We start from the raw sequence: 57,671 nt of genomic DNA on the forward strand, positions 1-57,671 counted from the left end.
AGGCCGAGATGGGCATCGTGACCAAGGAGTCGGCCAGCATCTACCGCTACATGAACTTCGATCAGATCGAAGAGTATGCGGACACCGCCAAGGGCGTGACGGTCTAACGTCCCCTCCAAAGACAAGCGGCCTGCCAGGCAACTGGCAGGCCGCTTTTACTTGGGATGCTTTCGAACGGTCATCAGCCTCAATCCACATCGCTCCAAGAGACGAACGCCTCCGAAAGACGCTCGCCTATTCGCCCACGAAGCCTAAGCGCAGAGCACTGACAGCATCTTCAATGGGAACGAAGTAGTTGATGCCTGCGATTCCACCAGCGATGCCGCTCGCTGCAATGCCGATGACGCTGCCGCTAGGCCCCACTAGAGGACCACCACTGCTTCCAGGCAGGATCCTGACGTCGCTCTGCAACCAGCGCAGGTGCTCGACTTCCCGCACGGCACTCAAGACACCCCGCGTGACGGAGGACGAATTCGCGTCCCCCAGCGGCGAGCCGAGGGCCAGGACTTCGACACCGACATTCGGCGTGGCCGTGGCCAGATCGAACACGGCAAGCGAAACTGGATCGGTCTTGACCAACGCCACATCACGCAGCGCCGCACTGCGCACGACCTCGCCCAGCATTTCCTTGCCGCTGGCCAGCTTAACCTTGACGAACTTTGCGTCGCCAACGACGTGTTGATTGGTCAGCAGGTAGCCCGCGGGATCGACGAAAAATCCGCTGCCGCTGGCTGCGCCACTGAACAGGGTCGCGACAGCCGACTGCATCTGCGGAACCAGGTCAGCCGTCTTCGCAGACGAATTGGACCGACGCAGGATGCGCAGCACCGGTTGATCCGCTGATGCGGAAGCAAACTGCGCACGGCGAGTGGCCTGCTCCACGAAACTGGGGTCAGCCAGCAAGTTCTTAACGGCAGCCGCGATGGCCCCCTTCGTCAGTTCGTCCGCATCCACCTTGCTCGCTGCCGTGCGCATCGCACCTTCGGTCACTGTCGAGTAAACCACCCGACGTTCCCGAGGCGAGAAAAGCTCCCAGCTCAGGCGCATCCACATGCCGCCTTCGAGCTCTGAATACTTGCCGCAGACGTTCATCGAAACATCGGTCAGCGTCGCAGCCAACTCATATTCGGCAGCCGCACTTGGCAAGCTGGACTGAAAGGCAGACTCCCTGAACTTGGGGTAACCCGCCGCCTCGAGTTCGCGGCGCACAATCAGACCGAAGTCCTGCAGCCTCGCACTCGCGAACTTGTCCGTGAAGAAGATCCTATCGCTGCTTCCACACCAGAGCCCGGACAGCCACACGCCAATGGGCTCGTTGGTGGGTGACATGAAGACACTCTTGACCTGAATGGTCTGCGGCGTTTGCCCGGCCGCTATCTTGATCGAAGCGTTCTCAGGTGCTTTGGGTACGGGCGGCACGCTGGCCGCCTTGGCCATGGCCGACATGGACATGGCAATGAGAAACAAGCGCAGGGTCAAGGAGTCCTCCATTCGAAGATTTCTGCGAATCGCTGTCCTGGGCGCCACGGGCGAAGGCTGGCGACGTGACACCGCTGGCGGCAATCCGTCATTCACGGTTGCCGCCCTGCTTCGCACACATCCGTCCGAGTTCAGATTCTGCCCAAGGCCCGCCGAATCGCGGGCGCGAGTATTGAAGTTTTTACCGAGCTCGGCCGCGCGCTTGCGCCGGAGCAAGTCGAGCTTGCCAGAGGCGCCGCCAGATCAGGGGGAGGCGTGCTGCCTTCCGACGTGATGCAGTTCTTCCGTATGTCGCGGCGAAGGGGAACCGAACCAGTCGATTCGAAAGGCGTTCGCCTATTCACCCACGAAGCCCAAGCGCAGAGCGGCAATTGCGTCTTCGATGGGAACAAAGTAGTTGATGCCTGCGATACCGCCCGCGATGCCACTGGCTGCAATGCCAATGACGCTGCCATTGGGCCCCACCAGCGGTCCGCCGCTGCTTCCAGGCAAGACCCTGACGTCGCTTTGCAGCCAGCGAAGATGCTCGATTTCGCGCACGGCGCTCAGAACGCCCCTCGTCACGGAAGAAGAATTGGCTTCGCCCAGCGGCGAGCCGAGCGCGAACACCTCGATACCGACGTTCGGCGTGGTCGGAGCCATTTCGAACACAGCCAGGGAAACGGGATCGGTCTTGACGAGCGCCACGTCGCGCAGCGCCGCACTGCGGATCACCTCGCCGAGAAGGTCCTTGCCACTGGCCAGCTTGACCTTGACGAACTTCGCGTCGCCGACCACGTGTTGATTCGTCAGCAGGTATCCAGCCGGGTCGATGTAAAACCCGCTTCCACTGGCCGCGCCGCTGAATAGCGTTGCGACGGCCGACTGCATCTGCGGAGCCAGATCGGCAGCCTTCACAAGAGAACGAGACCTCCGCGCGATGCGCAGCACGGGCTGATCGGTTGTCGCGGAGGCGAACTGCGCGCGGCGCGTCGCCTGCTCCACGAAGGCCGGATCAGCCAGGAGATTCCGGGCGGCCAGGGCAATGGCCCCCTGCGTCAGCTCGTCCCCATTCGACTTGCTCTTTGTGTCGGACCGCATGGCACCTTCGGTCACCGCCGAAAAAACCACCTGACGCTCCCGTGGCGAAAACAGTTCCCAGGCCAGGCGAATCCACATCCCGCCTTCGAGGTCGTAATAAGTGCCGCAGACATTCATCGATATGTTCGTCAAAGTCGCGGCCAACTCGTACTCAGCAGCCGCACTCGGCATGCTGGACTGGAAGACGGACTCCTTGAATGTCGGGTATCCCGCCGCCTCCAGCTCACGACGGACTATCCGCGGGAAGTCCTGCAGCATTCCACCAGCGTACTTGTGCGTGAAGAACAACGTCGTATTCGGGGCGCACCACGGCCCGGTAGCCCACACACCGATCGGCTCGTTGGTAGCCGCCGTGACGAGATTCTTGACTTGGATGGACTGCGCCGCCTGCCCTACCGTCATCTTGATCGAAACGTTCTCGGGCGCATTCGGTACAGGAGGCACGCTGGCCGCCTGGGCAATGGCCGTCATCGCCATGGCCATGGCCATGAGGAACAGGTGCCGTCTCAAGGAATCCCCCTACAGTCGGTTCTAGGGCCTATCAATTCTGCCGCCACAAGCGTTGACAGCAGATTTGCGACAACAACAGAGAGCCGATGGGACGCAGGTACGCACTGAGAGAAATGGGAGCGCATCGAGGATTTGCTGCCTTCGAGCGCGAGAAGTTATTCCATTTCCATTCGCGCTCGAAGGAGCCGAGGTTTTCAGCAAGGGGCTGACGAACTTCTCGCAAATCACTACAGGTCCCGGATCACGGATGTCGCAAGTCCGAACGATCGTCCAGCGCGACTCAAAACCAACGGCCCGCCGGAATGCCGGCGGGCCGTTTCATCAGGGCCGGAATTGGACTACTTCCCGGCTTTGATTGCCTTCTCGTCGTCTTCCTTGTAGCGGCGGTTGCCGCAGTTGTCGATCCAACTGATGCGCTCGTCTTCGTAGGCCTGCTGATCGTCGACCAGTTTCTTGCTGCGGTCGTTCCAAGATTGGGCGCGCTCCTGCTGCGCGGCAACACGCACGTTCAGCTTCGTGACCGCGTCGTTCGAGACGCCGGCTGTCTCCACCTGACTGCGTTCGGCCTTGAGTTCGGCATCCTCGCGCTTAAGGGCCGCCGCTTCCTTCTCGAGGTTGCGCCGGGTTCGGTCGGCCGCCGGGCCGCTGCTTCCCGAGCGATCAAAGTCTGCCTGGCGATCCTGATAATCCTTCACCCGCGCCGAGAAATCGTTCATGCGAGCGTTAAAGGCGTCGACCTTGGTGTTGTTGACCTTGGGCAGGGCCTGTTGCTCGCTCTTGATCGCTTCGGTCTCTTTCGCGATCTCGGCGCGCTCCGCGGTGATGGCGCTCTGCTGTGCATCGAGTTCCGTCTTGCGCGTGGCCAGCGTGGCCTGCTGCTTCATGCAGGCACGCAGTTCGTCGCGCGTCATGATCTTGCCGGTTCCGGTCTTGCCCGTGAGCGTCTTGCTGTCGCCGGACTGGGCGAGGGCGGGGCCATGGGCGGCGGCAAACAAAACTGCGGCCAAGGCGCCGGTAACGGAGAGATATTCGGTTCGCTTCATGAGATCCTCTAAATCGCTCGGGCTCGTGGCCCAGCCGCGCATCATGCCACCGCCTGTTGACTGCGCGCCCCTCACCTCGGGAAAGCACATGTCACAAAGCATTCACGACTTCCACGATGACCCGCGCAATGCGGACATTCGCATCTGGGTCAACGGCGAGCTGAAGTCGCGGGTTGACGCCACCGTCTCGGTTTTCGACAGCGGCTTCGTGCTGGGCGATGGCGTCTGGGAAGGTTTGCGCGTCGTCGGCGGCCACCCCGTCTTCCTCGACGCGCACCTGGACCGGCTCTTCGAAGGTGCCAAGGCGATCGCGCTGAAGATCGGCCTGACGCGCGAAGAACTGACGAAGGCGATCTACGACACGTTGGCCATCAACAAGATGGACGACGGCGTGCACATCCGGATGATGGTCACGCGTGGCGTCAAGCGCACGCCTTACCAGGACCCGCGCGCCGCGCTGGGCCAGGCCACCGTCGTGATCATCCCCGAGTGGAAATTGGCCAAGCCCGAGACGCTGGCCACCGGCCTGAAGCTGTTCACCGTGCATGTGCGACGCGGCTTCCCCGACGTGCAGGACCCGAAGCTGAACAGCCACAGCAAGCTCAACTGCATCACCGCCTGCATCCAGGCCATCGAGGCGGGTGCCGACGAGGCGCTGATGCTGGACCCGCACGGCTTCGTCGCGACCTGCAACTCGACCCACTTCTTCATCGTCCGCAAAGGCGAGGTCTGGACATCGAGCGGCGACTACTGCCTGGGCGGCATCACCCGTTCGAATGTCATCCAGGTCTGCCGCGAAGCCGGCATCCCGGTGTTCGAGAAGAACTTCAGCCTGACCCAGGTCTACAGCGCCGACGAGGCCTTCTGCACCGGCACGTTTGCCGGCGTGGTGCCGGTGCGCTCGATCGATGGCCGCGGGTACGACAACATCCCTGGGCCGATGGTGACGCGGCTGCAGGGCCTGTACAAGGAACTCGTTCGGCGCGACGTCGCGGGGCGCGCGACATGAGCGCCGCCCAACAGAATCCGCTGCGCGTCGCGATGTGGAGCGGGCCGCGCAACATCTCCACCGCAATGATGCGGGCCTGGGAAAACCGCGGCGACTGCGCCGTCAGCGACGAGCCGCTGTACGCCGCCTACCTGGCCGCGACCGGGCTGGACCACCCGGGCCGCGACGAGATCATTGCCGATGGAGACGCTGACTACGAGCGCGTGGCCGCCACACTGTCGAGCGGCCCCGCGCCCGGCGGCCAGCCCATCTGGTACCAGAAGCACATGACCCACCACCTGCAGCCGCGCTTCTCGTCCGGCTGGGTGAACAAGCTGACCAACATCTTCCTGATCCGCGACCCGGCCGAGGTGGTCGAGTCATACCTGAAGTCGCGCCCGACCGTGGCACCGGAAGACATCGGCCTGCTGCAACAGGTCAAGCTGTTCGACCAGGTCTCTGATCACCTGGGCCACGCACCGGCGGTGATCGACGCGGACGATTTCCTGCGCTCACCGGGCCCGTTCCTCGAGGCGCTGTGCGAGCACCTCGACATCGGCTTCACCGAGCGCATGCTCGACTGGCCCGCGGGCCGACGCGACAGCGATGGCATCTGGGCCCCGTATTGGTATGACGCGGTGTGGAAATCGACCGGCTTCGAGGCCTGGCGGCCACGCAACCCGCAGCTAAGCGGCGAAGGCCTGCGGGCCGCCGAGGCTTGCCGTCCGGCCTACGAAAAGCTGCGCGCGCAGCGGCTGGTACTGGACTGAACCTGCTCGCGCCTTTCACGGCGCGATCGGGTGCAGCACCGCCGACGAGCGCATGCGCTCCTGGCGGCCCGGGAAGTAGCGCTGAAGCGTCACGCCGATGCGCCCTTGGGCATCGATGGCGTGGGCCCTGGTGATGTGGACGTGCGGTGGCAGCTCGCCGACCACGTCGTCGAGCAACAACAGTTCGCCGCGGTCCCACACCCAGCCGCGCTCCAGCCAATAGTCCGGATTGCCGCCGACGAATTCGGCTGTGCCGACCACCGCGCCGCTGGCGTTGATGGCTGCCGGCCTCGAGAGCATGGCGCCCGGCGGCACGGGCAGGCGGCGCAGCCGGTAGGCACCATCGCGCAGGCGCCACAGCACCGGCTGCGCGTAGAAATTGTTGATCGACGTCTGGTGGCCGACGATCCAGCCCTCATCGTTGATGGCCACGGCTTCACTGTGGAAATCGGGATCCGCCGGCAAGAAGGTGAGCTCGTCACCCCGGTAAACGCAGGCACCTCCGTGGAACTGTCCGTCGGGTTGCTGGTACCTCAGGCGCCCGACGATGGTCCCTTCAGCGTTGATGCCGGCGGGATGGTTGACGCAGTCGGGCGAAGGCGACGGCAGCAGCTCATGCACGCCGTTCGCCCAGCGGAAGCCTTGGTAGCGCCAATCGTTACGCAGATGGTAATGGCCGACGATGACGCCAGCGTCATTGATGGCCAGCGCGATGCTGTAGGCCTCCAACTGGCGAGGCAGCAGCGTCTCGGCCGGGCGGTCCAGCGGGATGCGGACGGCGCGCATGTCGCGCAGCCCCGGCACATTGCAGTGGCCGATCATCGTGCCCAGCGTGTTGACGCCCCAGATGCCGGTGTTCTTCTGGCCGAAGGGCCGCCTGAACTGCAGGTGACGGTGATCCCACAGCACGGCGGTGAGGCCGGGTTCCGTGTCGTACGGATCGTGCTGGTAACTGTTGCCGGCCACGAAATCGCCAGCCATGCCGGCGATGCGGATGGACGACCTGTCGTCGAGCGGCAGCACCTGCACGGTGTAGCGCGGTGAGCGGGCCGCGGCGCGCGCGATCGGCATCGCCAGACCCAGCGGCAACGCTGCCAACAGGCGGCGGCGGGAAAACGTCGTCGTCATGGAGCCCCCTTCGGAAGCTCTCGACTTTGCATGATGGCAGCCGGAGCCTCACCTCGTACAAACACGGGCCGCGTTAGGCAACCACCCCGGCGGATATCACTTCTCCGCGCGGATTGCCTTCTCGTCGGCTTCGCGGTAGGGGCGGTGGCCGCAGCGCTGCTTCCACGCGGCGAGCTGATCCTCCTGCGCCTTGACCGCCTCGTTGAAGACGCGGTTGCGCTCGATCGCCGCATTGGCCGCGGCTTGCTGGGCTTGCGTGTGTTCGGTCAGCGCCGCACGCGCCGGCTCGACCTTCGCGGTCCACTGCGCGGCTTCGGCCTTGATCGCGGCATCGGCCTGGCTGAGCGCAGCGCCTTCCGCCTCCAGCTGGCCACGCTCGCGCTCGGCATCGGCGCCGCGCGGCGGATTTTCCTTGAACGCCTTGGTGCGCTCGTTGTAGATCGCCACCCGGTCGCCATGGGCCTTGACCTTCTCCTTGAAGGCCTGCACCTGGTTGGCCAGCGCTGCGAAAGCATCGCGCTCGGCTTGCACCGCGTCCTTCTGCTGCCGCACGGCGTCGGCCTCGGCCGCGATCTCGGCGCGGCGCTTCTCCAGCTCGGCGACCTGCGCCGCCTGCGCCTGTTGCTCTTTCAGGCAAGCGCGCAGCTCGTCGCGCGACATCATCGCGCCGCCCTTGGCCGGTACATCGCCGCCCAATGTCTTCGACTGGGCCACCGCCGCCAGCGGCCAGGCGCAGCCCAGCATCAGCGCGACGGCGACCGCGCCGTGCATCGAACCGCCGGCCCTCACAGCTTGCGCACCACGACGCTGCCGACGGAATAGCCGGCGCCGAACGAACACACCACACCCACGTCACCCGCGGCCAGGTCGGCCCGGTGGTGGTGGAACGCGATGATCGACCCGGCCGATGCTGTGTTGGCGTACTCGTTCAGGATCAGCGGCGCAATGTCGCCGCCAGCCTCCTGGCCGACCAGCTTCTTGACGATGAACTGGTTCATGCCGAGGTTGGCCTGGTGCAACCAGAAGCGGCGCACCTGCGTCGGCTCCAAGCCGAGCGCTTGCAGGTGCTGCTCGATGTGCGCGGCGGCCAGCGGCACGACCTCCTTGAAGACCTTGCGCCCTTCCTGGCGGAAGGTCTTGTCGCGGGCGTCCGGGTCGCTGTCCTCGCTGCGGTTCATGAACCCGAAGTTGTTGCGGATGTTGTTCGAGAACTGGGTCGCCAGCTTGGTGCCCAGGATTTCCCATTGGTCGGCCGAGGTCGCCGTTTCGGCGCGCTCGACGATCACCGCGGTGCAGACGTCGCCGAAGATGAAATGGCAGTCGCGGTCGCGCCACTCGAGATGGGCGGAAGTGATCTCGGGGTTCACGACCAGCACGCAATTGGCGGTGCCGGCGCGCACCGCATTGGCGGCCTGCTCGATCGCGAACGTGGCCGACGAGCACGCCACGTTCATGTCGAAGCCGAAGCCGCCGGCGCCCAGCGCCTGCTGGATCTCGACCGCCATCGCCGGGTAGGCGCGCTGCATGTTGGCCGCTGCGCACAGCACCGCATCGACCTGCGCACCGGTCTTGCTGGCGGCGGCCAGCGCCTTTTGCGACGCGTCGACCGCGATCTCGGCCATCAGCGACAGCTGATCGTCGGCCCGCTCCTCGAAGCGGGGGTACATGCGGGTCGGGTCCAGCACACCGGCCTTGTCGATCACGTAGCGCTGCTGGATACCCGAGGCTTTCTCGATGAATTCGACGCTGGACGGCACCATCGCGGGCAGGTCGCCGGCCGAGATGGCGGCGGCGTTCTTCTCGTTTTGCAGCGTGGCGTAGGCGTTGAACGCGTCCACCAACTCGGCGTTGGTGATGACGTGGGGCGGCCGGTACAGGCCGGTGCCGCTGATGACGACTCGGGTCATGGTAGGTCTGGAAATACAGCTAGAGGGCAGTCTGCCAGTGTAGGCCTGCGGGTGGCGGCCGCGGCCGTCCGGGCCGGGGAAAGCGAGCGGAAGTTCTAGGTTGGTAACTCAAACCCCCGGCCGTCGGTCACCGCGGCGCTTGACCGGCCCTCACTTGCGCCCCGACTTGCCCGGCGCCTTCGATGCCGGCGCGGCATCGTCGCCACCGCCCTGGCGCAGCGCGTCGGACATGCCCATCAGCACGCCGCTGACGAGCGCGGCATAGCTTTGCGCCAGGGTTTGCGCCGCCTTCAGGCCCGCCGCCCGGCTCTGGCGCATGGCCGTCTGCATCTGGCTGGTCATCTGCTCCAGCGTCGCGTTGGCCTGGGCGCCGGTCAGGCTGCCGGACTGTTCGAACTTGCCCAGTACCTCGGCCCAGGGGCCGGCCAGCTTGGCCATGTCGGCACCGGCGGTCGCCTTGCGCACGGTGTCGAACATCGTGTCCTCGAGCTTTTCCAGGTCGTCCAGCGCCTTCTTCAGCTGCTTTTCCTGCAGGTCAACGCCTTGGTCGACCAGGCGCTCCAGCGCCACGCGGTTGGCATCGACGGCCTTCAGCAGCGCGTCGTCCATGCCTGCCAGCGCGCCATTGAGCATCGCCTCGACATCGACTTTGGGCGTCACGTTCTGCAGCGCACCGGTGCTGGCCGCCTCGGTGACCGACTTGAGCACCGCCTTGATGTTCTTCAGGCTCATCTCGCGGCCTTGCAGCGCCTTCAAGGTGGCCTGGCTCACCGCTTCGCGCAGCTGCGCCGTCTGCTTGGCACTGGCGCTGGCGAACATTTCGATCAGCGCATCCTGGTCGATGCCGGATTTGGGCATGTTAGTCTCCTGAATTGAGCCCGCTACCTTACGCCCGGCGGCGGTACCCCGTCTCAGGGCTTGCCCGAAATGAAAAAGGGCCCGCGAGGGCCCTTCGGTTCGTCCGGCCCGGCGAAAGCCGGGCTCGGCAATGCGTCACTTCGCGACGCTGCAGATTTCCTTGAACGCCTTCTTGAAGCCGGTGTTGGTGTACAGCGTGCCTTGGTTGGCACCACCGGACTGGGTGCAGCCGCCGTGGGTGTGGATCGCCACGACGCGGCCGCCGCTCAGCACGGCGGAGCCGCTGTTGCCGCCCTCGGTGTCAGCTTTGTACGACATCGACGTCGAACCCGTGTTCACGGTGGCGATCGGGCCAAACGAGAACTGCTGGGTCTGGTTGTCGACGCCCGAGTCCACGCCGTAGCCATGGATGCGGACTTCACCGCCGACGACCGGCAGGACCTTGGAGCGCCTCAGCGTCGAGCCCTGCGCCTGCAGCGGTGTCAGGCCGGTCTCGCTGTTCGGCGCGACGGTGAACACGCCCCAGTCGTTGCCGACACCGCCGTTGGAGAACTTGCGGGTCGCCGTAGGCACGTACTGGTCCTTCGGCGGCGGGTGGTTCAGGCTGCGGTCAGGGTTGGACTTCGGCACGTTGAACTCCACCACATCGACCAGCGACGGCGACGCCATGCAGTGGCCGGCGGTGATGAAGCAGCCCTTGGTCATCAGGTTGACCGTGCAGCCGACGTCGATCAGGCGAGCGCGGTCGGACACGTTGGAGGCCACACGGTCATCCGTCGTGCCGCACTGGCTTTCAGGCTCCACCTGCGGCTTGCCGGCGAGCACCTTGACGATGCCGAACTGGCCCGCACGGCCGGCCTTGCTGGCCAGCAGTTCCACCCGGACGGCCGAGCCATTGAAGTAGGCCGAGGTGTTCTGCCATTCGGCGATGGTCTTGGCCGACAGGTGCTGCTGCGCACCGTCTTGCAGCGACGTGATGCGCAGCTTGGCGCCGTTGGGCAGTTTCACGCCGTCGAACTGCAGGCGCAGCCAGTTGGCACCTTCGATGTGGACATCATGGCTGGCCACGACACCGGGCTGGCTTGCCACGCTTTCAGGGCTGCTGAAGGCGTAGGCATGGGTGTCCTGAGACAGGCCAACCGTTTGCGCGGAGGCGCCCAGGCTGGCGGCGGCCAACGCGGCCAACGCAAACCATTTGCCGAGAGCCCCACGCACGGAACCGGATGGTGAATTGCTGGTTGCGAACACACTTATCTCCTCTAGCACGTTGTCGAAATGTCCGGCGCCAAGCGCGCCAGATCCGCAAGACAGAGCGTCGGGGGCTCTGCGCGGGCAAGACTAGTCGAAGGCGGCCTCACTGAGGCCCCCTAGTCTGTCAAGCTCTATCAACGACTATCAAAATCAGGCACCCGCTCAAAGCTCCGGCGCGATCTGCTCCGCATAGTCGTAGAGCGCGCCAAGGATGGCCTGGCCACGCTCGTCGGCCGTCTCGGCCAGCACGTCGAGCTTTTCGAAGAAGGCCGCCAGGCTCAGCCCGCCGCCAACGCCATCGTGCAGGCGTTCGGCGCAATGGCGCACCCAGCGTTCGCGCTCGTCGGCGCTCAGGCTCTCGGCGTGGTTGCGCGCGCGATAGCGAAACACCAGTTCGTCCAGGCGGCGGTCTTCGAAGCTGGCCCGCGTCCATGCCGGGTCGTCGGGGCCGAGCTTGCGCAAGCGGTCCAGTCGCTGGCGATCGGTCGGGTTGATGAAGCCGCCGTACAGGTCTTCGTCGACATCGGGCGCGTGCTCGGGCGCCGGCCGGGTGAAGACATCGGGCCAGATGCCGGCCATCTTCGGCCCATGCTGCGCACAGGCCAGCGCATGGCGATCGGCCACGCTCAGGTCGATGGCCCAGCGTTCGGCCATCGGTGCAGACAGTGTCTTCAGCGAGCTGATGACGACCGGCGACTTGTTGATGTGGATGGTCTTCAGCGGCAGGCGCGCCACGCCCTCGGGCAGGTCTTCGGTGCGGGTGAACAGGCGTTCACGGATCGCCGCGGCGTTGAGGTCGAACAGCGCCGCCGGGTCTTCGGACAGATCCCAGACGATCAGCTCGTTCTTGTTGGTCGGATGCGGCGCCAGCGGCCACACCACCGCGATGCAGCCGCGATCTGGCGTGTACATGCCGGACACGTGCAGGAACGGCCGGCCCTGCCGCTGCGCCGCCTCGATCTCGGCCCACACAGCCTGCTTTTGCCGCAGCTTGAGGCAGAAATCCCACAACCGGGGCTGGTGCTGGCGCACCAGGCGCGCAAGTGCCACGGTGGCGCGCACATCGGACAAGGCATCGTGCGCCGCCTCATGCGCCAGGCCGTTCGCCGCCGTCAGGTGCTCGAGCTTGAACGAAGGCCTGCCGTCTTCATGGCGCGGCCACTGCAGACCCTCCGGGCGCAGTGCGTACATGCAACGAACGGTGTCCAGCAGGTCCCAGCGGCCGCAGTCGTTCTTGTACTCGCGGGCATAGGGGTCCATCAAGTTGCGCCAGAACAGGTGGCGCGTGACCTCGTCGTCGAAGCGGATCGTGTTGTAGCCCACCCCCACCGTGCCGGCCTGCGCCAGTTCGCGCTCGATCAGGCTGGCAAACTGCGGCTCGGACAGGCCTTGCGCCAGGCATTGCTGCGGCAGGATGCCGGTGAGCAGGCAGCTCTCGGGGTCGGGCAGGTAGTCCGGTGCGGGTCGGCAGAACTCCATCACCGGCGCGCCGATCTCGTTCAGTTCGGCATCGGTGCGTACGCCCGCAAACTGCGAGGGCCGGTCGCGCCGCGGCACCCGGCCGAAGGTTTCGTAGTCGTGCCAGAAAAAACTGAAATCACTCATCCAGTCACCATACCGCAGCCGCACTCACCAACCGGCCGCGCGGGTGCGCAGCAGCGTGGGAAACCGCGGCAGTCCCGTCGCGGTTTCACCTCGCCAGCTGTAGGTGACCACCGCGCCCACCGGCGGTGGGTCACGCCGCAGCGCCTCGTTCAGGCCACTGCCGACGAGGAACTCGCGGCCCGCATCGTCGCGCACCCGCAAGGCACCGGTCTGCCCTTCGAACTTGCCGCGGCCCGGCGTGTGCCCGATCACCACCGCTTCAGCATCGCGCACCGGCTTCAGCTTCAGCAGCACCTCGCTGCGCCCGGTGTGGTAGGCCGCGTCGGCACGGTGCAGCATCAGGCCTTCGCCACCGTCGGCCACCACGGCCTGAAGGCGAGCGCGCAGCGCCACGGCACCGGCCACGGTCGACTGGTCGATGACCATCCAGCGGCGCGCCGGCGCGTTCGCTGCCAGCACGTGCAACCGTTTCACGCGCTGCGCGAAGCCGCCTTCGCCGCCAGGCAACTCGAACACCAGGTAGTGCACCCTGTCCCACTCGCCGGCCTGCGGCTGCTCGCGCCGCACAATGGCCGACAACGCATCGAAGCACCCGCGGCCCAGCCACAGTTCACCGTCCAGCGGCTGGCCCGCGGGCAGGCCAGCCAGAAAGGTGGCCGGTGCGGCCACCACGCCGCCGCCGCGAAAGCGCAGGCGCTCACCGTCCCAGAAGGCGCGCACGCCGTCGAACTTTTCGCTCACCAGGTAGCCGGTCGGGTCCTGCCCGTCGTCGGCCTCGTGTGCCAGCAGCAAGGCAGGCGCCACGGCCGCCGTCGGACGAGCGCCCGCGGGCAGACAGATTCCGGCGGCGGCAGCCAGCAACAGGTGGCGTCGTTGAAGAAGGGAAGGCGACATCACGCGCAAAGCCCGGTGGTTCAGATGGCCGCCAGTGTGGGCGGCCCGGCCGGTACGCGTCTTTCCCCACCCTGGGTGGGGCCTCAACAAATCGATGAGCGCGTCAGCGCTTCTCCGGCAACATCGGCCGCGCCAGCTCGTCGGTCGACAGGCCCCGCTCGCGCAGCAGGGCTTCGAGCGCCGGCAGCAGCGGGCCGAGGCGCTCGTCCAGCGCATCACGCACCGTGTCGACGAAGACCTGGGTCGAGCGCTCGATCTCGATGTTCAGCGCATCGCCGACGGCCTTCTCGCCGAAGGTGGTCATGCGCAGCGTCTCGGGGATCAGCCAGACCTCGAACCAGCCGGCCTGCCGGTCGGCCTCGGCGACCGTCAGGCTGGCGCCGTTGACGGCGATGTAGCCCTTGGCGAAGACATAACGCATCCAGCGCGGCGGCAGCCCGACGCGCAGCACGTGGTTGTTCTCCGGCTGGCGGATCGACAGCAGCGTGCCGGTCACGTCGATGTGACCCGACAGCGGGTGGCCGCCAATCTCGGCACCGTCCTTGGCCGCGCGTTCCACATTGATCAGGCTGCCTTCGGCCAACCCGCCCAGTGTCGTCAGCCCCAGGCTTTGCTGCATCACGTCGAAGCTCGCCGCATCGTCACCGTGCAGCGCGGTCACCGTCAGGCACACGCCATCGCACGACACGCTGGCGCCGATCTCCAGCCCGGCCGCAAAGCCGGGTGGGAAGCGCAGCCGGAAGCTGCGCAACCCCGGGCGGTCGGTGAGGGAGTCGACGGTGGCGATGCCTTGGACGATGCCGGTGAACATGCGGGGCTTCAGCAGTGGCGTGGAGTCGTCGATTATCCGGCCACGGCACCGTGCGGGCGCCCGCTGCGGTCGAACCTCAGGGCGCCACGCGCTGCGCGTCCAGCGCCTGGCGCAGCTTCTCGGCCTCGTCTTCCAGCGCCACCGCCCCGAGCGCGAGGAAGGGCTCGCTGCGCGTGCGCATCGCCTCGGGCGTGCGCTGGGTGTAGGCATCGACCGCCTGCCGGCCCAGGCCGTGCAACGCACGGTTGGCCTCTTCGGCACGCGCCAACGCGGCAACGCTCTTTTCCAGCAGCGCGCTGACCGACGCTGTGACCTGGCGTTGCGCCTGCAGCGCCTGTTGGGCTTGGCTCACGGTGTCCGCAGCCGCGGCTTCAGCCTTCTCTCGAAGTGCCCGTTCATCAGCCAGTTCGGCGCGCACGCGCACCAGCTCGGCCTGGGCGCTGGCCAGCGCCTGCGTCTGCTCGGTGTGCCGGCGGTGGCTGGAGCGCGCATCGGCCTGAGCCTTCGACAGCCGCTCGTCCAGCGCGTCCTTCTCGGCCACCGCAGCCGCCTGCTGCTGGCGCAGCGTGTCGCGCTCCTGCTGCGCCTGCTGCAGCGCGGCCTGGGCCCGGCGCGCGGCCTCCTTGGCCTGGGCCAGGCGCTTGTCGCCGGCATCGGCGGTGTGGGCCACGGTCGACCAGGCCAGTGCCAGACCGAGGATCAGCGTGCATCGGATTTTCATGCCGGCTCCTAGAACCGAAGGTTCGCTTCGAGCTGCAGCACGTCGATCTTCATGGGCGCGCTGCTGAGATTGCCGCTGATCGACAGTGGATCGCCCGGGATCGCGAGGAAGCGCACGCCGTCGTCGAGGTTGCGCGTGCTGGTGAAGCGCAGGCCCACCGTGGCCTTGGTCTCGAAGGCGTACTGGGCGCCGACGCTGTAGCCCTTGTAGTTGGTGCCGCCCAGGTGCCAGGTGGTGTCGGTGTAGGCGTCGACCCAGGCATCACGCTCGAAGTGGCGGTAGGCCGCAAACGCCTGCCAGTGGCCGGGCTCGACGAGCTTCGGCGTACCGAACAGCAGCTTGGCCTGGTAGCCCAGCGTCTTGTCGCGCAGGCCCGAGACGGACGAGGTGCCGGCCCGGCGCTCGATGTCGTCGAGGTCGAACGCGGTGTTCTTCACCACGTCGAAGGACAACACCGCCTCGTAGGGGTTGTAGTGGCGAGAGGTCAGCGCCAGGGTCAGGTCGACCGGCCGGAAGCGCGACGCCAGGCCCCACACCGGCGCGGCGGTCGATTGCGGCGCGTTCAGGTTGATCAGCGTGTTGCCCTTCTGTCGGATCGCCGCCGGGTAGGCGCTGCTCTGGTAGGGTCGGACACCCGCCAGCGCACCGGTCGGCGGCAATTCGTTCTCGCGCACACCCTCGATGTTGCGGAACTGGTAGACGCCGACAGACGCGCGCAGTTGCCAGGCACTGCCGAACGCCCAGTCGATGCCCGCCTGGCCGCCGAGCAGCCACTTGTCTCGGGTGGTGTTCGCAAACTCTTCGAGGGGGAAAGCGCCGGCGGTGGCGAACGCGAACAGCCCGCTGGCCAGGTCGAGTTCGCCGCGACCCGCCACGCCGTCCAGCCCCAGGTCGTCGGGCCACAGCAGGTCGGTGCCGTCGAAGGGCACCGCCAAGCGGCCACCTTCGATGCGCATGCCGTGCCGCGGCTCCCAGCGCAGCCAGGCCCGGTCGACACCAATCGTCAGGCGGTTGCCGCCGTTGCCCAACGTGGCCGACTCCGACGTCGGGCTGCCGCTGGTGCTGCCCGTGGCGATCCGCAGACCGGCGCTGAAGCTGTCGCTGGCCTTCGCCGTCACACCCAGCCGCGCCCGCAGCGTCATGCGGTGCCGGTCGTGCTGGGTGTTGAGCAGGTCGGGCGCCCAGGCCGGCGAATCGGTCTGGGCGCGGAAGATCTCCGGCGCGACGTTGTCCTCGGGCAGCATCTCGGCCTGCGAGCGCACCCGCATATCACCTTCTATCGTGACCGCTTTCAGCCACGACGGCAGCCGGCGACCATCGGTCCAGCCTTCGTCGCGCGCGGTGGCCAACACGTCGTTGCGCACCTCGTCCTTGATCTGCGCACGGGTGGTTTCGCTGAGATACGGCACACGCACGACCGACTTGGGCGCACCCCATCCGGTGGCGGGCGCGGCCGCCGTGGCACCGCCCTTCTCGGCAGCCGCGCGCGCACGGCGCAGCAGCTCGTCGGCCTTGGCGCGCGTGAGCAGGCCCTGCTCGACCAGCGCTTCGATCAGCGACAGCGTGGTCGCGCGCAGCTCGGTCAATGCAGCGGCCTCGGCCGCAGGCGCAGCCACAGGCACCGGTGGCGTGGTTTGAGCCAAGGCGGGAATCGCGGCCGCCGCCAACAAGGCGACGGTGAGCGGCGCCAGGCGCGCAGGGCGAGGCGTCGGTGGTGTCATGAAAAACTCCGGAACAAAGGGCAAGATCGGATCAGGCGGGGGCGCGCAACGTCAGCCTGAAGCGCATCGGCTGCTGGCTGAGCGTGGGTGGCGCCGGCAGGCGCAGGGTCTCGGCGCTGGCGTCGAGCGCGGTCTTCAGCGGCGTCTTGTCGGCGTCGGACTCCCAGCGCGCAATGCGCCCGTCCGAGCTCACCCACAACGCGAAGTTGGCGCTCAGCTCACCGGCGTCGGGCGACATGCGGCGCTCGATCTCGCCTTGCAGCAACTGGCGCACGGTGTTCGCGTACAGCCGCTCGGCGGCGCGGTCGGCCACGCCAGGCGCAGACGCCGCGGCGCCCACCGCGACCGGACCACCGCGGTAGTCGTTGCTGACGTTGCCGGCGGCAAAGGCGCTCGGCCCACTGCCCGCCTCGCCTTCCATCTTCAGGGGCTCATTGGCCGGTGGCTGCGGTTTCGGCGCCTCTTCACGCTGTGGCTGTGGCCGCGCCTGCGCGACCGGCTCTTCCTTCTTCTGCTCCTTCGGCGGCGGCGGGGGCGGTGGTGGCGTGTCCGGCATCAGTGCGATCCGAGCCACCTGCCGCTTCGGCGCGGGGGAGTCGAACGACAGGCGAGACAAGCCCCAGGCCATCACGCCGGTGGCCAGCGCGAGGCCCAGGCCGATGGCCAGGCGACGCAACAGCAGGCGCGACGCGAAGCCGGTTTCGTGGCGGCGCGCCGTTCGGCGGCCGGCGATCAGAGAGGTGGTGTGGTGCATCGCAATCTCCTTCATGTGCCGATACGGGAGGTGACCAGCGCCATGTCGACCGCCAGCCGGTTGCACAGGTCGATCACCTGCACCACCGGCGCATAGGCGGCACGGCCATCGCCCTTGATGGCGACCGTGACCTTCGGGTCGGCCGCCTTGGCCTGGGTGAGGCGCTGCTCGATCTCGGCCAGCGACAGCGACGCGCCGTTGAGCAACAACCCGCCGTCGGCCGCGATCTGCACGATCAGCAGCTCGTGCCGTTCGGTGCTCGGCTGGTTCGACGGCTTGGGCAGCGTGATCGACAAGCCCTGCACGGACGCGGTCGTCATCAGGATGAACACGACCAGCAGCACGTAGGCGAGGTCGAGCATCGGCGTCACGTTGATCGTGTCGTAGGGCTTGGTGTCGTTCTGGACGTGCATCGCCTACTCCTCGGCCGCGCGTTGGGTGACCAGGCCGATCTCGGTCAGGTCGAGCTTCTTCGCGACCTCGAGCACCTCGGTGACCTTCTGGTACTGCGTGCGGGCATCGGCCTTCAGCACGACCGGCAGCGCCGGGTTGGCGGCCTTGTAGGTGCCCAGCCGCTGCTCGAGCTCTTCGAGCGTGACCGGGTAGGCGTCGAGGTAGATCGCACCGTCGAGGGTGATCGTCACCGCGCGGGTCTGCGGCTTGGCCAGCTGGTTGGCCGCGGTCGTACGCGGCGACTCGACCTTCACGCCCTGCACCGACGCGGTCGTCAGGATGATGAACGTCACCAGCAGCACGTAGGCCAGGTCCAACATCGGCGTGATGTTGATGTCGTCGTAGGGCTCGTTGGATGCACGAATGTCAGCTGACATCAGGACGCCTCCTTCCTTCGGGCGCGCGAAGCGCCGCCCGCTTCAAGTGGCGTGCGCGGATCCGGCTTTGCCGGTCCGCTGCGCGAGCCCCCTCGGGGGGCTTCGCTCGGACATGAACAGTCCTGAGGACTGTTCGTGCCTGGCGAAGAGCCGGGCCTCTGGCCCGGCGCGGCCTGCAAGGCGCAGACCGGAAGGGAGCGTGGGGGCTCATGTCTTCCCGTGCAGCTCCGCTGCGCGCGTGACGAACTCGTCGACGAAGATCTGCATGTCGGCAGAGATCGTCTTGATGCGCGACGCCAGCCAGTTGTAGCCAAAGAGGGCCGGGATCGCGACGGCGAGGCCCGCGACCGTGGCCAGCAGCGCCGCCGCGATGCCCGGGGCGATCGCATTGACGTTGACGTCGCCCGCCGCCGCGATCGCCGCGAAGGTGATCATCACGCCGACCACCGTGCCGAGCAGCCCGAGGAAGGGGCCGCCCGAAATCGCGATCGTCAGCAGCACCATGCGCGCGTTCAGCGCGTGGTTCTCACGCACCTGGACGGCGTCCAGCGTCGCCTTGATCGCGTCCAGTGACGCGCCCGACAAGGTCTGCATGCCCTTGGCGCGGCGCTTGGCGATCTCGGCCTCACCGATCGTGTACAGCCGGAACAGCGTCGAGTGCACGTAGTCGCCTGCCTCCTTCGACAGCCCCTGGCTCGACAGGTCGGCGCGGAAGCGATCGAGGAAGCGGTCGTTCGCGCGGCCGATGCGCGACACCAGCTGGGCCTTGGTGACCATCACCGCGGCCGCGATCACGAACATCACCAACAAGATGACGATCACCACCCAGGCATCGACGGTCAGGTTCTTCAGCAGGATGCCGAGGTAGCCGCCGCCTTCGTCACCGCCGCCGGCTCCGTCCTCGCCCTCCTTCTGGCTCTTGATGAACGACGCGTCCATGCCTTGCGCCGCGGCGGCCAGCTTGACCCAGCCCGCGTCACGCGCCGCCGGCAGCAGCTGCACTTCGTCGATCAGGCCCTTGTAGCCTTCTCCAAGCACCAAGGTCGGGGCGGCGGCGGGCAACAGCGCATCGGCCTGCGCCGCAGGCTGGCCATTGATGTACAGCTGAGCCTTGCCAGCGCCTACCGTGAGCACCACGTGCGACCACGCCGAGGCCGGCAGCGCTGCGCCGGCCAGTTTCTCGTCACCGATGCGGGCCTCGACCTGGTCGAGCGTGCGCAGCAGCTTGACGGGGCCCAGCGCCAACAGCGTCGACGATTCGGCCGTTGCATCGGGCCTCAGCCAGAGGGCGATCGTCAAGCCGGTCTCCGGCGCCAACATCAGTTTCGGGTGGGGCGGAAAGCCGATCGGCGTGCCAGTCAGACGCGCCGCACCGCCGAGCAGGCCGTTGGCCTCTCGCACCGCGGGCGCGCTGCTCGCCGGGCCACCGGCGGCGTCCTGCGCCGGGCCATCGGCCTCGCTGAAATGCAGCACCGTGGCGTGGTCGCTGGCGAAGACCTTGGGGCCCGCCTCGGCGGCCGCCTTGTCATTGCCCGCGTAGACGTGGAGCACGTTCTTGTCGCTGCCCTGAGCGACGGTCGGCATCCGCACCCACAGCACCGCGAGTTCGTTGATGCCGTCGAAGCGCTCCACCTCGAACGGCAGCGGCGTCTTGTCGTCGGCGCCGACCACGCGCAGGTCCGCGCCATCGGGCGCTGCGATGCCGAAGTCGAAGTTGCCGGAGTGCAGCCGCACCGGCACCACCACGTCGGTCGGCGCGCTGGGCAGCGCCAGGCCCTTGTCGGCGGTGTCCAGCACGACGCGGGTGCGCGTCGTCCAGGCGTCGTCCCACCAGGCGTGGGCCGGGGCGGCCAGGGCCATCGTCGTGGCCAGCGTGATCAGCAGTTGGCGAAGCATGTCGTTCGTTCTCTTCGGTTCAAGAAATCAGCCCTGGCCGAAGCCGAGGAACTCCAGCAGCAGCTGGCGGCGGGCGCGGCGCTTGCGGCGCCGTTCCTCTTCGTCGTCTTCGCCCGGGCGGGCAGCGTTGTTGGCCGCGTCGGCCGCCTGGCTCAGGCCGGCGGTCACCCCCACGGTGGGCGCGGCCGGCGGCGCGCCGGCGACCGAGCCGCCGACGATGTCGTCGGCCCCGCGGACGACATCGGCGCCCAGCGTCACGCTGCCCAGCGCACGGATGCCCGCTTCGCCTGCATCGATTGCGCCGGCTGGCGCATACAGGTCGAGCGCGCTCTTCGCATCGAGCACCGCGATGCCGCTGCCGCTGAACGAACCGCTGGTGTCGACGACGATGCGGCCATTGGCATCGAGCCGGTAGATCGGTGCCGGCGCGCCGACCACCGTCTTCGCACCGCGGCCGGCATCGACGTCTCCGGTCGACGACCACAGCAGGATGTCGCCCTGCGCCAGCGTGAAGATGCGCGACTGGTTGACGAGGATGTCGTCGCGCGCCACGCCGTTGATCGCGCCACCGGCCACGGTGACGATGCCAAGCTCGCTCGGCTTCTTCGTGCTGCTGCCGGTCTCGCCGGCATTGATCGCGCCGCTCGGCGCGAGCAGCGTGATGCCCGAGCCCTGCAGCGTGCGTGCCTGCGTCGTCGGCAGGCGGATCTCGCCTTCGGCCCGGCCCAGCGAGTCGACCGGGAACAGCGAGTTGATCGCCGCGTAACCGCGGTCGTAAGCGGCCTCCTTGTCGGTCGCCAGCCGCGCCGCCACTGCCGCGCGGCCGTTGGTGCGCACCTCGTCGACCAGCACCGCGTTCAGCCGCAGCAGCTGGCGCTCCAGCGGCAGCGCCTCGAACGCCAGCAGCGCCGCATCGAGGTCCGTGGCCTGGCCGGTCTGCGCCTGCATGAAGCTCACCAGCGCCTGGCCGCCGGCTGCGTTGTCGGCTCGCGTCACCGCGGCGACGAATGGCAGGCGCGTCGAAGCGTCCTGCTCGCCGAAGGCCTCGGCCAGCAGCGCACCCGGTGCGGCCGCACGCTTGACGTCCGACAGCGTGGCGAAGGCCTGCAGGGCCTGTTCGTCGCTGTCGCCTGCATGCCCCACCAGTCCCCGCACATAGCGCACGATGCCGGCGTTGTACGCCGCGTCACCGAGCAGGGCCTGCACCTGGCCGAGCTGCCCGTCGGTGCCCAATGCTGCAAAGGCCTTGGCCTCGGCACTGCCCAGGGCCGGCGCCGTGCCGTCAGCGGCGTTGAGCAAGGCATAGAGGTCACCGGCACGCGCGGTCAGCGCAGCGGCCCCGAGGGTCGCGAAGCCACGCCGCGTCGCCGCGCTGTAGTCGGCCCCGTCGGCGCGCAGGCCGGCCACCAGCGTCAGCCGGCTGCTGCCTTCGGCCAGGCGGGTCGCGTTGTCGATGTTGCCCACGGCCTGTACCCCGGCACCGCGGCCCAGGTCGATGTCGCGGCCGGCCAGCAGCACCAGGTCGCCCGGGCCGGCGATGCGCAGCGCCGCCTGGCCGAGCGAGATGTCGCGGCCGGCGCGCAGCAGGCTCAGCTCGCTGGCCGCGGACGCGTCAGCGGTGTCGAAGCGCACAGCCTGGTGTTGCACTTCCACGCCGGAATTGGCGTTGGTGCCGGTGAAGGCGATGTCGCCTGCGGCCAGCAGATGCAACGGCCGCGCCGAGCGGATCGAGCCTTGCACTTCGACGTCACCCTCGGCGGACAACAGCCGCGCCGGCGTGCGGTCGCTGCGGTCCAGGTCGACGCCGTCACCGCGCTGCAGGTCGGTGTAGGCGAGCGCCAGCCAGGCACTGCCCGGCAGCCCCTGGCCGCCAAGGCTCAACGGGTCTTGCCCGCTGTCGTCGTGGTAGGCCACGCCTTGCGACCAGGTCGCGTTGATCTGCAGATCGGTGCGCAGGGCCAGGTCCTGCGCGGCCAGCAGGTCCAGCCGCGCGGCCGTGTTTTCGGCCTGCTGAATGATCGGTGCCGCCGACGCATCGGCACCGAGCCTCAACGAGCCGGACGGGGCTGCCATCAGCACCCGGCTCGGCAGCAGGTTGACGGTGAGCGAATCGCCGGCGGTGTTCTCGTAGGTGTCGGGCTCGGCATCGGCGCGGTAGAGCAGGTTTCCGCCTGACGCACGCAGCGTCAGCGACGCGTCGCCGTCGAAGCCGCTGATCCACCGGCCGTTCAGCGCGTGGCTGCTGACGTCGGCACCCAGCGTCAGGTCGCGCCGGGCGTTCACCTGCACCGCCGTGTTCTCGTGCGCGAGCAGCAATCCGGGTGTCGTTGCACCCGCATCGGTCAACGCCGGGTTCTCGGCCCAGGCCACGTCGCGCCCGGCCTGCACGTCGAGCGTGCGGCCGCCCGATTGCACGATGCCGCCGATCACGTCGCGCCCGGCCGTGACGCGCACACTGCCGCCGCCGAACTGGTGCGCGCCCTGGGCATCGATGAAGCCGCTCGACGGTGACGCCGCGGTCAAGCCCTGAACGTCGGTGCCGGCGCTCACGTCGATGCGCCCGCCACCGAACGACGCCACGCCGTGCTGCAAGCCGGCGGCGGGGTCGTCGGGCACGGCGTCCCAATGGACGATCCCGTCGCTGCGTCCGATACGCGACCAGCCGTTCGGATGCGCCCCCAGCAGATGCGATTCGTTGTAGTAGAGCGCGAAGCTGTCGAGCACGACCGAGCGCGAGCGCACCGCCTCGCCCGCCTGCACGCGAATGTCGCCGCCATCGACGCGGAAGGCATCCTGGAGGAACAGCTGATCGCGAACGGCCTGCGCTGCCGCATCGTCGGCCACGACGCCACTGCTGAAGACGCGCGCCCGACCCTGTACCAGGTTGACATCGCCGGCCGCCGCCAGCGTGATGTCGCCGGTGGTGGTGCGCACGCGCACATCCTTGATGCCGCTGTCGTCGCGGCCGATCACCAGATCGGCGCTGCTGTCGCGGCGCGTCGCGGTAGAGGCCGCGGCGCCGAGGTCCGCACCGGCGACGAAGCGCAGCGAGCCGCCGGCGACGCTGCGGCCGCTCCAGTGGAAACCGGCGTCGAGCGACGAGCGCACCGTGAGGTCGCCGCCGGCGCGCAGCGTGATCGCGCTGTCGCCCACGGCGCTGACATCGCCGCCCGCGAACGTGATGTCGGTGCGCTCGCTCGGCGTGGTCCACGACTCGCCGAACGTCGACACATCGAGATCGCCCTCATTGCGCACCTCAGCCGCCGCATGGATGCGCAGCGCCGACTGCAGCGCCTCGTTGCCGTCGGCCAGCCGCTCGGCCAGCAGGCTGGCCTTGCCGCCGAGTTCGCCGACGAAGGCGCGGCCTTCTGCGGCCAGCGTGCTGGTCAGCAGCACACCTGGCTCTTGCGCGGCGTAGTCGGTGATCTGGTGGATGCCGTCGTAGACCTTGACCGCCTCGACGTCGATGCGGCCGGCGCCCTCGATGGCGGCACGCAGCGGCGCGATGTCGACGCCGGCACCGCCGGGGTTGGCGTCGCTGACACCCAGCCGCGCGGCGCGCAACAGCACGCGCCCGGCATCGCCTTGCGCACCCGCGGCCACGTCGATGCGGCCGCCGGCCTGCAGCTGCAGCGTGCCCTCGGCCGCCGACAGCTCGACACGGCCGCCGTCGCCATCAACCGCCTGGGCCGACGCGAGCAGCGCGCCGCCCGCGGCCAGCGTCAGGGTGCCTTGCGACGCCAGCGCGATGCGGCCGCCGTCGGCCCCGCGCGCATCCAGCGTGCCGTGCACCGTCAGCGCACCGCCATCGGTGGCGAGTTCGATCTCGCGCGCTGCCAGCTGGGTCTGCGGGCCGACGACCAGATCGCCCTCGCGCTGGCGCACGCGGATCGCACCGCAGAAGCTCGTGGGATCGGTTTCGTCGATGTGCCGCGCCAGCGAGGCGAGGTCGATCGGCGCGCCGCTGTCGATCGACAGCTCGGCGCCCTGCGAACCGCCGCTGGTGCCGCGCAGCTGGCTTTGCAGTTGCACGGCACCGGCGGGGGCCGCCAGCTCGATCCGGCCGCCAGCGGCTTCGCCAGCGCCCGAGACATTGACGACGCCACCCTGCATCGCGAGGTTGCCGCCTTGCGCGACCAGCGAGACCTGCCCGCCACCGAGGTCGACCGACGCCTCGCCGATTTCGACACGGCGGCCGGCCACGTCGATGCGGCTCGCCGCCGCCAGCGTGATGCCGTCGCGCGCTTCCATGCCGACGGCGCCCGAGGGCAGCACGATGCGGCCTTCGTGCCGGACCTGCCCGGCATCGATCTGCAGCGCAGCGCCGAGTGCGGATGTGGGCGCCACCGCATCCGCCGGCGCGCTGGTGTGCAGCAGGCCGCCGACCTGCCACGTGGCATCGGCACCGGCCGCCCCCGCGACGACGCCGCGCGCCTGCACCGCCATGTCGCCGCCCACCGCCAGCGTGCTGTCGCGGCTGCTCAGCGCGACCGCGTTGTCGGCCTGCAGCGTCAGGCTGTCGGCGCCCTGCACGACAACCCGGCCCTCGTCCAATCGAATGTCGCCGCTGCCGCCGGCCGCGGTCGATGCGTGCAGGCTGATGCGGCCCTCCCCCGTGAGCGCCGGCCCACCGGCCAGGCCCGAGCTGTTGGTCAGGGTGATTTCGCCAGCGGTGATGCGTGCGCCAGCGCCGTCGGCCTCGGTCGCGCGCAGCGTCGGCGTGTCCAGCACCAGCTTGTCCAACGTCGGCGCGCCGTGCGCATCCTCGCCGAGCACCGCACCGTCTTTCAGGTTGATGAAGCGGTAGGCATGCAGCGTCAGCTGGTCGGACCGGCTGACCTGGTTCAGCAGGCCCGGCGTCAACGCCAACACGCCCGCGCCGCCGACCGGGCCGCCGACGGTGATCGTCGGCGCGCCCAGCGTCAGCTCGCTGGCCACCAGGCGCGCCGAGCCGGCGATCTTGGTGTCGTGCGTCGCATCGAGCGTCAGGCTGCCAGCGCCTGCCTCGAGCTTCACGCCGGCGCCGATCGCCAGCGCGCCGCCGGCCATGGCCACATCGGTGCGCTGCAGGCGCGCATCTGCTGCCGCAGCGAGGCGCAGCGCGGCGCCATCGCCCTCGATCGCGAAGGCGGTCGCTCCGCCGGTAGTGGCGACGGCTGGCGCCTCGGCCTTCAGGACCGAGCCGGCCTCGACATCGATGCGCTCGCTCGCTGCCAGCACCAAGTCAGACGCAACGAGGGCCTCGCCGCCGGTTGCGATGGTGATGTGCTGTGCGCTGACGGTCAGCGCGGTGCTGCCGTCCTCGTTCGTGCTGCCGCTGCGTGCGCCGAGCACCAAGGTGTCGGCGCCCAGCTGGTTCAGCGTCGCGACGCTGAGGTGCAAGGCGCCATCGGCCGCACCGCCAGCGGGTTCGCCGACGACCACCTCGCCGGCGGTGAACTCGGCCCGGCCACCACGGCCCGCGGCCCGGCCCGGCGCCGCGGCGGCCCCGGCCATCGCGATCTCGCCATCGAGCCGCGCGCGCGTCGTCGCCAGCGCCAGCGTGCCGGCATCCATCGGCCGCTCGGGGGCACTCACCCCTTGCTGTGCAGCCTGTTCGGTGAACGCGGTATTGGCCGAGGTTTCGCGGATCTCCGAGCGTTGGCGCGCCAGGGCTCGCGGGCTGATCTTCCAGGTGCTGGCCTGCGCGTCGGCGAAGGCGGTGCCCGCCGTCGACAGGCGCGCGCCGACCCAAACCGAACCATCGGCCTGGTTCACCGCGGTGTTCACCGACAGCGGCGTGCCGGCCTTGACCGGCTCGATGAGAAATGCGCCCGGCTGCAGTGCATAACGCGCCGGCAGCAGGGTGTAGGTGCCTGCCGGAATCGGCGCCCCGGCGCCGATCTCGATCTGCTTGCCCAGGCCGGCCGCGCCCGTGAGCGTCGGGTCGAACAGCGCCGCGCCCTGCACGCCGGGGACCAGCGCATAGGCGCCGTTTCCGCCCGCGAACACGTCGGTCGAACCGCCACGGCCCGGCACGAACTCATACGCCACGAGGTCGCCGCCGCCGCGCAGGTCGAGCTCGGCGCCATCGGCCACGTCGACGCTCGGCGACTCGATGTCAATGCGCTTGCCGGGCGGCGCCGTCAAGGTGCTGCGATCGGGTGCCAGCCAGCGATCGCTGGTGCCAGTGCCGTAGGGCAGCACCAGGCCGGCCGCCGACACCGAGGTCTGGCTGCCGGCCGTGAGCGTCACCGCCTCGCTGCCGCTCAGCACGATCTGGCCCTGCGGCGCCCGCACGATGCCGCCTTGCGTGATGGTCGCCGCAGCGATGGTCAGCTGGCCGCCAGCCGACAAGGGCGTGGCGATGTCGGATGCGTCGCCGCCATGGCCGGCGATCGTCACGTCGTGGCCTGTCGCATCGATGCGGAAGCGGGTCTGCGTGCCCGGGTAGATCTGGCGTGCGCCGAGCGACAGGTCGCCGGCTGTCGTCAGGCTGCCCTGCAGCGTCGTCGCGTTGATACCGTGCAGCATCAGGTCACCCCCGGCGTGCAGCGACAGGCGCTCCAGGCCCTGCGTGACCCAGTGCCCCGAGACCAGCAGGCCGTCACGCGAACGGATGTCGAGCTGCGCATCACCAGCCTGCGCGACAGGCCTCGGCGCCGCGGTGTCGTCTGGCACCCGCACGCCTTGCAGCTGCACCTGTCCGGCGGCCAGCTGGATCGATGCGCCCGGCTGCACCGCCAGCGAACGCGACGCGAGCGTCAGCGTGCCGGCCATCTCGAGATCGGCGCCGTCGAGGAAGCGCAGTGCGTCGCGCGCGCCGAGCACGAGGTTGGCGGCGCCTGAGGCGCGAATCGCCGAGGTGGAGATCGACGCGGTGTCGGTCAGGTCAGCGATGCCGGCGGTGTCGCCCAGTGCCAGTCCGCCCGTCTTCTCGGTCGGGCCGGCGGCGATGCGCAGCTCGCGTCTGTCGTTTTCGGGCCCCGGGGCCTGGCCCGGCTCGGCCGTCAGGTTGACGCTCAGCATACCGCCCTGGCCGCGCGTGCCGCCGGCGTGCAGGTCGATGCGACCCTCGGTCACCAACGCCCGGTTGGCCTCGATGGCCACCGTGCCGCCGTGGCTGTCGACCCGGTCGCGCACCCAGTGCACGCCGCCTTCGGTCAACTCGCTGCGGTCGAGCACAGCACTGGCACCCCGCGCCAGCAACTCGGCGCCCTGCTGCATCACCAGCACCGGCTCGGTGCCGGCCGAGCCCTTGGCCGCGATCGTGATGCTGCCACCGTCGAGCACCTGGCCCTGGCGCAGCCCGCTTGTGCTGGGCGCGATCAACGCCGCGCCCGACACGTCGATGCGGCTGTGTTCGCCCAGCCAGAGCACGGTGTCGCTGGCCTGGCCGGGCGTGGCCGGCTTGCGGGCGCCGATGCTCAGCGTCACCTTGCCGCCCGCAGACTTCACTTCGCCGTCGACGAGCAACTGGTTCTGTGCCGACAGGCTGATGGCCGACAGCGCGGGCGCGTCGATCACCGCGCCCTCGTGCATCACCAGACGCCCGCTGTTCACATCGGTGCCCGACGAACGCAGCGTCAGGTTGACGGCCGCCGGCGCCACACCGGGTGCCGGGCCGGCAATGGCGAACGTCCGCCAATCGCTACCGCTGGCCGCCAGGCCCGCGACGCGCGGATCGACCTGCCATTCGTCGCGCTGCAGCGTCGTGTGGCTGCCCGCGGCCACCTGCAGCTCGCGCCGGCCGTCGAGCACATAGCTGCTGAAACCGCCTTGCTGCAGCATCGCCGGGTCGATGGTCAACACGCCGGGCGCTGCTTCGCTGCCGCCAAGCTGCAGGTCGGGCGCGGTCAGGCTCAGGCTGCCGCCTGTCGCGAGCGATTGGCCGAGCAGCGTGCCGTTCATCACCAGGCCCGGCGTCCCGCCCGGCAAGACCGCCGTGTGGGCCAGGTTGATGCTGCCGGCGTTGCCGCCGGTCAGCTTGCCGCTGGCATCGACGATGGCGCCGCCCGACACGTCGACGACGCTGCCGGTGCCGAGCTGAACGCCCTCGCGGCCGGCGGCGGAGAAGCTGCCGCCCACCGTCGTCGTGGTGGAACGCGGCCCGTCCTGCAGCGTGTTGACGAAGTTGCCCTGCAACTGCACCCCGGCACCGTCGGCCAGCTTCGCCTGGCCGAACTTGCTGTTCAGCTCGACACGGCCACCGGCGCTGCGCACCTGCCCACCGAGCACCGCGTCACCCTGGCCCGTCAACAGGCGCAGCGTGGCGTTGTCGCCCAGGTCCAGCGCGGCCTGCGACGACTGTCCCAGCACCGACACCTGGCCGTCGGCGGCAATGGCCACCTCGCCGAAACCGGCATCGACCAGCGTGTCGCGCTGCATGCCCGAGGCCGCCGGCAGCATCGCAGCCATCGCGTCGGCCCACAGGCTGTCCGCATCGACATGCGGGCCTTGCGTGCTGACGTTGAAGTAGCGCAGCACGGCGCTCTTGTCGCTCTGGGTGAAATCTTGCCCGCCCTGCGTGACGGCGCCGACGCTGAAGCGGCCGCGCCTGGGCTGCGCGTCGTCGCCTTGCTGCTGGCGCGTGCCCTGCGTGACGTGGGCGTCGAGCTGTCCTTGCAGCACCACCGTCGGTGCGACGATGTGCACGCTGCCCGCGGCGCGGCCTTCGACATAACCCTCTTCATGGCGGGTCGGCGTGAGGCTGCCGTAGTTGACCTTGACACCCCAGCGGTCGAAGCCCGCGCTGCCGCCCTTCTGGATGTTCAGCGCCGACGTGTAGACCTGGTCGGCGGCCGCATTGTTCAGGTCGACCAACTGGCCATTGGCACCGATCAGCTGCGTTTCGCGGACCTGCGCCGCGGTCAGCGTGACCTGGCCGCCGGAGACGTCGATGCGCGAGTTCGCATGCGTCAGCACGCCGCTGCCGGCGGTCAGCCGCACCTCGCCGCCCGCCGACAGTCGTTCGTCGATCGTCTGCTGCAGGCCATCCCGATACCCCTCGAGGCTGCCGAGGATCGCCGAATCGTCGCGCACGTCGACGGTCACGCGGCTGCGGTAGAGCAGGCCGTCCTTCTGCAGCGGCGCATCCTTCAGGTCGTTGCTGCCGAGCAGGCCGGTGGTGACGAAGTAGCGCGACACGCTCTCGGTGGCGGTCGTGGTGCCCGACACGTCGATCACCGCGCCGTCGCCCAGCACGATGCGCGAGGCATCGCCGGCGTCGTTGTCGAACACCCGGTTCGCATAGGCCTGGTAGCTCGGCGTGACTTCGGCGCGCACGTCGACCGTCGCCCCCGGGGCCACGACCTGCGCACCGGTGTCCAGCAGCACGCTCGCGCCGGCCAGGTCGATGCGCGGGTTGACGAAGGTCGCGTTGCCGTCGCTGGTCAGTGGCTTGCCGTCGTTCTGCGCCGCGCCATCGTCGGGTGCAATCGTCGTCTGGCTGCCGACGCCCAGCACCAGGGCGCCGGCTTCGGTAGCGCGCACACCTTCGTTGCGCACCTTCGCATCGCCTTGCGCGCGCAGGATGATCGAGCCGTTCTCGGTGACGCTGGTCGTGGCGCTGATCCGCCCCATCTGATTGACCGCCATCGCGACCAGCGTCGCGTTGCCGCGCGGGGTGTGGATCTGGCCGGTGCTGGTGTTGACGACACTGCCGTGCGCCCCTTGCGGCGCATCCGCCGGCCCGGCGCCCACCTCGACCAGCAGCCCGCGCAGCGTGGGCACCTCAGGGTTGGCTTCGGATGCGTACAGCGTGGCCTGGTCGCTCGGTGGCTGCAGGAAGACCTGGCCGCCAGCGGCGAGCATCGTCTGCCCGCCCGGCGTGCTGATCTGGCCGGCGTTCTCGACGCGCTTGGCGAACAGGAAGACGCGGCCACCGTTGCTGGTGGTGATCGCCGCGCCTTCGTCGACACGCACGAAATTCCTGCTGTCGATGAAGTCGGCGGCCGCGCCGTCGTACTGGAAGGCCGGCTTCGACTTGTCGTACAGCAGGCTGTTGGTCAGGCCCGAGAGGAACTCGTTGTCCGACACGTTGAGCGCCGACGCAACCAGCGAGCCGGTGTTCACCTGCGCGCCGCGGCCGAAGAGGATGCCGTTGGCGTTGATCAGGTAGATCTCGCCGCCATTGGTGGCGCTGAGCTTGCCGAAGATCTGCGACGGCGCGGTGCTGCCGAGCACGCGGTTGAGCGCGCTCGCATTCTTCACCGCCATGTCGAAGGTGACGCTGCTGTTGGCGCCGATGTCGAAGCTCTGCCACTGGTAGATGGCGCGCTGGCTGCTCTGCTGGATCGTCTGGTCGATGCCGCCGTTCGTGTTCGGCCGGTTGACCGGCGCCGCGCCGCCCTGCCCATGCACACGCCAGCCGGCCATCGGCACCGGCACGGTGTTCGGCGCGGGTGCCTTCGGTGCACCCGCGGCCCACAGCGGCCAGCAGGCGGCCAGCGCCGCCACCAGCGGCGTCAGGCGCCAGGGCTGCGCAATGGCGGATCGGGCGGTGGGCGTGCGGCGATTGACCATGGTCTGAAGCGGATATGTCTAGAAGCGCGCGGCGACCCGCGCATGAACATGCAGGTCACCGAGCGCGCTGTTGGTGCTGGCGCGCAAAGGCCAGCCGATGTCCAGGCCACCTTCGATGGCACCGCGGGGCCCGCCACCGTTCACACGCAGGCCGAGCCCGGCGCCCGCCAGCGTCTGCACCGGCGGCTGGCCGGCGGCGGCATCGACCGTGAAGACCCGCGCCGCGTCGAGGAAGACCAGCGGCATCAGCTCGCGCAGGTCCGGCAGGCTGGACGAAGCGAGGTTGGCCACGCGCCATTCGAGCGAAGCGAGCCAGCCGTGGTCGCCGGTGGCCTCGCTCTCGAAGTAGCCACGCACCGTCTCGGCGCCGCCGACGGCGTACTGCTCGGCACTGACCAGCGGGCCGGAGGCGGCCTGGGCGCCGAAGCGGCCCATCACGCTGCCGCTGCCCACCGGTTGCTGAACGCGCAGGTCGAACTTGCCGACGAAGAAGCTGCCGTCGCCGCCCTTGCGCTTGCAGGCGAACTGGTCCTGCGGCCCGCTGCCGCCGCTGGCCAGCGGGCAGTCGACGTCGCGCTGAAGCAGCTCGCGCATCGCCGCGGTGACGCCCGCGTTCCACTGCCACCGCAGGTCGCCGTCGGTCGCCTGGTCGCTGTAGGCCAGTTGGAACGGCAGGTAGCGCAAAGGGGTCGAGATCGCGTCGCTGCCGAACACCGTGCGCTCGCGCAGCAGCTTCAGGTCGGCGCCCCAGGTCAGCACCGCCGTGCGGTCGCCGCCGCGCCGGCCAAAGGCACGCGCGCGCCGCAGGCCCAGCGTCGTGCCGCGGCCCAGCACCTGCGTGCCGCCGAGCGTCTCGACGTCACTGTCCGACAGCGTCAGCGACAGGTTCCAGCTGTCGCCGAGCGATTCGCTGTCGGTATCGGCGATCGTGTAGTTCGCCACCAGCACGCGCGATTGCGAAGGCCGCACCGGCGCGGTGATGAAGGTCAGCGCCAGCGAGTGGTCGAGCTGGAACAGGTTGTCGTAGCGCAGCGTGCCCATCAGGCGCCACGGCTCGGTGCCGAAGGCATGCTGGTTATGGAATTCGAGCGAGCCGCCCAACGGCAGCTTGTCCTCGACCTGCAGTTCGACGTCGACCGTACCGGGCAGGCGGCCGGGCTTGAGCACCGGCTGGACGCGCCGGTCTTCGCTGCGGTTGACCTCGCCCAGCTGCGCCTGCACGCGGTTGAAATCGGGCACCGCGCCGACAGCCAGCGCCGGCACCTTGGTGCGGATGTAGCCCTGGTCGTGGAAGCGCGAGCCGAGCACGTACAGCCCGCCGATCCGGCCCTCGAGCACAGCCAGCCGCACGACACCACCATCGACCCGCTGCTCCGGCACATCGACCAGCACGGTCAGGTAGCCCGCCTTCTGGTAGACGGCCTCCAGCGCCGCACGCGCCGCCTCGACGCCCGCCATGCCTTGGCCCGGGCCCAGGTGCGGCTCCAAGGCGACCTCGATCGCTTCGACCGGCAGCACGGTGTTGCCCTCGACCTGCAGCTCGAGCAGATCGAAGGCCTGGCCCGGCGCCGACGATGCCGTCGCCGCAACGCCCGGCTCGGACGACGCAGCGGATTGGGCGGCACATGGTGCGACGGCGGTCAACAGCACGAGGCTCCAGGCCAGCAACAGGGGGACGACAACTGCTCGGTTCACGGCCGTGATGTTCGTCAGGCGGGGTGACGCAGCCCGCCCGCGCGCATGACCCGATCGGCTCATGCCGACGGGGTCAATGCGTCAATTCGATGACAGCCGCCATGCAGACGGCGCTGCACATGGGCCAGCGCGGCGCCGATCACCTGGTGCATGTCGTAGTAGCGGTACTCGGCCAGGCGGCCACCGAAATGAACCTGCGGCGCCAGCTCGTCGGCCAGTGCGCGGTAGCGTTCGAACCGCGCCTGGTTGGCCGCCGTCGCAACCGGGTAGTACGGCTCGGCACCGGCGCCGCCGGCGGCGGGGTACTCGCGTGTGATCAACGTGTGGCTGGCTCGCTCGTTGCGGGCCGGGCTCGGCAGGTCGAAATGACGGTGTTCGACGATGCGCGTATAGGGCACGGCGGCATCGGTGTAGTTGACGACCGCGTTGCCCTGGAAATCGGCGATCGGCAGCAGCTCGCGCTCGAAGCGTAGCGAGCGGTACTCCAGCCGCCCGTGGACGTGGTCGAAGAAAGCATCGATCGGGCCGGTGTAGATGACGCGGTCGTAGCGTGCGAGCCAGTGGTCTCGGTCACGCAGGAAGTCGACGCCGAAGTCGACCCGGATGCCCGCCAGCAGGCGGTCGAACATCGCCGCATAACCGCCGATCGGAATACCCTGCCAGCGGTCGTTGAAGTAGTTGTCGTTGAAGTCCAGCCGCACCGGGATGCGCTTGATGATCTCGGCCGGCAGCTCGCTGGGGTGGCGCCCCCATTGCTTGCGGGTGTAGCCTTCGATGAACAACCGGTACAGCGTCGGCCCGACGGTCGCCAGGCAATGCTCTTCGAGGTTGGCCGGCTCGGCGATCGGCTGGCGTTCACGCGCCAGCGCGGCGCGCGCCTCGTCGGGCGTTTTCGCGCCGAACACCTGGTAGAGCGTGAACAGGTTGATCGGGAAGCTGTAGAGCGCGTCGCCATGCCGCACCTTCACGCGGTTGACATAGCCATTGAAGCGCGCGAAGCGGTTGACCCAGGTCCAGATGCGGTCGCTGTCGGTGTGGAAGATGTGCGCGCCATGCAGGTGCTCGTGGCAATCGGCCTCGGCCACGTAGCGCGTGGCGCAGTTGCCGCCCGGCTGAGGGCGCTGCTCGATCACATGGACGCGGTGGCCGGCGTCGTGCAACTCGCGCGCGCAGGCGGCGCCATACAAACCGGCGCCGACGATCAGGGTGCAGGGACTCATGGGAACCTTGGACGACGGATGCGGTGAGGGCGGGCACCGTTTCTCCAGTGCCCGCCCTCGTTCTGTTGGACCGGCACGCGCCGATCCGTCCCAACGACGAGGTTGAGAGTTACTTCACCATGCGCATCGGCGAGCAGCTGGCCGCGACGTTGCGGTCCATGCGCGAGGCGAACTTCAGCACGACCGGGTCGGTCAGGTCTTCATAGGCACCCGGGTAGGTGGACGGGGCGGCGAGCACGCCTTGCTGGGTGTCGACGTCGGCGATGTTCAGCGCGCTGGCCTTGCCGCCGTTGGCGCGCAGATTGATCAGGAACGACTTCTTGTCGGCATCGGTCAGCAGGACCTTGTTCCACTGCATCGTCGCGTTGTAGACGAAGTTGTAGTCACCCGACTTGGCGTTGTCGCGCACCGGCGATTGGCCGTCGAGGCGGACGAAGCGGTAGCCCTTGTCGATACCCAGGCCGGTCGGCAGCGGGGTGTTCTCGCGGCTGAGCATGCCGATCGCGTACGCGGTGCCGCCCAGGCCTTCGACGGTGGTGCCGAGGCAGGTTTCGACGTTGCCCGAGCCCGAGCCCAGGTTCCAGGCCAGCGTGCCGTTCTCGGCCAGCGCCGGCGAGGCCAGCACGGTCGAGTTCTTCGCGCCGACGGTCTGGCCGACCGGGGTGTAGACAGCCGTGCCCGCGCCGCAACCGGCGTTCAGGAACTCGACGTTGAAGCTGGCCTGGGTGCCCGAACCAATGACACGGCGGCAGACGTTGACCTGCTTGCTCAGCACGCCAGCGTCGACGCTGTCGGGAATGACCAGGTTCCAGCCGCGCTTGTTGGCGGTGCTGCCCGTCAGCTGGCCCGACAGGGCGGCCGAGACGAAGCTGCGCGACAGCGTGGGCATGTTGCCCGGCGCGTCATCCTGTGCAAAGCCTTGTGCCTGCTGCAGCGCGCGGTACAGCTTCTTGTTGACCGCGACGCCCATGATGGTCTGGTTGAAGGCCTTCGAGTCGAGGTTCTTGGTGTCGACCGCGACCGCCGGGGCCAGCAGGTTGACCGGCTTCTGGAACAGCGCCGGCTCGACGTCGGAGACGCCAGCGTCAGCGACGCGCGAGGAGACGTTGTTGCAAGCGAAGCTGGGCAGCAGGATGTCGGTGGCGGGCGAGGGGTTGCCGGTGGCGGTGCAGCTGCCGTCGACGACCATCATGTCCTGCGCGGTGCCGGTGGCGATCGGGTTCACGCCTTGGACCGAGCCGCCCGCATCACGCTTGACCAGCAGCACCGGGGTGCCGGCGGCCCAGTTGCCGACCTTCTTCTTCAGGTTGCACGAGTAGGCGCGGTAGCTGCTGCCCGACGGGGCCGGGCCGGTGCCGTTGAAGAACACGTCGAAGCTCGACGCCGTGCACTGCTCTTGGAACCAGGCACCGATGAACAGGCGCTGGGCCGAGGCGCCGGCGATGTCGACCTCCTTCAGCGTGCCGGCGGTGCGGGCGGCGTTGATCTGAGCGGGGGTGAGCGCTTGGGCGCTACCAGCGGCGGCCAGCGCGGCCAGGGCAATCAGGCGAACTTTCATGTTGACTCCAGGGAAGGGTTTGTCGGGCCGTTGCGCCACGTGGGGCGAACAGCCGGCACTATCGCGATGGGTGGTGACAGCCGTGTGGGTGCGGCGCCACCGAGGCACCGTGCCAACGGCCCATCGGGGCCAGCACAACTGTCATCTGTGCTGCCATCGACCAAGCGTCGGCTCAATTGATCAGCCGACGCGACATCGCCTCGGCCACCGCATGGGCGCGGTTGCGTGCGCCCAGCTTTTTCTGGATGCTGCGCAGGTGGTTCTTCACTGTCAGCGGGCTGATGCCCAGCATCACGGCGATCTGTGCGTTGGCCTTGGCCTCGCGCACGGCCGCCAGCACCTGCAGCTCGCGGTCGGTGAGTGGCTTGGCCCCGTGCCCGTCGCCACGGCCACGGGGCCGTCCGTCCGCCGCACCGGGGCTGACGCCATACACGCGCGACATCACGAAACGCAGGTACGGCATCCACAGATCGAGCGCGCAGCGCGCACTCTCGGCCGGCAAGTCGTCCGCGCCCTGGCGCAAGAAGGCGACCAGTACCTCTTCGCCGTGGCCACCCAGTCCGCGCAGTGCATGGACCAGCGCATGGTCGAAGCCGCTCTCGCTCAATTGCAGCGCTGGCGCCAGCGCCGCCAATGGCGGCTCGCGCAGACTGACGCACACGGCGTGTTCACCAGCGCTCGACCACACCTCGGTCAGCGCGGCCCACAAACGGCTGGTCGAATCGGACAGCTCGGCCTCCAGCGCTTTCGGCAGCGGCACGCAGTTCAGCACATGGGTTTGCCAACCGCCCTGTCGACCCATGTCCACCCGCAACAGGGCCAGGTCGTGCGGCAGGAAACGATAGAAGTGCAACCGGAGCCAGACAAAGAGCTGCTGCGGCGAGCCGACCTGATGCGCCGCCTCCGCGGCGCGCAGGAACGCGTCGCCGACATCCGGCGTGATGGACAAGGTGGACAGCATGTGGTGGGCCCCAAGGACGCGGCAGCGTAGGAGCCCTGCATGACAGTGCGATGGCAACGCTCGTGGTTTTTCGGTACTGGCCTGACGCGAAACCGTCATCGATCGCGGCCAACATCGCGGCCGACTCTCACTCTGTTGTTGCGCGCTGCCGTCTTGCGGCCGGCGCACCGTATCGCGTGCCCTCGCCTTCCCCTTCGACCGCTGCCTGCGCCTGGCCCTTCGCCTGGCATCGCCACGCCGGGGCCGATCTGTACCGCCTGCAGGCGCTCGACCGCTCGATGCTCGGCGCACCGTCGCTGTACCTGGCGGCCAGCGACGGCGTGGCCTGGCAGAACCCGCATGGGCCGATCGACCTGCGCGCCGACGACTGGCTGGGCAGCGGCACGCTGCGCAACAGCCTCTATGTCGAGCCCTGGGCCCGCCTGAGCTCGGTGCGCGAGCTGGCGCTGGTGATCGACGCGCAGGGCAGCCTGCGGGTGCGGCTGATGTGCGCCTCACTCGGCAAGCCGGCCCAGGTGTTGCGAGAAACCCGGCTCGAATCGGCCCAACGTGGCCGGCTGGTGCTGCCCATCGGCGCGATCGACGCATTGCCTGAGAACAGCCGCCTTTTTTGGCATGTCGATGCGATCGACGGCGCGCGGCTGCATGAAGCTGCGTGGTGCACCCGGACCCGACCGAATGCATCGACCCGGCTCGCGGTGCTGATGCGCACCTTCGGTCGCACGCTGGATCTGCGCCATCAGTTGACACGGCTGGCCGACGCGGCCGCCGGCGACGCCTTCCTCAGCGCCGCGCTGGCGCGCATGGACTTCTGGGTGCTGGACGCGAGTGTCGGTGTCGAGACCCTGTGGCAGGACGCCGCGGATCACGAGCTGAACCTGCGCGTGATCCGCGGGCCGAACCTCGGCGGCGGCGGCAACGCCAGCCACCTGATCCACCACTTCCTGGCCGCCTGCGACAGCCATCCCGAAAGCGCGCCGGACGAAGTGCTGATCCTCGACGACGACGGTGTGCTTTCGATGGAGTCGATGGCGCGCTACCTGCTGGGTTGCTCGCTGCGCACGCGCCAGCACATCACCAGCCTGCCGATCCTCATGAAGAGCCGGCCGGCCCAGGTGTGGGAAGACGGCGGCTTCTGGGGCCGGCTGAACTTCCATCAACATGGCGAGTTCGGTCGCCGGCGCAACCTGTCGCCGCACCTGCTCAAGCATGGGTTGTCGTTGGACGGCTTCGAACACCTCGACGCCTTCGGCCCGCTGAACCACTGCGAGTACGCGACCTTCATCTTCTTCGGCCTGCCGACGGCCGCACTGCGCCGCGTCGGCTTGCCGGCAGCCTTCTTCCTGCGCGGCGACGACATCGAATACTCGCTGCGCGCGCAGGCTGCCGGCGTCGAGGTGATCACCAACCCCAACCTCGCCGCGTGGCACGAGCCCGGCCACTCCTATGGCCAGGAGTACATGGCGATCCTGCACGCGGTGCTGATCAACCTGACGCATTCCGAAAGCGACGCCGCCACGCTGTCGCAATGGTTCGAGCAGCGACTGGCCGAGCACAGCTCGATCGGCGACCTGGAGGGCGTGGCGCTCTACCTGCGTGTGATCGATGCGCTGCTCGATGTCGATGGCCCGCTGCTGACGCCCGGCTTCGAGGCCCACTACCTCGCCGCGCTGCCTGCGTGCGCCGCAACGCCGATGGCCGCCTTGCCGGAAGGCGACCGGCAACGGCTGGAGCGCGAGGCCGCGGCCCACGGCTTGCTGATCCGCCCGTTCCTCTACCCCGGCTACCAATCGGGCACCGAACGCCACCGCGCGGTGGTGCTGGTCAACCATGGCGCCGGCACCTACCGGGAGCTGGCGCCCTGCGACCCGCTCGAGCGACTGGCACTGATGCAGCGCTACCTCGCGAGCCTGCAACGCCTGACGGCCGAATTCAGCGACTTGAAGGCCCATTGGCACGCGCGTCTGGCCGCGTCGGGCCAGCCGGCGTTCTGGGCCGAGGTGGCGGCGCGGCATGCAACAGCCACCCGCGAGTTCTGCCGCAGCTCGTTCACATGGCGCGACGTACCCGCTGCCGTCGAGACGCCGCTTCGCCCGACCGCGACACTGCCACCTGCCGTCCCCATCCGTGAACTGAGGCAACGGCTGGAGCGCGAGCTGTCGCAACTGAGCCAGCTGCGACAGGCCGAGGCAGCGTTGCCGACAGCAGTTCGCGCTGAGCGAGCGTCCACGTCTCGCCGCGCGGCGTGGCGGCGTCGCTGGTCGGGCTGGTGGCGGGCCTTGTGGACGACGCCAACGCGCCAGCGCCAGATCCCGCCGTCAGCGCCGACACTGCCCCCTGACTTCGACCCTGCACAGTACCTGGCACTGAACGCCGACGTGGCACGCACGGGCATCGATGCCGCGTTGCACTACGCGCGGTTCGGCCGTACCGAGGGTCGGCGCTACCGATTGTGACCTCGCCTCCATTTCGCATGCTTCGCCCTCGCCTCGTCCTGCACATCGGCACCCACAAGACCGGCACCAGCGCGTTGCAAGGTGCGCTGGACGGCGCACGCGACACCCTGCTCGCGCACGGCCTGCTCTATCCCGACACGCGTCGCCCGCCGTGGCCCGAGCTGCCCAAGCACTGCTCGGTCTATCAGGCTGCCGCCTCGGGCGATGCCGTCTTGCAGGCACGTGAGCGCGACGCGCTGTTGAGCGAGTTCGACGCCAGCGGTGCGCACACGCTGCTGATCAGCGAAGAAGGCCTGTCGGAACCCGACGAGCGGATCCCCGCGTTCTTCGCGCCACTGACCGATCGCTTCGAGCTCGAAGTCGTCTGCCTGCTGCGGCGCCAGGACCTGTTCGTCGAATCGTTGTTCAATCAGTTCGTGCGCGAGGGCGCGCGCCGCGAGTCGCGCCCCATCCTCACCTTTGCGCGCGGCCGCAGCACCCGCGACAGGCTGGACTACCACGCGCTGTTGTCGCGCTGGGCAGCACTCGGCGCACACGTGCAGGCGCTGGACTTCGATGGTCCCGGCGCGCGCGGGCCGGGCCTGATGGCGGCGTTCGAGCACGCACTGAAACTGCCGGCACTCGGGCTGCCGGATCGGCGCGCCAACCCGTCGCCGGACATGCGGCTGGCGCTGTTGCTGAACCGGCTGAATCGGCAGCGCATTGGCTACGACCTGGCACCGTTGCTGCAGGCTGCACGTGTGATGGCGCAGGTCGGGCCACCCCCGTTGCGCCACCTGTTGGGCAGCGACGAACGACGCCGCCTGCTTGCCGAGTTCGAGACCAGCAATCAGCGCCTGGCGGCCGACTTCGGCGTGCACTTCAGCGCAGACCTGCCGGCGAACGAACCCGCGCCTGCGGTGGAAGACCTCGACGTCGCCTACCTGCTGCAACTGATGGCGGGGCTGACGCTGGCCCGGCCCGCACAGCGCGAGGCGCCGCAGGCCGCGCCGCAGCCGTAGCGGGGCGAGTTGTCATCGCCGCGTCATCGTGCCGTCACGGCGGCCCACGAACATCGCGCGCTGTTTCAGCAGTCCAACAGGAGCGAGCCATGAGCCAGCCATTCGACGAGGGCGATGACGTCGGCCACAACGACAGCCCCAATCCGCATTTCCAAGAGGTGCTGTCCACGCGCCTGTCGCGCCGCAGCATCGTGCTCGGTGGCCTGGGTGCCGCGGCGAGCACCGTCGCCGGCCTGCCGGCCGTGGCGCACGCCGCGCGCCAGACCGGCGTGATCGGCGGCATCGACAAGCTCAAGTTCACGCCGGTCGCCAAGAGCGTGGCGGACCTGGTGACCGTGCCGCCGGGCTACACCGCCCGCGTGCTCATCGCCCTGGGTGACCCGCTGTCGCCGCAGGTGCCGCCCTACCGCAACGACGGTACTGACAACCAGCATGGGCACCGCTCGGGCGATCACCACGACGGCATGGACTACTTCGGGCTGTCCGACGATCGCCTGCGCCGCGACCCGTTGAACAGCCGCCGCGCCTTGCTGGCGACCAACCACGAAGCCACGACCGACAACTTCCTGCATGTCAACGGCAGCACGCCGCGCCCGCGTCCGGCCGCCGAGTCGGACAAAGAGATTGCCGTCCACGGCGTCTCGGTGGTCGAGATCCACCGTCCTCGCGACGGCGAGTTCGAGTATGTGAAGCTGTCGCCCTACAACCGCCGAATCACGCCGATGACGGCCGCCTTCATCACCGGCCCGGCACGCGGCAGCGCGCTGATGAAGACGCAGTACAGCCCCGACGGCATCGGCTGCCGCGGCACGATCAACAACTGCGGCACCTCGCGCACGCCCTGGGGCACGCTGCTGACCGGCGAGGAGAACTGGTCGGGCTACTTCACCCGCTCGGCGACCGACGACACGGCACGTGGCGACAAGAGCGTGACCTCGTTGATCCGCTACGGCAAGACCGCCGGCTCGGCGAGCCGCCATGGCTGGGAAACCAGCGGCAGCGACGACAAGTTCCGCCGCTTCGACATCAGCAAGACGGGCACCAGCACCGACGGCAGCGACGACTACCGCAACGAGCTGAACACGTTCGGCTACATGGTCGAGATCGACCCGTACAACCCGACCAGCGCGCCGCGCAAGCGCACCGGCCTGGGCCGCTTCGCCCACGAAAGCGGCGCGTTCTCGCACCTGGTGCCCGGCCTGCCGCTGGCCGTGTACATGGGCGACGACTCGCGCAACGAGTACATCTACAAGTGGGTCTCGGCCGCCAACTGGGCCGCCGGCGACGCCGAGCGCAACGACCGCCTGAACGTCGGTGCCAAGTACCTCGACGAGGGCCGCCTGTACGTGGCCAGGTTCAACGCCGACGGCACGGGCGAGTGGGTCGAGCTGTCGATCGGCCATCCGCTGATCGCCGGCTACGCAGCGTACCCGTTCGCCGACCAGGCCGACGTGCTGGTCAATGCACGGCTGGCCGCTGACGCGGTGGGTGCGACGAAGATGGACCGCCCCGAGTGGTGCGCCACCCACCCGGGCACCGGCGAGATCTACTTCACGCTGACCAACAACAGCAACCGCAAGGTCGACGTGACCAGCAGCTCGCAGTCCCAGGTGGACGCGGCCAACCCGCGCTCGTACGGCGACTCGTACAACGGCGGCCCGCTGGGCTCGCCCGGCAACGTCAACGGCCACATCCTGCGGGTGCGCGAGCATGGCCACAAGGCCCACGCGACATCGTTCAAATGGGACGTCTACCTGTTCGGCGCCCAGGCCGACGCAGACCCGAACAAGGTGAACCTGTCGTCGCTGACCGGCGACCAGGATTTCTCGAGCCCCGACGGGCTGTGGTTCAGCGCCGCCACCGGCATCTGCTGGATCCAGACCGACGACGGCGCCTACACCGATGCCAGCAACTGCATGATGCTGGCCGCGCTGCCGGGCGAAGTCGGCGACGGCTCGGCCCGCACGCTGAGCTACACCAAGGCCGACGGCTCGACCCTCGAGGTCACCACGCCGGTCGGCAAGGCCCCGAAGCCGACGCAGCTCAAGCGCTTCCTGGTCGGCGCCAAGGACTGCGAGCTCACCGGCTGCTGCGAAACGCCCGACGGCAAGGCCTTGTTCGTCAACATCCAGCACCCGGGCGAAACCATCCTGGCGGCTGACGTGGCCGATCCGAACAAGTACGTCAGCCACTGGCCGGGCAACGCCGGCTACGGCGCCGGCGGCGCGATGGCCCGGCCACGCTCGGCCACCATCGTGATCACCAAGGACGACGGCGGCAAGATCGGTTCGTGAACCCGGCGCGGGGCCATGCGGCCCCGCACGGCACCCACCGGTGAGCACGCCGGTGGGCGTTCGGCCTTTGTGCGGCTCTCGGCGCTGGCACGGCAGGTGCTACGCTGATGCCATGTCCGAATTGGAGTTGAAGTTCCAGGTGCCGCGTACATCGCTCGCCGCGGTGCGGCGCGCCTTGAGTGCCGGCAAGACGCAACGGCTGCACCTGCAAGCGCGCTACCACGACACCGCCGACGGCCTGCTGGCCGCGCACAGCCTGGCGTTGCGCTTGCGCCAGGAAGGCCGCGCCTGGATGCAGACGCTCAAGGGCAGCACCGGCCACCTGGCGCAGCGCGAAGAACACGACGTGGCGTTGGGCGCCGTCGGCCGCGGTGGCCCGAGCCTGGACGTGCAACGCCACCACGACAGCGCCATCGGCCAGGCCCTGCTGCGCCTGCTGCAAGAGCACCCCGAGGCCGAACTGCAGCAGGTCTATGCGACCGACGTCTGGCGCACCCACCGCGTGCTGTCGCGCAGCGGGGCCCGCATCGAGCTGGCATTGGATGAAGGCTGCATCATCGCCGGCAACGCCAAGCACCCGCTGTGCGAGCTGGAGTTCGAGTTGAAGTCGGGCCCTCCCGCCGCGCTGTTCGAGTTGGCGCAGGCCTGGAGCGAACGCCACGGCTTGTGGCTGGACAGCGTGTCGAAGGCGCAGCGCGGCCAGTTGCTCGCCCGCGGGCTGGCGTTCGCCGAGCCGGTAAAGGCCGGCACTCCCACGATCGACCGCAAGACCGGTGCAGCCCACACGCTGGCGCAGATCGTCAACGGCTGCCTGGCCCAGGTGCTGCCCAATGCCAGCGAGGTGGCTGCCGGCTGCCCGACGCCGGAGCATGTGCACCAGCTACGCGTTGGCCTGCGGCGCCTGCGAACCGCCTGGCGCGAGCTGACGGAGCTGGCGCCGATGGAATGGCCGGCCGCCGACGCACAAGCCGTGGACACGGCCTTCGCCGCGCTCGGCGCCGCACGCGACGATCAGGTGGTGGGCGGCCACATCACTGCACGTCTGCAAGCCGCCGGGGCGCCCTGGCCGCAGTGGCCCGCTGCGGCCGACGCGCCCGCGCTGCCGGCAGCCACCGTGCAAGACGCCGCGTTCCAACGCGCGCTGATCGGCCTGCTCGCCTACACCCACGATGCACTGCACCAGCCCGATGACACCGGCGCGCCGCACGCGCTGATCGCCAAGCGCCTGCAGCATCTGCACGGCCAGTTGACGAAGGCCGCGAAGCGCTTCGAAGCGCTGCCGGTGGCCGAGCAACACCGCGTGCGCAAGCGGCTGAAACGACTGCGTTACCTGGCCGAGTTCGCTGCACCGTTGTACCGACGCCCCGATGTCGACAAGTACCTGCGCGCGCTGCGGCCGGCACAGGACGCGCTGGGTCAGCACAACGACGAAGCCGTGGCCGAGGCCGCTTACCGGCGGGTGACGGCGGAAGAACCACGCGCGTGGTTCGCGGTCGGCTGGCTGCTCGGGCAACAGGCGGAGTCGGCACGCCAGTGCGCCCAGGCACTGCGCCAGGTGGCCGATGCACCGCCGTTCTGGCGCCAACGCGGCAAGAAGCGGCGGGCCGACTGACCGATCCTGCGCGCAAGGCCGCTGCGACTGCGCGCACCTGCAGGTGCCCACCGATACACTGTGCCCATGCGCCACTTCGTGCTCGTCTGCATGCTGCTTCTGCTGCCGCTCCAATGGAGCTGGGCTGCAGCAAGCGGGCATGGCGCGCACGCCGGCCATGACACGGTGCTGCAACCGGACGCTTCACCTTCGCTGGCACCCGCCAGTGCGGGCCATGACGCCACCACGGCCGACACCGACCTCACCGGCGATGATCCGTGCGGCCATGCGGACGACCCGCAATGGGTCGAACCGCTGGCGGTTGCGGCCTCGCTGCAGTACACGGCAGCGGCGCACTTCGAGTACGCCGCCCCCACCGATTCGCACACCCCGGCCAGGCCCGAGCGTCCGGAAAGACCGCTTGCCGCTTGAATCGGCGGGCCGTCACACTGCGTCACACCACCTGTGACGACGACCGCCGAGTTCCTTCCCGCTGGGTCTTTTGCCACCAGGAGAATTCGATGCAAAGCAAGCCGCTGGCCTCGGCCAGCCTTTCCCCATCCTCATCCCTCTCGCTGTCGACACCGCTGGCCGACGCGCCCGCGGCGCAAGTCGACATCGAGCGCGCACCCGATGTCGACTTCGGCCCACCGAGCCGCGTCGCTGAATCCGGGGGGCCGATGCCCACGTGGCGCAGCGAAGAGTTGCTGGCCGGCGCCGACGAAGCGCAGATCACCCACGGCGACCAGGTCTACAGGCTGCGTCGAACGACCACCGGCAAGCTGATCCTGACCAAGTAGACCTGCGTCACGTCACGCCGGGTCCGCCGCGGGCCCGGCCGGCAGCCGCATCAACGCCTGGCCCATTCGGATACGCGTGCCCGGTGCCACGCCATCGGCCAGCGTGAAGCCCGGCGGTGCGAAGACGATGATGGTCGAGCCGTGCTGGAACCAACCCAGCTCGTCGCCCTTGCGGCAAGCCGCGCGGCAGCTGATCTCGTTCGGCCCACGGTAGCGCAGGTGCAGCAGCAGGTTGACGAAGTGCAGCCTGAGGCTGGCCACCAGGATCGCCGCCACCGGCACCAGTGCCAACGGGTGGCCCCCTTCGGCCAAGGTCATGCGCAAGACCGCGCGCTCGTTGCGACAGAACAGCCGTTCGACACGCTGCAGCGCGATCGGGTTGACGTTCCAGGTGTCACCCGTCAGGTAGGTCACGTGCTGCACCTCGGCATCGGCCGGCGCGTGGAAGCGGTGGTACATCGCCGAGGTCAGCCGCAAGGTCACGTACTGACCGTCGTGAAACGGCGAAGTGTCCTGGCTCGGGCCGAACAGCTCGCGCAGCTGGTACGGAAAGCCCTTGGCCTGGAACACCGTCGTGCCGGCCACCGGCCCGCACGCACCGACGATCGCATCGCACGGGCTGGCCAGCACCGCCGGGTCGGCATCGATCGGGCGCGCCCCGTCCTTCAGCTCGCGGGTGAAGCAGTCGTGCAGGCTGGTGAAGCGTTGCTGCTTCGCTTCGCTCAAGTCCAGGTCGGTGAACAGACGCCAGACGGCGATCGACAGGCGGCACAACAACGGGCTGCGGATCTGGCTGAACCAGCCCATGAAACGTGTCAGCGCGATGCGCGGCACGCGGTTGGTGAGCAGGAAGTTCAAGTCCTCGTGCTGGACCAGGCGTTGCAGGGTGAGGAGTTTCATCGTGGTGTCAATGGAAAGCGGTCAGATCGGCACATCGTTTTCTTGCAGGCGACACATGGACGACACCCTCGCCACCCTGGCATGGCCCGCGCTGCTGGTCGGGGCACTCGGTTGGGCACTGCCGCGCGCACGGCGGCGCTTGCAGCTTTCGCGCGCCAAGCACCGCTCGCTGACCGGCCACGCGCGCATGGCCAAGCGGGTTGCATCGCTGATCCCCGGCTACGCCTACGACGAGGCCGGTTTCTTCGGCTCGGACGGTGCGCCGCCCGAATGCCAGGCGCGCCGCCGCGCCGGCTTCGCACGACTGGCCACCACCTACGCCGAGCGCTACCCGCTCAGCGCGGCAGCCACTGCCGAGGCACGCAGCGCGCTGCCCGACCTGCAGTTCACCGGCGCCTACCGCGTACCGTTCCAGTACGGTCCCTACCTGCGCCAGCACTTGAGCGTCGGCAGCGTGCTGCAAGCCTCGGCCGGCGTGACGGTGGAAGACCTGGACGGCAATGTCTTCTACGACCTCACCGGCTCGTACGGCGTCAACCTGCTCGGCTACGACGTCTACAAGCAATGCATCGCCGAAGCCGAAGCCCACGCCCGTGCGCTCGGGCCGGTGCTTGGCGCCTACCACCCGGCCCTGCTGGACGTGGTGCGCCAACTGAAGACCATCTCGGGCCACGATGCCGTGTCGTTCCACATGTCCGGCACCGAAGCGGTGATGCAGGCCGTGCGGCTGGCGCGTTATCACACGCGGCGCAGCCACCTGGTGCGCTTTTGCGGCGCCTACCACGGCTGGTGGGACGACGTGCAGCCCGGCCCGGGCAACCCGGTGCCGCCGCGCGACACCTACACCCTCGAGGACATGAACGACCGCAGCCTGCACGTGCTGCGCACCCGCACCGACATCGCCTGTGTGCTGGTCAACCCGCTGCAGGCGCTGCATCCGAACAAGGGCGCGCCCGGCGATTCTTCGCTGGTCGATTCGAGCCGCGCTGCGCATTTCGACCGCGAGGCCTACACCGCCTGGCTGAAGAAGCTGCGGGCCGTCTGCAGCGAGCGCGGCATCGTGCTGATCGTCGACGAGGTCTTCGTCGGGTTTCGCCTGGCACCAGGTGGTGCGCAGGAATACTTTGGCGTCAAGGCGGATCTGGTCACCTACGGCAAGACCTTGGGCGGCGGCCTGCCGGTCGGCGTCGTGTGCGGCCAGCAGGCGCTGATGCAGCGCTTTCGCGCCGAGCGCCCGGCCGACATCTGCTTCGCCCGCGGCACCTTCAACGCCCACCCTTACGTGGTCTGCGCAATGAAGGCCTTTCTCGACCACCTGGCGCGGCCCGAGGTGCAAGCGCTGTACGACGGGCTGGACGAACGCTGGAACGCGCGCGCCGCGCGCTTCAACCAGCGCATGGCCGAAGCCGGCCTGCCGGTGCGGGTGGCCAACCTGTCGTCGATCTGGACGGTGAGCTACACCGAGCCGTCGCGCTACAACTGGATGCTGCAGTTCTACCTGCGCTTGCATGGCCTGGCCTTGAGCTGGGTGGGCACGGGTCGGTTGATCTTCAGCCTGAACTACAGCCATGCCGACTTCGATGCGGTGCTCGAACGCTTCGTCGCCGCGGGGCAGGCCATGCAGGCCGATGGCTGGTGGTGGGCCGATCCGGCGCAGAGCAACCGCACCATCAAGTGCGGCATCCTGAAAGAGATGCTGAACCGCCGCTTCGGCATCGGTCGCTAGGGTCCTGAGTCAGCCTGCCGTCGCGGCCAGCGCTCGGGCTGTCCACGGCTTGACCTGCAAGCCAAGCCGGCCGTGCACCCTCCCGGAGGGTGCGGGCCTCAGTGCGACGGCACGTGCCCGTGCACGTGCGCCATCGGATCGATCAGCTCGCCGCGCAGCAGGTGCAGCGGCGCCTTGTGGTACAGCCAGATGTCGTGGAACGGGTCGGTCAGGATCTTGCTCATCCAGACCAGGCCGGTGCCCAGGCTTTGCTGCCAGGTCAGCTGGGCGACGCGAAACAGCAGCCCGCTGACGCCGAGGAACAACCAGGCCAGGCCCACGTCGTGCGCGTAGCCCGCCCAGCCGACCGCCGGCTCGATCAAACCGAACAGGCTGGGCTGCAGCCACAGCAGCAACGGCAGCGCGACCCAGGCGCCCATCAGCACGATCTTGCGCCGGATGTTGTAGCCGACCTTGATCTCTTCCTTGTACTCGTCGGTGGCCTGGTTGACCTCGTCATAGCCGCGCGGCTCGAAGAAGAAGTGGCCGGCCTGGCGCGTCGTCATCGACACGCACCAGGCCAAGATCGCCGCATACGCCGGCTCGATCCACAGCAGCCCATAAGCGACCACGAAGCTGATCGCGCTGACCAGGTGCAGGCTCTGGTTGATGCGGCTGTGGTGGTAGTAGCGGTGATCGTCCCAGCGCTGGGTGGCCAGCTCTTTCAGAAAGGCTTTCACATTGAACCTCGGTGCAGACGGGGGGAGCCAGGCCGCCGCGCATGCGTGCGACGGCAACGCAGGCTTCGGCATGACACGATGGTGACCACCGGATGTGAAATGGCCGTGACGATGCACGTGGCGCAGGACTGTCATCGAACTGTTGTGCAAGCCAGGCACGATGCCCGGCATGAAGCCGACCGCGTACCGGACCGAGACCCACGGCATCGTCGTCGACAGCATCGCCGCGCCGCGCCGCTCGCTGCGCCTGGCCTGTGTCACCGAGACCTACCCGCCCGAGGTCAACGGCGTGGCCAGCACGATGGCGCGCTTCGTCGAAGGCCTGCACCGGCGTAACCACGATGTTCAGCTGATCCGGCCGCGCCAGGCTGCGACACAGGCCGCCGAGCAGCAACCGGGTTTCCATGAAGTGCTGATGCGCGGGCTGCCGATCCCGAAGTACCCGAACCTGCGCATGGGCGTGCCGTCCAAGCGTGCGCTGGTCAAGCTGTGGTCGACCCACCGGCCGGACGTCGTGCACATCGCCACCGAAGGGCCGCTCGGCTGGTCTGCGTTGCAGGCGGCGCTGCACCTGAAGCTGCCGGTGTGCTCGGACTTTCGCACCAACTTCCACGCCTACAGCAAGCACTACGGCGTCGGCTGGCTGCACCGGCCGATCATGGCCTACCTGCGCAAGTTCCATAACCGCACGCAGGCCACGATGGTGCCGACCGAGGCGCTGCGTCGCGACCTGGAGACCGCGGGCTTCCGCCATGTGACGGTCGTCAAGCGCGGCGTCGACACCGAACGATTCCATCCCGGCTTTCGCGATGAAGCGTTGCGCCACGGCTGGGGTGTGGCGCCGGACGACCTGGTGGTCGGCTACGTCGGCCGGCTGGCCGCCGAGAAGAACCTGGCGACGCTCAGCGAGGCGTTCGACTCCATTCGCCGCTTCGACGCGCGCGCCAAGCTGGTGGTGATTGGCGAAGGTCCGCTGCGGGCCGAGTTGCAGGCGCGCTGGCCCGACGCGGTGTTCACCGGCCAGCAAGTTGGCAATGCGCTGTCGGCGCACTACGCTTCGCTCGACCTGTTCCTGTTCCCGAGCCTGACCGAAACCTTCGGCAACGTGACGCCCGAGGCGATGGCCAGCGGGCTGCCGGTCGTGGCCTTCGACTACGCCGCCGCGTCGCAGATCATCCAGCACGGCCGCAGTGGCGTGTTGGTGGCGATGGGCGACAGCAACGCCTTCGTGCGCGAGGCAGTGCGCATCGCGACCGATCGCGCGCACCGTGTCGCGATGGGCACGTCCGCCCGCGAGGCCGCCTTGCGACTGGGGTGGGACGATGTCATCGCACGCTTCGAGAACGTGCTGCTGCACGTGATCCAGAGCGGCGAGGCCATCGCCGAAGACCACGCAATGCGACCTGCCGGCAGCCGACCATTGGCCACGCCAGCCGACTGACGGGCTGCACCGAACGCGCATGCGCAGGACGCATGCGAACCGGCCCCTCGACCGGTTCGCCTCAACGCCGCAGTGCACGCACCCGCAGCATCAGCAGTGCCATCGCCGCAGCGATCGCCAGGCCGAAGACCCACATCAGCGGCACGATCGGCACGTCCAGCGCGATCATCGTCGCGTAACCCGCCAGCATCGCCAGGATGCTGGCGTTTTCGCTGCAGCCTTGCACGGCGACCGAGCGGCCCGCGCTGAGCAACTGATGACCCCGGTGCTGCAGCAGCGCGTTCAACGGCACCACCATCAGGCCACCGACGATGCCGACGATCGCCAGCAGCGGCACCGCCAGGCCGAGCGCACCGGCGCTGGCCACCACCGGCATCATCAGGCCCAGCATGACGCCGGCCGGCAACATGCGCTTGGCTTGTGACAGCGGCACCCAGCGCCCGGCGGCGGTGGCGCCAATCACCACCCCGATGGCCACCGCGGCCTGCAGGTAGGCGGCCTGGTCCAGCGTCAGCTCCAACACGCCGACCGCCCAGCGCAGCACCGCGAACTGCAGGGTCGCACCGACACCCCAGAAGATCGTCGTCACCGCCAGCGACAGGCCGCCATCGCGGTCGCACCACAGCGTGCGGTGGTCATGCCAGAAGTCGACCACCAGCGCCACCGGGTGGACCCGGCCGGCGGGGTAGCGGGCGCCGCTGTCGGGAACACCGATGTTGAACAAGCCGGCCAGGCCATACAGCGTCAGCAGCAGCGCCAGCGAGGTGTCGAGCGCACTGCGGCCGGCCACCAGCGGCAGCGCAGCCAGGGCCTGGCTGGTGGCTAGCATCCAGGCCGTTCCGAGCAACCACGGGCTGACCAATGCCCCACCCAGCACCGTGCCGAGCAGCGCGGCGCAGACCACCGAGACCTCGAGCCAGCCGTTGGCGGCCACCAGCCGCTCGATGGGCACCAGTTCGGTGATCAGCCCGTACTTGCATGGCGCATAGGCCGCGGCGCCGAAGCCGACGACAACGAAGGCCAGCACCGGGTGCACGCCCGCCAACAAGGCCAGCACGCCGAGCGCCTTGACCGCGTTCATGCAGGCCATCAACCGCGCCTTCGGGAACGCATCGGCCAGCGGCCCGACGAAGGGCGCCAGCAGCACGTACGAGATCGTGAAGCCGAACTTCAGCAACGGCGCCCACCAGCCCGGCAGCCCTTGCTGCTGCAGCAGCGCGATGGTGACGATCAACAGCGCGTTGTCAGCCAGCGCCGAAGCGAACTGCGCAGCGATCAGCCAGCGGAAGCCACGCGGCAGCCTCGATGTGGCGCCCGACACAGGAACTTCGGCTGATCGGCTGGCGGGCAACTTCATGGCCCGCCATTTCAATGCGCTTGTGTGACAGCCGGCGAGTCGGTTGGCGGTTTCGGCGAAACTTGACACCGTTGCAGACAACCCACAGCGGAGGTTTCACCATGTCGTCGTCGTTCGGCCGCCGCGAGTTCCTGACCCACGGCTTGGGCGCCGCCCTGGCCACCACCAGCCTGTCGGGCCGCGCCGCATCGGCGTGGCCCCGCTACCGCGTCACCGACCTGGGCGATCTGGGCGGCGGCACGATCATCGTCAATGGCATCAACGAGCACGGCGTCGCCGTCGGCATGGCGACCCGCCACGACGGCGACAACAAGGGCGTGGGCTTCATCTCCAAGGCAGGCCGGATGCGTGGCCTGCGCATGGATCAGCGCAGCGTCTCGTCGTCTGCGGTGGCCATCAATTCGTTGGGCGTGGTGGCGGGTTACGACCTCGAAAACGCCAACGTGAGCTACGACCAGAACGCCTGGACCTGGCAAGGCGGGACGCGGCAATACTTCGACAAGGTCAACGAGCATGACAGCGCCTTCGCGACCGACATCAACGATGCGGGGGTCGTGACCGGTTTCCTCTACCCCAGCTTTGGCGTGCTGTGGCGCGACGGACGGAGGGTCGACCTCAGTGCCGAAACCGGCCGGCGGATCGTCCAAGCCAACGCGATCAATCAGGCCGGTGACGTCGCCTGCTACGGCCTGGGCACGCATGGGCGAGTTCAGTCGTATGTCTGCCGCCAGGGCACCGCGCTCCTGCTGGACGTGCTGGGCTCGCCGCAACACGAAGCCACCGACATCAACGCGGCCGGCCAGGTCTGCGGGCGTTACCGGCAGGTCGTCGACGAGCAGCGCGGCTACGGCTACCTGTGGCAGAACGGCGTTGCCATCGATCTCGGCCAGTTGCCCGGCCCCGACCAGAGCATCTGGCCGCTGGCCCTGAACGACGCCGGCATGGTCGTCGGCAGTTCTTCCGTCATCGCGCCCGACAGCCCGCGCGTGCCGCATGCGTTCATCTGGCAGGACGGCACGATGGTCGACCTGAACCGCCTCATCGACGGCGACCACGACGGCTGGGTCCTGAACAAGGCCGTCGACATCAACAACCTGGGCCAGATCGTCGGCCAGGGCACGCACCGCGGCGTGCCGCGGGCCTTCCTCGTCACGCCGGTCGCCTGACAGGCGGCGCCGAGTCACCTCGGACTTGGGGGATCAGGCTTCGTCGAGGACCCCTAACTCCATCAGTGCCCACCACGCCATCCGCTAACGTGCAAAAAGCACGCACTTTCTGAACGACTCGGTACTAGGATGAATCGGTCTTCGACGCCACGGCCGACGAGATCGCAGACAAGCCGACAAAAAAAGTGGAGGTAGCCAATGGCCCAGGATCTCGTGCCGGCCGAGCCTTGCGGCACGGCCCGTGAACACGACCCCACCCCGCATGCGGTGCCGCTGAAGGAACGGCTGCAACGCCGCTGGCGAGCCCGGCGCCTGCGCGCCTTCGCCGACAGGCTGGGCGCCCGCCCGGGCGACCGCATCCTCGACCTGGGCGGCAACATCGAGACCTGGTCGCTGGCCGAGCAGCCCTATCGGCTGACTTTGCTGAACACGTCGGCAGCCAGCGCCGGCACCCTGCGGCCGTGGCGTCTGCCGACCAACGGCGCCGAGTGGCAGGTCGTCGTCGGCGACGCGACCGATCTGGGCCTGTTCGGCGACCAATCCTTCGACATCGTCTTCAGCAACAGCGTCATCGAGCACCTGGGTGATACCGAGCGTGTAGCCCGCTTCGCGGGCGAGGTCCGCCGGGTCGGGCGCGGGTACTGGGTCCAGACACCGGCCTGGACCTTCCCGATCGAGGCGCACACCGGGCTGCCATTCTTCTGGTTCTACCCTCGCCCGCTGCGCGACGCCTGGGCCACCCGGCACGATCGCCGCCACGGCCACGAGCCCTGGCACTGCCCGCTCGCGCAGACGAACTACCTGCGACTGGGCACCCTGCGCAGGCTGTTTCCCGAGGCGCAGGTCTACACCGAGCGGGTCGGCTGTTTCACCAAGTCGTGGTCGATGTACCGTCGCAGCCACCCATGAACCTGCGCCAGGCCACCCGTTTGATGTCGCTGGGCAGCCAGCGCCTGGGCCAGGAGTTGCGTGAGGCCATTCAGCTGGGAACCGGGCTGGAGCTGGCACGCCCGTTCGCGATCCGGGCCCACCCGACCGAGCGCTGCAACTACCGCTGCAGTTCCTGCGCCTGCTGGCGGCTGGACGACTACCCGGCCGAGATGGGCCTGGCGCAGTGGCAGCGTACGTTCGCCGATCTGCAAAGCTACGTCGGACGCTTCAACGTGCAGTTCGCCGGCGGTGAACCGCTGCTGTTCAAGCCCTTTCTCGACCTGGTGCAGTGGTGTGCCGCGCGGCGAATCCAGTGGGGCATGATCACCAACGGGTCCGCACTGACAGCGTCCAACGTGGCGCGCATCGTGTCGGCGTCGCCGCTCAACGTGGACATCTCGGTCGACGGCGCCAGCGACGCAGTGCACGACGCGTCGCGCGGCATGCCGGGCTCGCTGGCCCGCATCAGCCAAGGTCTGCAACGGCTCAGGTCGGCGCGCGATACGGCGGGCGGCAGCTTTCCGATCCGCATCAAGGCCACCGTCCACCGACAGAACCTGCACGAGATGCGGGACCTGGTCGACTGGGTCGTGCGGGCCGGTGCGTCGTCGGTCGACTTCAGCCCGGTTCGCCCGTGGACGGCCGAGGTCAAGCGCGACCTGTGGCTGCGCCCGGCGGACGAAGCGCGGCTGGAGCAGGTCGTGCAGTCGCTGATCGCCGCCAAGCGGGCCGGTGCCCCGATCGAGACCGAGGAGCGCCGGTTGCTGTCATGGGCCGCACATTTCCGTGGTGATCGCGTGACGCCCGAGCGCACCCCCTGCCGCGTCGGGCTGCGGGACTTTCACATCCTGGCCAATGGCGACGTGCGCACCTGCTGGGAGTACCCGGTCATTGGCAACGTCACGCGCCAGAGCGTGCGCGAGATCTGGACCAGCGCCTTCGCGCGCGCACAGCGCGCCGAGACCTTGCAGTGCTCGGCGCTGGGCTCTGCAAAATGTGCCAGCTCGTGCCTGTCGCACCGGACGATCGCGCAAGACTGGCGACGCGTCGTCATGCTCAGCCCGCGGCCGCGCTGAGCCTGGGGTTCAACGCGCGCCGCGCCAGCGGATCAGCGCGATGCCACGCTCTTCGAACTCGATGTCGTAGGCATTGGCGTCGTTGGCCGGCAGCTTCTTCAGGTGTTCGACGTTGACCAGCGCCAGCTCGCCTGGCGCTGGTGCGCGCCGCGGCGTGGGTTGCTCGCGGTAGACCGCGAAGCTGGGCCTGTGCAGCTTCCATTGCACCGCCACCTCCGGCCGCTGGCGCGCGTGCAGCCCGGCTTCACGCACGGGGCCTTGCAGCAGCGTGCCCCACCAGGGCAACCCGAAACCCAGCAGCACCAACGCGACGACGCAGCTCGACAGCAGCGGCGTCGCGCTGGGCGCCAGCCCTTCACGCAGACGCGCCGGCGCGGCAGCCAGGCCGATGACCACCCCGGCAGCCACGGTGCCGGCGATCATCAGGCCCAACGCCGCTGGCGCATGCGACAGCAAGGCACGGTATTCCGGCTTGGGCACGAGCGGCAGCAGCCACGGCAGCAGCCAGGCGGGCACCACGAACAGTGCCAGCAAGATCAACGCGCTGACCGCCAGCGCCCATCGCATCGCCTGGCCGCAGCGCTCCAGCTCGATAGCCATCAGCAGCACGAACGGCGTCGCGCCATAGAGCACGTAGTGCGGCAGCTTGGTGCCCGACAGCGAGAAGAACACCAGCACGAAGCCGCCCCAGCCGAGCAGGAAGCGGCCAAGCGGGTCTCGCCAATGCGCCTTGGCCCGCCACACCACCGCGGCCAGCAGCGGCGCCCACGGCAGCAGCAGCAGCGGCAGCACGGCGAGGTAATAGCCGACGCCGCCCCCATGCTGCTCCATCGCGCTGCTGTAGCGCGCCAGGTTGTGCCGCACGAAGAAGCCGTCGATGAAAGCCTGGCCGTGGCGGTTCAGCGCATAGGCATACCAGGGTGCCGCAATGCCGATCAACAACAGCCAGGCCGGCACGTCGCCGACGGCCTGGCCGATGCGGCGCAGCGCGAGACGCCAGTCCCATGCCGTGATCAGCCAGACGCCGCCGGCAGCCACCGGCACCAGCACCGCCACCGGCCCCTTGGCGAGCAGGCCCAGGCCCATCCACGCGAAAGCGCGGCGCAGCGGGGCTTTCTGTTCGGTCTCGAGCCACCGCCACGCATCGCACACGGTCAGCACGAGCAGGAAGTTCAGCAGCGCATCGGCGGTGGCTGCGCGGCCGATCGCCAGCACACCCAGGCTGGTCGCGAGCATCAACGCAGCACTGACCGCCACCCTGTCACCGAGCCGCGGGCGGGCGAACACGAACAACGCCAAGGCCCAGCCCCAGGCGCACAGTGCCGACGGCAAGCGCAGCGCGAACTCGTTCAGGCCCAGCAGGCCGACGCTCGCCGCCTGCAGCCAGTAGACCAGGATCGGCTTGTCGAAGCGGTCTTCGCCGTTCAGCGTCGTGTGACCCCAGTCGCCGCTTTGCAGCATCTCTCGCGTGGCCTCGCTGAACGCGCCTTCATCGACGTCGAACAGCGGCGCCGCGCCGAGCTGGAAGATCGCCAGCAGCAGCAACGCGAGGGCCAGCGCCCAGGGAATGCGACGATGAATGCGCGACTCGGCCGGCGCCGGGCCGCCCCAAGGCGGCCGAGCACCCCCACGGGGGGTAGACGATGTACTCATCGGCTGGGGGCTTTCGTTTCGGCCGGCGCCGGGCCGCCCCAAGGCGGCCGAGCACCCCCGCGGGGGGTGGTCGATGTACTCATCGGCCGGGGGCTCCCATTTCATGCCAGGCATCGGCGTCATCGAGCGTCGGCTGCACCATCGTGTGGTACTGCCGCGCATGGCCGCCTTCGTAATAGATGCGGATCAGCAGCTCGGCCAGCACGCCGGTGCACAGGAACTGCAGCCCACCGATGACCATGAAGAAGCCCAGGATCAACAGCGGCCGGCCACCGACCGATTCGCCCAGCAGCTTCAGCACGCCGAGATAGCCGAGGATCATCGTGCCGAGCGCGCCGATGCCCAAGCCCACGGTGCCGAAGAAGTGGCCCGGCCGCGCGCCGAAGTTCAGGAAGAAGTAGACCGCCAGCAAATCGACCAGCACGCGGAAGGTGCGCGAGATGCCGTACTTCGACTCGCCGGCGGTGCGGGCATGGTGGCTGACCGGCACCTCGGCCATGCGCGTCGGCGAGGTCACGGTCGCCAGCCAGGCGGGGATGAAGCGGTGCATCTCGCCATACAGCCGGATCTCGCGCAGCACCGGCGCACGGAACGCCTTCAGGCTGCAGCCCAGGTCCTGGAACTTCAAGTCGGTGACGCGGCGGATCAGCCGGTTCGCCAGCATCGACGGGAACTTGCGCAATGCGAAGCCGTCCTGCCGGTTCTGGCGCCAGCCGGCCACCATGTCGTAAGGCTCGTTCAGCAGCTTGGCGACCAGCAACGGAATGTCCTGCGGGTCGTTCTGGAGGTCGCCGTCCATCGTCACGATGATGTCGCCGCGCGCGGCATCGATGCCGGCCTGCATCGCGGCCGTCTGGCGGAAGTTGCGCAGCAGCCGCAGCACACGGATGTGCGGGCCGACGGAGGCCGCGTGGTCCTGCAGCGCGCGGCCGGTGCCGTCGCGGCTGCCGTCGTCGACGACGATCAGCTCCCACGGCTGCGGGTAGGCCGCCAACGCGGCTTGCACCGCGTCGATCAGCGGCTTGGCGTTGTCGATCTCGTTGTACATCGGCACCACCACCGACAGGCGGTGCGGCGTCAGCTGGGTCAGTGCCAGCGCGCGCGCCGCGGGCAGGTCGACGGCCGGTGCCGGCGAAGTCAAGGTGGTGTTGCTCATCGTTCGTTCTTCTCCAACTTTGTCCCGGTGCTCGCCTGTCGACGGGCCCAGGGCATGATCATCGCAGCCGCGGCCAGGGCCACCGCCAAGCTGAAGGCGTGCAGCGCCAGCGCGCCGGCGGCCACCTGGGCGCCTGCGGAGTCGCCGACTGCGCCGCCGTCCATCCGCGTCGCCGCCCACACGCCGGCTTCATAGGTACCCAGGCCGGCCGGGCCCTGCAGCGGCAGCACCGAGGCCACCTCGCCGCCCAGCGCACCGCGCAGCGCCGCCGCCATGTCGAGCGGCGCCAGCGCCTGCAGCACCAGAGTGAACACCGCCAACTTGACCACCCAGTTGGCGGCACACAAGACCCAGCCGAGGCGGTCGTTGCGGTGCGTCAGCCAGGCCGACTCGAAGCGCTGCACCAACGGCACCCGGGCCGAGAGGGCCGCCAGCGCACGGGCACCGAACAGCAGCACCAGCGCCCAAGCGAGCGCCAACAGCACGGCCCAGCCGATGCGCGCCTCGCGGGTGAACGGTGGCAGCCACAACGCCGCCAGGGTGGCCAGCACCGCGGCATCCTGCAGCCGCAGCCACAGCAGGCTGCGCAGCGAATCACCCAGCGGCACGCCGAAGCGGCGCTGCATCAGCAAGGGGTAGCCCGCCTCGCCTGCGCGCAGCGGCAGCACGACGATGGCGGCGTTGTGCGTCAGGAACAGCGCCAGGCAGGCCATGAACCCAGGGGCCGAGCCGCGCGCGGCATCGGCCGCGAACCACGAGCCCCATTCGCGCCGCAAGCGTTCGGCCCGCAGCGCGTAGCTCAGGCCCAGGCCGGCCAGCGCCACGGCCCACAGCCAGGGCGGCGTGGCCGCCAACGCGGCAGCCAGTGGAGCCAGGTCCACCTGCCGCAACAGCCACGCCAACAAGCCGAGGCCCAGCGCGCTGGCAAGCAGCAGGCGCGTCCAGGGGCGGCGCGCAGCGTCGGGCGTCGGGGGCATCTTGAGCAGGCGTGGAATGGCGCGCGATGGTAGCAGCAGGCCCCCAGGCCCTTCGGCCCGTCCCGCGCGCCTTGGCAGCGGCCCGGCGCTCCTGCCATCTTGGCCCCACACCCGGGGCGCGGCAAAGCGCGGGGCTATCATCGTCGGCCCATGGCCCAGAACATCCTCGTCACCGGCGCGGCCGGCTTCATCGGCGCCCATGTGGCGGCCGAGTTGGCGCGCGACGGCCACCGGGTCACCGGTGT

General features: G+C 69.0%; 42 protein-coding genes (1 of these 42 running past the window's edge). 14 read left to right on the forward strand and 28 right to left on the reverse strand.

Going from position 1 to position 57,671, the window contains the following annotated elements:
• Nucleotides 1-234 precede the first annotated feature (234 nt).
• The 3 genes from VFY73_RS01515 to VFY73_RS01525 all read right to left on the reverse strand — a co-directional run bounded on the left by VFY73_RS01515 (nucleotide 235) and on the right by VFY73_RS01525 (nucleotide 4,112).
• Complete coding sequence (locus VFY73_RS01515; protein WP_329716138.1) at nucleotides 235-1,479, reverse strand: S1C family serine protease; 1,245 nt, start codon at nucleotides 1,477-1,479, stop codon at nucleotides 235-237.
• 336 nt (nucleotides 1,480-1,815) lie between these two features.
• Nucleotides 1,816-3,048: a S1C family serine protease gene (locus VFY73_RS01520; protein WP_329716139.1), complete on the reverse strand. Its 1,233-nt coding sequence runs from the start codon at nucleotides 3,046-3,048 to the stop codon at nucleotides 1,816-1,818.
• A gap of 359 nt (nucleotides 3,049-3,407) precedes the next feature.
• Complete coding sequence (locus tag VFY73_RS01525; RefSeq protein WP_329716140.1) at nucleotides 3,408-4,112, reverse strand: hypothetical protein; 705 nt, start codon at nucleotides 4,110-4,112, stop codon at nucleotides 3,408-3,410.
• A gap of 88 nt (nucleotides 4,113-4,200) precedes the next feature.
• Between VFY73_RS01525 and VFY73_RS01530 the strand changes: the two genes are divergently transcribed.
• Together VFY73_RS01530 and VFY73_RS01535 are read left to right on the forward strand one after the other, a co-directional pair.
• Nucleotides 4,201-5,121, forward strand: coding sequence for an aminotransferase class IV (locus VFY73_RS01530; protein ID WP_329716141.1), 921 nt, complete (start codon nucleotides 4,201-4,203; stop codon nucleotides 5,119-5,121).
• Entirely contained in the window at nucleotides 5,118-5,870 is a 753-nt protein-coding gene (locus VFY73_RS01535) for an HAD family hydrolase (protein WP_329716142.1), read from the forward strand. The genes VFY73_RS01530 and VFY73_RS01535 overlap by 4 nt, the downstream gene beginning before the upstream one ends.
• A gap of 15 nt (nucleotides 5,871-5,885) precedes the next feature.
• Here VFY73_RS01535 and VFY73_RS01540 read toward each other — a convergent pair whose 3' ends face one another.
• The 19 genes from VFY73_RS01540 to VFY73_RS01630 form a co-directional block, all read right to left on the reverse strand.
• The gene (locus VFY73_RS01540) at nucleotides 5,886-6,998 is read right to left on the reverse strand and encodes a hypothetical protein (RefSeq protein WP_329716143.1); all 1,113 of its coding nucleotides are present in this window, start codon (nucleotides 6,996-6,998) and stop codon (nucleotides 5,886-5,888) included.
• A gap of 96 nt (nucleotides 6,999-7,094) precedes the next feature.
• Nucleotides 7,095-7,769 (reverse strand): hypothetical protein, encoded by a 675-nt coding sequence (locus VFY73_RS01545; RefSeq protein WP_329716144.1) that lies wholly within the window; start codon nucleotides 7,767-7,769, stop codon nucleotides 7,095-7,097.
• Between the two features lie 14 nt (nucleotides 7,770-7,783).
• A complete protein-coding gene (locus tag VFY73_RS01550) occupies nucleotides 7,784-8,905 on the reverse strand; it encodes a beta-ketoacyl-ACP synthase III (protein WP_329716145.1) in 1,122 nt (373 codons plus the stop codon).
• A gap of 150 nt (nucleotides 8,906-9,055) precedes the next feature.
• Nucleotides 9,056-9,763 carry a DUF6781 family protein gene (locus tag VFY73_RS01555; protein WP_329716146.1) on the reverse strand — a complete coding sequence of 236 codons (708 nt, stop codon included), beginning with the start codon at nucleotides 9,761-9,763 and terminating at the stop codon, nucleotides 9,056-9,058.
• A 135-nt stretch (nucleotides 9,764-9,898) separates the two neighbouring features.
• On the reverse strand, nucleotides 9,899-10,978 hold the full coding sequence (locus VFY73_RS01560) for a trypsin-like serine peptidase (protein WP_329716147.1): 1,080 nt from the start codon (nucleotides 10,976-10,978) through the stop codon (nucleotides 9,899-9,901).
• 198 nt (nucleotides 10,979-11,176) lie between these two features.
• Nucleotides 11,177-12,619 carry an exodeoxyribonuclease I gene (gene sbcB / locus VFY73_RS01565; protein WP_329716148.1) on the reverse strand — a complete coding sequence of 481 codons (1,443 nt, stop codon included), beginning with the start codon at nucleotides 12,617-12,619 and terminating at the stop codon, nucleotides 11,177-11,179.
• Nucleotides 12,620-12,643: 24 nt separating this feature from the next.
• On the reverse strand, nucleotides 12,644-13,513 hold the full coding sequence (locus VFY73_RS01570; protein WP_329716149.1) for a DNA ligase: 870 nt from the start codon (nucleotides 13,511-13,513) through the stop codon (nucleotides 12,644-12,646).
• A gap of 103 nt (nucleotides 13,514-13,616) precedes the next feature.
• The gene (locus VFY73_RS01575) at nucleotides 13,617-14,324 is read right to left on the reverse strand and encodes a riboflavin synthase subunit alpha (RefSeq protein WP_329716150.1); all 708 of its coding nucleotides are present in this window, start codon (nucleotides 14,322-14,324) and stop codon (nucleotides 13,617-13,619) included.
• A gap of 76 nt (nucleotides 14,325-14,400) precedes the next feature.
• Nucleotides 14,401-15,045, reverse strand: coding sequence for a hypothetical protein (locus VFY73_RS01580; protein ID WP_329716151.1), 645 nt, complete (start codon nucleotides 15,043-15,045; stop codon nucleotides 14,401-14,403).
• 8 nt (nucleotides 15,046-15,053) lie between these two features.
• Entirely contained in the window at nucleotides 15,054-16,766 is a 1,713-nt protein-coding gene (locus VFY73_RS01585) for a putative porin (protein ID WP_329716152.1), read from the reverse strand.
• A gap of 31 nt (nucleotides 16,767-16,797) precedes the next feature.
• Entirely contained in the window at nucleotides 16,798-17,520 is a 723-nt protein-coding gene (locus tag VFY73_RS01590; RefSeq protein ID WP_329716153.1) for a hypothetical protein, read from the reverse strand.
• Between the two features lie 11 nt (nucleotides 17,521-17,531).
• Complete coding sequence (locus VFY73_RS01595) at nucleotides 17,532-17,933, reverse strand: biopolymer transporter ExbD (protein WP_329716154.1); 402 nt, start codon at nucleotides 17,931-17,933, stop codon at nucleotides 17,532-17,534.
• 3 nt (nucleotides 17,934-17,936) lie between these two features.
• Nucleotides 17,937-18,350, reverse strand: a complete 414-nt coding sequence (locus VFY73_RS01600; protein ID WP_329716155.1) for a biopolymer transporter ExbD — start codon at nucleotides 18,348-18,350, stop codon at nucleotides 17,937-17,939.
• A 207-nt stretch (nucleotides 18,351-18,557) separates the two neighbouring features.
• Nucleotides 18,558-20,246, reverse strand: coding sequence for a DUF2341 domain-containing protein (locus VFY73_RS01605; protein ID WP_329716156.1), 1,689 nt, complete (start codon nucleotides 20,244-20,246; stop codon nucleotides 18,558-18,560).
• 27 nt (nucleotides 20,247-20,273) lie between these two features.
• Complete coding sequence (locus tag VFY73_RS01610) at nucleotides 20,274-30,749, reverse strand: filamentous haemagglutinin family protein (RefSeq protein ID WP_329716157.1); 10,476 nt, start codon at nucleotides 30,747-30,749, stop codon at nucleotides 20,274-20,276.
• A gap of 18 nt (nucleotides 30,750-30,767) precedes the next feature.
• Nucleotides 30,768-32,444 carry a ShlB/FhaC/HecB family hemolysin secretion/activation protein gene (locus VFY73_RS01615; RefSeq protein WP_329716158.1) on the reverse strand — a complete coding sequence of 559 codons (1,677 nt, stop codon included), beginning with the start codon at nucleotides 32,442-32,444 and terminating at the stop codon, nucleotides 30,768-30,770.
• Nucleotides 32,445-32,503: 59 nt separating this feature from the next.
• Nucleotides 32,504-33,664: a UDP-galactopyranose mutase gene (gene glf / locus VFY73_RS01620; protein WP_329716159.1), complete on the reverse strand. Its 1,161-nt coding sequence runs from the start codon at nucleotides 33,662-33,664 to the stop codon at nucleotides 32,504-32,506.
• Nucleotides 33,665-33,773: 109 nt separating this feature from the next.
• Nucleotides 33,774-35,222, reverse strand: coding sequence for a hypothetical protein (locus VFY73_RS01625; RefSeq protein WP_329716160.1), 1,449 nt, complete (start codon nucleotides 35,220-35,222; stop codon nucleotides 33,774-33,776).
• Between the two features lie 172 nt (nucleotides 35,223-35,394).
• Nucleotides 35,395-36,183 carry a helix-turn-helix transcriptional regulator gene (locus VFY73_RS01630; protein ID WP_329716161.1) on the reverse strand — a complete coding sequence of 263 codons (789 nt, stop codon included), beginning with the start codon at nucleotides 36,181-36,183 and terminating at the stop codon, nucleotides 35,395-35,397.
• Between the two features lie 176 nt (nucleotides 36,184-36,359).
• Between VFY73_RS01630 and VFY73_RS01635 the strand changes: the two genes are divergently transcribed.
• The 6 genes from VFY73_RS01635 (at nucleotide 36,360) to hemP (ending at nucleotide 44,325) form a co-directional block, all read left to right on the forward strand.
• Nucleotides 36,360-38,639 carry a hypothetical protein gene (locus VFY73_RS01635; RefSeq protein WP_329716162.1) on the forward strand — a complete coding sequence of 760 codons (2,280 nt, stop codon included), beginning with the start codon at nucleotides 36,360-36,362 and terminating at the stop codon, nucleotides 38,637-38,639.
• A 17-nt stretch (nucleotides 38,640-38,656) separates the two neighbouring features.
• Nucleotides 38,657-39,640, forward strand: coding sequence for a hypothetical protein (locus tag VFY73_RS01640; RefSeq protein ID WP_329716163.1), 984 nt, complete (start codon nucleotides 38,657-38,659; stop codon nucleotides 39,638-39,640).
• 89 nt (nucleotides 39,641-39,729) lie between these two features.
• Entirely contained in the window at nucleotides 39,730-41,934 is a 2,205-nt protein-coding gene (locus VFY73_RS01645) for a PhoX family phosphatase (RefSeq protein WP_329716164.1), read from the forward strand.
• Between the two features lie 112 nt (nucleotides 41,935-42,046).
• Nucleotides 42,047-43,546: a CHAD domain-containing protein gene (locus VFY73_RS01650; protein ID WP_329716165.1), complete on the forward strand. Its 1,500-nt coding sequence runs from the start codon at nucleotides 42,047-42,049 to the stop codon at nucleotides 43,544-43,546.
• A 66-nt stretch (nucleotides 43,547-43,612) separates the two neighbouring features.
• Nucleotides 43,613-43,957 (forward strand): hypothetical protein, encoded by a 345-nt coding sequence (locus VFY73_RS01655; protein WP_329716166.1) that lies wholly within the window; start codon nucleotides 43,613-43,615, stop codon nucleotides 43,955-43,957.
• Between the two features lie 89 nt (nucleotides 43,958-44,046).
• Nucleotides 44,047-44,325: a hemin uptake protein HemP gene (hemP, locus tag VFY73_RS01660; RefSeq protein ID WP_329716167.1), complete on the forward strand. Its 279-nt coding sequence runs from the start codon at nucleotides 44,047-44,049 to the stop codon at nucleotides 44,323-44,325.
• A 12-nt stretch (nucleotides 44,326-44,337) separates the two neighbouring features.
• Here hemP and asd read toward each other — a convergent pair whose 3' ends face one another.
• Nucleotides 44,338-45,225: an archaetidylserine decarboxylase gene (gene asd / locus VFY73_RS01665; RefSeq protein ID WP_329716168.1), complete on the reverse strand. Its 888-nt coding sequence runs from the start codon at nucleotides 45,223-45,225 to the stop codon at nucleotides 44,338-44,340.
• A 55-nt stretch (nucleotides 45,226-45,280) separates the two neighbouring features.
• Between asd and VFY73_RS01670 the strand changes: the two genes are divergently transcribed.
• Nucleotides 45,281-46,951, forward strand: a complete 1,671-nt coding sequence (locus VFY73_RS01670; protein ID WP_329716169.1) for an aminotransferase class III-fold pyridoxal phosphate-dependent enzyme — start codon at nucleotides 45,281-45,283, stop codon at nucleotides 46,949-46,951.
• Between the two features lie 98 nt (nucleotides 46,952-47,049).
• Here the strand turns inward: VFY73_RS01670 and VFY73_RS01675 are convergent, their stop codons facing one another.
• Entirely contained in the window at nucleotides 47,050-47,670 is a 621-nt protein-coding gene (locus VFY73_RS01675) for a hypothetical protein (RefSeq protein WP_329716170.1), read from the reverse strand.
• A gap of 169 nt (nucleotides 47,671-47,839) precedes the next feature.
• Here VFY73_RS01675 and VFY73_RS01680 point away from each other — a divergent pair, with 169 nt between their 5' ends.
• Nucleotides 47,840-49,111 carry a glycosyltransferase family 1 protein gene (locus VFY73_RS01680; RefSeq protein ID WP_329716171.1) on the forward strand — a complete coding sequence of 424 codons (1,272 nt, stop codon included), beginning with the start codon at nucleotides 47,840-47,842 and terminating at the stop codon, nucleotides 49,109-49,111.
• 61 nt (nucleotides 49,112-49,172) lie between these two features.
• Here VFY73_RS01680 and lplT read toward each other — a convergent pair whose 3' ends face one another.
• On the reverse strand, nucleotides 49,173-50,468 hold the full coding sequence (gene lplT, locus VFY73_RS01685; RefSeq protein WP_329716172.1) for a lysophospholipid transporter LplT: 1,296 nt from the start codon (nucleotides 50,466-50,468) through the stop codon (nucleotides 49,173-49,175).
• Between the two features lie 101 nt (nucleotides 50,469-50,569).
• Between lplT and VFY73_RS01690 the strand changes: the two genes are divergently transcribed.
• The 3 genes from VFY73_RS01690 (at nucleotide 50,570) to VFY73_RS01700 (ending at nucleotide 53,640) form a co-directional block, all read left to right on the forward strand.
• A complete protein-coding gene (locus tag VFY73_RS01690) occupies nucleotides 50,570-51,634 on the forward strand; it encodes a hypothetical protein (protein WP_329716173.1) in 1,065 nt (354 codons plus the stop codon).
• A 198-nt stretch (nucleotides 51,635-51,832) separates the two neighbouring features.
• Nucleotides 51,833-52,543, forward strand: a complete 711-nt coding sequence (locus tag VFY73_RS01695) for a class I SAM-dependent methyltransferase (RefSeq protein ID WP_329716174.1) — start codon at nucleotides 51,833-51,835, stop codon at nucleotides 52,541-52,543.
• Nucleotides 52,540-53,640 carry a radical SAM protein gene (locus VFY73_RS01700; RefSeq protein WP_329716175.1) on the forward strand — a complete coding sequence of 367 codons (1,101 nt, stop codon included), beginning with the start codon at nucleotides 52,540-52,542 and terminating at the stop codon, nucleotides 53,638-53,640. Before VFY73_RS01695 ends, VFY73_RS01700 begins: the two co-directional genes overlap by 4 nt.
• A 9-nt stretch (nucleotides 53,641-53,649) precedes the next feature.
• Here the strand turns inward: VFY73_RS01700 and VFY73_RS01705 are convergent, their stop codons facing one another.
• The 3 genes from VFY73_RS01705 to VFY73_RS01715 all read right to left on the reverse strand — a co-directional run bounded on the left by VFY73_RS01705 (nucleotide 53,650) and on the right by VFY73_RS01715 (nucleotide 57,426).
• The gene (locus VFY73_RS01705; RefSeq protein ID WP_329716176.1) at nucleotides 53,650-55,293 is read right to left on the reverse strand and encodes a glycosyltransferase family 39 protein; all 1,644 of its coding nucleotides are present in this window, start codon (nucleotides 55,291-55,293) and stop codon (nucleotides 53,650-53,652) included.
• A gap of 79 nt (nucleotides 55,294-55,372) precedes the next feature.
• A complete protein-coding gene (locus VFY73_RS01710) occupies nucleotides 55,373-56,449 on the reverse strand; it encodes a glycosyltransferase family 2 protein (protein WP_329716177.1) in 1,077 nt (358 codons plus the stop codon).
• The gene (locus tag VFY73_RS01715; RefSeq protein WP_329716178.1) at nucleotides 56,446-57,426 is read right to left on the reverse strand and encodes a lysylphosphatidylglycerol synthase domain-containing protein; all 981 of its coding nucleotides are present in this window, start codon (nucleotides 57,424-57,426) and stop codon (nucleotides 56,446-56,448) included. The genes VFY73_RS01710 and VFY73_RS01715 overlap by 4 nt, the downstream gene beginning before the upstream one ends.
• A 150-nt stretch (nucleotides 57,427-57,576) precedes the next feature.
• Between VFY73_RS01715 and VFY73_RS01720 the strand changes: the two genes are divergently transcribed.
• A protein-coding gene (locus VFY73_RS01720) for an NAD-dependent epimerase/dehydratase family protein (protein WP_329716179.1) crosses the window boundary here: on the forward strand, nucleotides 57,577-57,671 show its beginning. The gene runs 889 nt beyond the window's last position; only the first 95 of its 984 coding nucleotides appear in the window; the start codon lies at nucleotides 57,577-57,579; its stop codon lies beyond the right edge, outside the window.

Source organism: Ideonella sp. (genome assembly GCF_036277275.1).
GTDB lineage: Bacteria > Pseudomonadota > Gammaproteobacteria > Burkholderiales > Burkholderiaceae_C > Ideonella.

Coding starts and splice junctions, on each gene's coding strand:
- VFY73_RS01520 (WP_329716139.1), bottom strand. CDS start 3,048: ATGGCCATGGCCATGGCGATGACGGCCATTGCCCAGGCGGCCAGCGTG.
- VFY73_RS01525 (WP_329716140.1), bottom strand. CDS start 4,112: ATGAAGCGAACCGAATATCTCTCCGTTACCGGCGCCTTGGCCGCAGTT.
- VFY73_RS01530 (WP_329716141.1), top strand. CDS start 4,201: ATGTCACAAAGCATTCACGACTTCCACGATGACCCGCGCAATGCGGAC.
- VFY73_RS01535 (WP_329716142.1), top strand. CDS start 5,118: ATGAGCGCCGCCCAACAGAATCCGCTGCGCGTCGCGATGTGGAGCGGG.
- VFY73_RS01540 (WP_329716143.1), bottom strand. CDS start 6,998: ATGACGACGACGTTTTCCCGCCGCCGCCTGTTGGCAGCGTTGCCGCTG.
- VFY73_RS01545 (WP_329716144.1), bottom strand. CDS start 7,769: ATGCACGGCGCGGTCGCCGTCGCGCTGATGCTGGGCTGCGCCTGGCCG.
- VFY73_RS01550 (WP_329716145.1), bottom strand. CDS start 8,905: ATGACCCGAGTCGTCATCAGCGGCACCGGCCTGTACCGGCCGCCCCAC.
- VFY73_RS01555 (WP_329716146.1), bottom strand. CDS start 9,763: ATGCCCAAATCCGGCATCGACCAGGATGCGCTGATCGAAATGTTCGCC.
- sbcB (WP_329716148.1), bottom strand. CDS start 12,619: ATGAGTGATTTCAGTTTTTTCTGGCACGACTACGAAACCTTCGGCCGG.
- VFY73_RS01570 (WP_329716149.1), bottom strand. CDS start 13,513: ATGTCGCCTTCCCTTCTTCAACGACGCCACCTGTTGCTGGCTGCCGCC.
- VFY73_RS01575 (WP_329716150.1), bottom strand. CDS start 14,324: ATGTTCACCGGCATCGTCCAAGGCATCGCCACCGTCGACTCCCTCACC.
- VFY73_RS01580 (WP_329716151.1), bottom strand. CDS start 15,045: ATGAAAATCCGATGCACGCTGATCCTCGGTCTGGCACTGGCCTGGTCG.
- VFY73_RS01585 (WP_329716152.1), bottom strand. CDS start 16,766: ATGACACCACCGACGCCTCGCCCTGCGCGCCTGGCGCCGCTCACCGTC.
- VFY73_RS01590 (WP_329716153.1), bottom strand. CDS start 17,520: ATGCACCACACCACCTCTCTGATCGCCGGCCGCCGAACGGCGCGCCGC.
- VFY73_RS01595 (WP_329716154.1), bottom strand. CDS start 17,933: ATGCACGTCCAGAACGACACCAAGCCCTACGACACGATCAACGTGACG.
- VFY73_RS01600 (WP_329716155.1), bottom strand. CDS start 18,350: ATGTCAGCTGACATTCGTGCATCCAACGAGCCCTACGACGACATCAAC.
- VFY73_RS01605 (WP_329716156.1), bottom strand. CDS start 20,246: ATGCTTCGCCAACTGCTGATCACGCTGGCCACGACGATGGCCCTGGCC.
- VFY73_RS01610 (WP_329716157.1), bottom strand. CDS start 30,749: ATGGTCAATCGCCGCACGCCCACCGCCCGATCCGCCATTGCGCAGCCC.
- glf (WP_329716159.1), bottom strand. CDS start 33,664: ATGAGTCCCTGCACCCTGATCGTCGGCGCCGGTTTGTATGGCGCCGCC.
- VFY73_RS01625 (WP_329716160.1), bottom strand. CDS start 35,222: ATGAAAGTTCGCCTGATTGCCCTGGCCGCGCTGGCCGCCGCTGGTAGC.
- VFY73_RS01630 (WP_329716161.1), bottom strand. CDS start 36,183: ATGCTGTCCACCTTGTCCATCACGCCGGATGTCGGCGACGCGTTCCTG.
- VFY73_RS01640 (WP_329716163.1), top strand. CDS start 38,657: ATGCTTCGCCCTCGCCTCGTCCTGCACATCGGCACCCACAAGACCGGC.
- VFY73_RS01645 (WP_329716164.1), top strand. CDS start 39,730: ATGAGCCAGCCATTCGACGAGGGCGATGACGTCGGCCACAACGACAGC.
- VFY73_RS01650 (WP_329716165.1), top strand. CDS start 42,047: ATGTCCGAATTGGAGTTGAAGTTCCAGGTGCCGCGTACATCGCTCGCC.
- VFY73_RS01655 (WP_329716166.1), top strand. CDS start 43,613: ATGCGCCACTTCGTGCTCGTCTGCATGCTGCTTCTGCTGCCGCTCCAA.
- hemP (WP_329716167.1), top strand. CDS start 44,047: ATGCAAAGCAAGCCGCTGGCCTCGGCCAGCCTTTCCCCATCCTCATCC.
- asd (WP_329716168.1), bottom strand. CDS start 45,225: ATGAAACTCCTCACCCTGCAACGCCTGGTCCAGCACGAGGACTTGAAC.
- VFY73_RS01670 (WP_329716169.1), top strand. CDS start 45,281: ATGGACGACACCCTCGCCACCCTGGCATGGCCCGCGCTGCTGGTCGGG.
- VFY73_RS01680 (WP_329716171.1), top strand. CDS start 47,840: ATGAAGCCGACCGCGTACCGGACCGAGACCCACGGCATCGTCGTCGAC.
- lplT (WP_329716172.1), bottom strand. CDS start 50,468: ATGAAGTTGCCCGCCAGCCGATCAGCCGAAGTTCCTGTGTCGGGCGCC.
- VFY73_RS01690 (WP_329716173.1), top strand. CDS start 50,570: ATGTCGTCGTCGTTCGGCCGCCGCGAGTTCCTGACCCACGGCTTGGGC.
- VFY73_RS01695 (WP_329716174.1), top strand. CDS start 51,833: ATGGCCCAGGATCTCGTGCCGGCCGAGCCTTGCGGCACGGCCCGTGAA.
- VFY73_RS01700 (WP_329716175.1), top strand. CDS start 52,540: ATGAACCTGCGCCAGGCCACCCGTTTGATGTCGCTGGGCAGCCAGCGC.
- VFY73_RS01705 (WP_329716176.1), bottom strand. CDS start 55,293: ATGAGTACATCGTCTACCCCCCGTGGGGGTGCTCGGCCGCCTTGGGGC.
- VFY73_RS01710 (WP_329716177.1), bottom strand. CDS start 56,449: ATGAGCAACACCACCTTGACTTCGCCGGCACCGGCCGTCGACCTGCCC.
- VFY73_RS01715 (WP_329716178.1), bottom strand. CDS start 57,426: ATGCCCCCGACGCCCGACGCTGCGCGCCGCCCCTGGACGCGCCTGCTG.